This window comes from Litoreibacter sp. JB4-2, assembly GCF_055693445.1.
Genome location: NZ_CM146334.1, coordinates 113,618 through 169,877, shown reverse-complemented (window position 1 = coordinate 169,877; position 56,260 = coordinate 113,618). Strand labels below are relative to the sequence as shown.

The 56,260-nt window shown below is 58.6% G+C and carries 56 protein-coding genes, 1 tRNA gene and 3 pseudogenes (2 of these 60 cut by a window edge); 28 read left to right on the top strand and 32 right to left on the bottom strand.

Translation table 11 applies throughout. From position 1 onward, the window contains the following. From ACZ1G7_RS00895 to fabF, 4 genes are all read right to left on the bottom strand, one after another. A protein-coding gene (locus ACZ1G7_RS00895) for a phage tail protein (protein ID WP_472661536.1) crosses the window boundary here: on the bottom strand, positions 1-1,373 show its 5' portion. It extends 1,024 nt beyond the left edge of the window; only the first 1,373 of its 2,397 coding nucleotides appear in the window; its start codon is at positions 1,371-1,373; the stop codon falls past the left edge of the window. Then, positions 1,357-1,797: a hypothetical protein gene (locus ACZ1G7_RS00890; RefSeq protein ID WP_472661534.1), complete on the bottom strand. Its 441-nt coding sequence runs from the start codon at positions 1,795-1,797 to the stop codon at positions 1,357-1,359. The genes ACZ1G7_RS00895 and ACZ1G7_RS00890 overlap by 17 nt, the downstream gene beginning before the upstream one ends. A 372-nt stretch (positions 1,798-2,169) precedes the next feature. Then, positions 2,170-3,327 carry an endolytic transglycosylase MltG gene (mltG, locus tag ACZ1G7_RS00885; RefSeq protein WP_472661532.1) on the bottom strand — a complete coding sequence of 386 codons (1,158 nt, stop codon included), beginning with the start codon at positions 3,325-3,327 and terminating at the stop codon, positions 2,170-2,172. A 7-nt stretch (positions 3,328-3,334) separates the two neighbouring features. Further along, complete coding sequence (gene fabF, locus ACZ1G7_RS00880) at positions 3,335-4,588, bottom strand: beta-ketoacyl-ACP synthase II (RefSeq protein WP_472661530.1); 1,254 nt, start codon at positions 4,586-4,588, stop codon at positions 3,335-3,337. 181 nt (positions 4,589-4,769) lie between these two features. On the opposite strand from fabF, the gene ACZ1G7_RS00875 reads away from it, so the two are divergent. From ACZ1G7_RS00875 to ACZ1G7_RS00865, 3 genes are all read left to right on the top strand, one after another. Beyond that, positions 4,770-5,801 carry an ester cyclase gene (locus tag ACZ1G7_RS00875; RefSeq protein WP_472661528.1) on the top strand — a complete coding sequence of 344 codons (1,032 nt, stop codon included), beginning with the start codon at positions 4,770-4,772 and terminating at the stop codon, positions 5,799-5,801. A gap of 136 nt (positions 5,802-5,937) precedes the next feature. Then, on the top strand, positions 5,938-6,342 hold the full coding sequence (locus ACZ1G7_RS00870; RefSeq protein ID WP_472661526.1) for a hypothetical protein: 405 nt from the start codon (positions 5,938-5,940) through the stop codon (positions 6,340-6,342). 7 nt (positions 6,343-6,349) lie between these two features. Beyond that, positions 6,350-6,781, top strand: a complete 432-nt coding sequence (locus tag ACZ1G7_RS00865) for a PilZ domain-containing protein (RefSeq protein WP_472661524.1) — start codon at positions 6,350-6,352, stop codon at positions 6,779-6,781. Positions 6,782-6,820: 39 nt separating this feature from the next. On the opposite strand, the gene ACZ1G7_RS00860 is transcribed toward ACZ1G7_RS00865, so the two are convergent. The 3 genes from ACZ1G7_RS00860 to fabD form a co-directional block, all read right to left on the bottom strand. Continuing rightward, complete coding sequence (locus ACZ1G7_RS00860; RefSeq protein ID WP_472661522.1) at positions 6,821-7,054, bottom strand: acyl carrier protein; 234 nt, start codon at positions 7,052-7,054, stop codon at positions 6,821-6,823. 172 nt (positions 7,055-7,226) lie between these two features. Next, positions 7,227-7,964, bottom strand: coding sequence for a 3-oxoacyl-[acyl-carrier-protein] reductase (gene fabG / locus ACZ1G7_RS00855; RefSeq protein ID WP_472661520.1), 738 nt, complete (start codon positions 7,962-7,964; stop codon positions 7,227-7,229). Positions 7,965-7,978: 14 nt separating this feature from the next. Then, a complete protein-coding gene (gene fabD / locus ACZ1G7_RS00850; RefSeq protein WP_472661518.1) occupies positions 7,979-8,917 on the bottom strand; it encodes an ACP S-malonyltransferase in 939 nt (312 codons plus the stop codon). A gap of 154 nt (positions 8,918-9,071) precedes the next feature. Here fabD and ACZ1G7_RS00845 point away from each other — a divergent pair, with 154 nt between their 5' ends. After that, the gene (locus tag ACZ1G7_RS00845) at positions 9,072-10,253 is read left to right on the top strand and encodes a cytochrome b/b6 domain-containing protein (protein WP_472661516.1); all 1,182 of its coding nucleotides are present in this window, start codon (positions 9,072-9,074) and stop codon (positions 10,251-10,253) included. On the opposite strand, the gene ACZ1G7_RS00840 is transcribed toward ACZ1G7_RS00845, so the two are convergent. The 4 genes and pseudogenes from ACZ1G7_RS00840 to ACZ1G7_RS00825 all read right to left on the bottom strand — a co-directional run bounded on the left by ACZ1G7_RS00840 (position 10,250) and on the right by ACZ1G7_RS00825 (position 13,636). Then, positions 10,250-11,002 carry a hydroxypyruvate isomerase family protein gene (locus ACZ1G7_RS00840; RefSeq protein ID WP_472661514.1) on the bottom strand — a complete coding sequence of 251 codons (753 nt, stop codon included), beginning with the start codon at positions 11,000-11,002 and terminating at the stop codon, positions 10,250-10,252. The genes ACZ1G7_RS00845 and ACZ1G7_RS00840 overlap by 4 nt on opposite strands. Then, a complete protein-coding gene (otnC, locus tag ACZ1G7_RS00835) occupies positions 10,995-11,639 on the bottom strand; it encodes a 3-oxo-tetronate 4-phosphate decarboxylase (RefSeq protein ID WP_472661512.1) in 645 nt (214 codons plus the stop codon). The genes ACZ1G7_RS00840 and otnC overlap by 8 nt, the downstream gene beginning before the upstream one ends. After that, positions 11,636-12,902: pseudogene (gene otnK / locus ACZ1G7_RS00830) on the bottom strand (3-oxo-tetronate kinase). Before otnK ends, otnC begins: the two are co-directional and overlap by 4 nt. A gap of 158 nt (positions 12,903-13,060) precedes the next feature. Beyond that, positions 13,061-13,636 carry a YceI family protein gene (locus ACZ1G7_RS00825; RefSeq protein WP_472661510.1) on the bottom strand — a complete coding sequence of 192 codons (576 nt, stop codon included), beginning with the start codon at positions 13,634-13,636 and terminating at the stop codon, positions 13,061-13,063. A 266-nt stretch (positions 13,637-13,902) separates the two neighbouring features. Here ACZ1G7_RS00825 and rpsF point away from each other — a divergent pair, with 266 nt between their 5' ends. Genes rpsF through rplI form a run of 3 tightly spaced genes read left to right on the top strand, consistent with a single transcriptional unit; the run spans position 13,903 to position 15,148 of the window. After that, positions 13,903-14,253, top strand: a complete 351-nt coding sequence (rpsF, locus tag ACZ1G7_RS00820; protein WP_472661509.1) for a 30S ribosomal protein S6 — start codon at positions 13,903-13,905, stop codon at positions 14,251-14,253. Between the two features lie 29 nt (positions 14,254-14,282). Next, the gene (gene rpsR, locus ACZ1G7_RS00815) at positions 14,283-14,510 is read left to right on the top strand and encodes a 30S ribosomal protein S18 (RefSeq protein WP_085865547.1); all 228 of its coding nucleotides are present in this window, start codon (positions 14,283-14,285) and stop codon (positions 14,508-14,510) included. Between the two features lie 11 nt (positions 14,511-14,521). Beyond that, positions 14,522-15,148, top strand: coding sequence for a 50S ribosomal protein L9 (rplI, locus tag ACZ1G7_RS00810; RefSeq protein WP_472661507.1), 627 nt, complete (start codon positions 14,522-14,524; stop codon positions 15,146-15,148). Positions 15,149-15,247: 99 nt separating this feature from the next. On the opposite strand, the gene ACZ1G7_RS00805 is transcribed toward rplI, so the two are convergent. The 3 genes from ACZ1G7_RS00805 to ACZ1G7_RS00795 form a co-directional block, all read right to left on the bottom strand. Then, positions 15,248-15,829 carry a hypothetical protein gene (locus tag ACZ1G7_RS00805; RefSeq protein ID WP_472661505.1) on the bottom strand — a complete coding sequence of 194 codons (582 nt, stop codon included), beginning with the start codon at positions 15,827-15,829 and terminating at the stop codon, positions 15,248-15,250. Positions 15,830-15,981: 152 nt separating this feature from the next. After that, entirely contained in the window at positions 15,982-17,319 is a 1,338-nt protein-coding gene (tig, locus tag ACZ1G7_RS00800) for a trigger factor (RefSeq protein ID WP_472661504.1), read from the bottom strand. A 22-nt stretch (positions 17,320-17,341) separates the two neighbouring features. After that, a tRNA-Leu gene (locus ACZ1G7_RS00795) sits at positions 17,342-17,426 on the bottom strand. A 279-nt stretch (positions 17,427-17,705) separates the two neighbouring features. Here ACZ1G7_RS00795 and ACZ1G7_RS00790 point away from each other — a divergent pair. The 3 genes from ACZ1G7_RS00790 (at position 17,706) to glnA (ending at position 20,252) form a co-directional block, all read left to right on the top strand. Next, positions 17,706-18,170, top strand: a complete 465-nt coding sequence (locus tag ACZ1G7_RS00790) for a Hint domain-containing protein (RefSeq protein ID WP_472661502.1) — start codon at positions 17,706-17,708, stop codon at positions 18,168-18,170. 301 nt (positions 18,171-18,471) lie between these two features. Then, complete coding sequence (locus ACZ1G7_RS00785; protein WP_472661500.1) at positions 18,472-18,810, top strand: P-II family nitrogen regulator; 339 nt, start codon at positions 18,472-18,474, stop codon at positions 18,808-18,810. Between the two features lie 35 nt (positions 18,811-18,845). Beyond that, entirely contained in the window at positions 18,846-20,252 is a 1,407-nt protein-coding gene (gene glnA, locus ACZ1G7_RS00780; protein WP_472661498.1) for a type I glutamate--ammonia ligase, read from the top strand. 80 nt (positions 20,253-20,332) lie between these two features. On the opposite strand, the gene ACZ1G7_RS00775 is transcribed toward glnA, so the two are convergent. The 6 genes from ACZ1G7_RS00775 to ACZ1G7_RS00750 form a co-directional block, all read right to left on the bottom strand. Further along, positions 20,333-20,578, bottom strand: a complete 246-nt coding sequence (locus tag ACZ1G7_RS00775) for a hypothetical protein (RefSeq protein WP_472661496.1) — start codon at positions 20,576-20,578, stop codon at positions 20,333-20,335. Further along, positions 20,575-21,309, bottom strand: a complete 735-nt coding sequence (locus tag ACZ1G7_RS00770) for a hypothetical protein (RefSeq protein ID WP_472661494.1) — start codon at positions 21,307-21,309, stop codon at positions 20,575-20,577. The genes ACZ1G7_RS00775 and ACZ1G7_RS00770 overlap by 4 nt, the downstream gene beginning before the upstream one ends. A gap of 62 nt (positions 21,310-21,371) precedes the next feature. Continuing rightward, positions 21,372-24,029 carry an ATP-binding protein gene (locus tag ACZ1G7_RS00765; RefSeq protein WP_472661492.1) on the bottom strand — a complete coding sequence of 886 codons (2,658 nt, stop codon included), beginning with the start codon at positions 24,027-24,029 and terminating at the stop codon, positions 21,372-21,374. A 3-nt stretch (positions 24,030-24,032) separates the two neighbouring features. Continuing rightward, entirely contained in the window at positions 24,033-24,296 is a 264-nt protein-coding gene (locus ACZ1G7_RS00760; protein WP_472661490.1) for a hypothetical protein, read from the bottom strand. Beyond that, positions 24,293-24,685 carry a response regulator transcription factor gene (locus ACZ1G7_RS00755; protein ID WP_472661488.1) on the bottom strand — a complete coding sequence of 131 codons (393 nt, stop codon included), beginning with the start codon at positions 24,683-24,685 and terminating at the stop codon, positions 24,293-24,295. Before ACZ1G7_RS00755 ends, ACZ1G7_RS00760 begins: the two co-directional genes overlap by 4 nt. A 134-nt stretch (positions 24,686-24,819) precedes the next feature. Further along, positions 24,820-26,109 carry a short-chain fatty acyl-CoA regulator family protein gene (locus ACZ1G7_RS00750; RefSeq protein WP_472661487.1) on the bottom strand — a complete coding sequence of 430 codons (1,290 nt, stop codon included), beginning with the start codon at positions 26,107-26,109 and terminating at the stop codon, positions 24,820-24,822. Positions 26,110-26,331: 222 nt separating this feature from the next. Here ACZ1G7_RS00750 and ACZ1G7_RS00745 point away from each other — a divergent pair, with 222 nt between their 5' ends. The 10 genes and pseudogenes from ACZ1G7_RS00745 (at position 26,332) to aat (ending at position 36,720) form a co-directional block, all read left to right on the top strand. Continuing rightward, positions 26,332-27,678, top strand: coding sequence for a substrate-binding protein (locus ACZ1G7_RS00745; RefSeq protein WP_472661485.1), 1,347 nt, complete (start codon positions 26,332-26,334; stop codon positions 27,676-27,678). 118 nt (positions 27,679-27,796) lie between these two features. Further along, positions 27,797-28,828 carry a branched-chain amino acid ABC transporter permease gene (locus tag ACZ1G7_RS00740; RefSeq protein WP_472661483.1) on the top strand — a complete coding sequence of 344 codons (1,032 nt, stop codon included), beginning with the start codon at positions 27,797-27,799 and terminating at the stop codon, positions 28,826-28,828. A gap of 3 nt (positions 28,829-28,831) precedes the next feature. Further along, entirely contained in the window at positions 28,832-30,034 is a 1,203-nt protein-coding gene (locus ACZ1G7_RS00735; protein ID WP_472661481.1) for a branched-chain amino acid ABC transporter permease, read from the top strand. 12 nt (positions 30,035-30,046) lie between these two features. After that, a complete protein-coding gene (locus tag ACZ1G7_RS00730; protein ID WP_472661480.1) occupies positions 30,047-30,805 on the top strand; it encodes an ABC transporter ATP-binding protein in 759 nt (252 codons plus the stop codon). 14 nt (positions 30,806-30,819) lie between these two features. Further along, positions 30,820-31,575 (top strand): ABC transporter ATP-binding protein, encoded by a 756-nt coding sequence (locus ACZ1G7_RS00725; RefSeq protein WP_472661478.1) that lies wholly within the window; start codon positions 30,820-30,822, stop codon positions 31,573-31,575. Between the two features lie 68 nt (positions 31,576-31,643). Next, complete coding sequence (gene acs, locus ACZ1G7_RS00720) at positions 31,644-33,590, top strand: acetate--CoA ligase (protein ID WP_472661476.1); 1,947 nt, start codon at positions 31,644-31,646, stop codon at positions 33,588-33,590. Between the two features lie 135 nt (positions 33,591-33,725). Continuing rightward, the gene (locus tag ACZ1G7_RS00715; RefSeq protein WP_472661475.1) at positions 33,726-34,061 is read left to right on the top strand and encodes a hypothetical protein; all 336 of its coding nucleotides are present in this window, start codon (positions 33,726-33,728) and stop codon (positions 34,059-34,061) included. Between the two features lie 102 nt (positions 34,062-34,163). Then, on the top strand, positions 34,164-34,667 hold the full coding sequence (gene accB, locus ACZ1G7_RS00710; protein ID WP_472661473.1) for an acetyl-CoA carboxylase biotin carboxyl carrier protein: 504 nt from the start codon (positions 34,164-34,166) through the stop codon (positions 34,665-34,667). Between the two features lie 5 nt (positions 34,668-34,672). Next, a pseudogene (gene accC / locus ACZ1G7_RS00705) lies at positions 34,673-36,015 on the top strand (acetyl-CoA carboxylase biotin carboxylase subunit). Between the two features lie 51 nt (positions 36,016-36,066). Continuing rightward, a complete protein-coding gene (aat, locus tag ACZ1G7_RS00700) occupies positions 36,067-36,720 on the top strand; it encodes a leucyl/phenylalanyl-tRNA--protein transferase (protein WP_472661471.1) in 654 nt (217 codons plus the stop codon). On the opposite strand, the gene ACZ1G7_RS00695 is transcribed toward aat, so the two are convergent. The 7 genes from ACZ1G7_RS00695 to ACZ1G7_RS00665 all read right to left on the bottom strand — a co-directional run bounded on the left by ACZ1G7_RS00695 (position 36,614) and on the right by ACZ1G7_RS00665 (position 41,105). Beyond that, positions 36,614-37,165, bottom strand: coding sequence for a DUF2155 domain-containing protein (locus ACZ1G7_RS00695; RefSeq protein ID WP_472661469.1), 552 nt, complete (start codon positions 37,163-37,165; stop codon positions 36,614-36,616). The genes aat and ACZ1G7_RS00695 overlap by 107 nt on opposite strands. Beyond that, complete coding sequence (gene mlaD, locus ACZ1G7_RS00690) at positions 37,165-37,617, bottom strand: outer membrane lipid asymmetry maintenance protein MlaD (RefSeq protein ID WP_472661467.1); 453 nt, start codon at positions 37,615-37,617, stop codon at positions 37,165-37,167. Before mlaD ends, ACZ1G7_RS00695 begins: the two co-directional genes overlap by 1 nt. 36 nt (positions 37,618-37,653) lie before the next feature. After that, the gene (locus ACZ1G7_RS00685; RefSeq protein ID WP_472661465.1) at positions 37,654-38,037 is read right to left on the bottom strand and encodes an NADH:ubiquinone oxidoreductase subunit NDUFA12; all 384 of its coding nucleotides are present in this window, start codon (positions 38,035-38,037) and stop codon (positions 37,654-37,656) included. Between the two features lie 81 nt (positions 38,038-38,118). Further along, positions 38,119-38,502, bottom strand: a complete 384-nt coding sequence (locus ACZ1G7_RS00680) for a RidA family protein (RefSeq protein ID WP_472661463.1) — start codon at positions 38,500-38,502, stop codon at positions 38,119-38,121. Positions 38,503-38,505: 3 nt separating this feature from the next. Then, the gene (locus ACZ1G7_RS00675) at positions 38,506-39,003 is read right to left on the bottom strand and encodes a hypothetical protein (protein ID WP_472661462.1); all 498 of its coding nucleotides are present in this window, start codon (positions 39,001-39,003) and stop codon (positions 38,506-38,508) included. Positions 39,004-39,045: 42 nt separating this feature from the next. Continuing rightward, positions 39,046-40,311, bottom strand: coding sequence for an ATP-dependent Clp protease ATP-binding subunit ClpX (gene clpX / locus ACZ1G7_RS00670; protein WP_472661460.1), 1,266 nt, complete (start codon positions 40,309-40,311; stop codon positions 39,046-39,048). A 167-nt stretch (positions 40,312-40,478) separates the two neighbouring features. Continuing rightward, complete coding sequence (locus ACZ1G7_RS00665; protein WP_472661458.1) at positions 40,479-41,105, bottom strand: ATP-dependent Clp protease proteolytic subunit; 627 nt, start codon at positions 41,103-41,105, stop codon at positions 40,479-40,481. 197 nt (positions 41,106-41,302) lie between these two features. On the opposite strand from ACZ1G7_RS00665, the gene ACZ1G7_RS00660 reads away from it, so the two are divergent. Both ACZ1G7_RS00660 and ACZ1G7_RS00655 read left to right on the top strand, forming a co-directional pair. Continuing rightward, a complete protein-coding gene (locus tag ACZ1G7_RS00660; protein WP_472661456.1) occupies positions 41,303-42,493 on the top strand; it encodes an FAD-binding domain-containing protein in 1,191 nt (396 codons plus the stop codon). A 69-nt stretch (positions 42,494-42,562) separates the two neighbouring features. Further along, positions 42,563-43,873, top strand: a complete 1,311-nt coding sequence (locus ACZ1G7_RS00655; protein WP_472661454.1) for a cytochrome-c peroxidase — start codon at positions 42,563-42,565, stop codon at positions 43,871-43,873. A gap of 99 nt (positions 43,874-43,972) precedes the next feature. Here ACZ1G7_RS00655 and ACZ1G7_RS00650 read toward each other — a convergent pair whose 3' ends face one another. Together ACZ1G7_RS00650 and ACZ1G7_RS00645 are read right to left on the bottom strand one after the other, a co-directional pair. Next, positions 43,973-45,469, bottom strand: a complete 1,497-nt coding sequence (locus ACZ1G7_RS00650) for a CRTAC1 family protein (RefSeq protein WP_472661452.1) — start codon at positions 45,467-45,469, stop codon at positions 43,973-43,975. Continuing rightward, positions 45,466-46,677 (bottom strand): ROK family protein, encoded by a 1,212-nt coding sequence (locus tag ACZ1G7_RS00645; RefSeq protein WP_472661450.1) that lies wholly within the window; start codon positions 46,675-46,677, stop codon positions 45,466-45,468. Before ACZ1G7_RS00645 ends, ACZ1G7_RS00650 begins: the two co-directional genes overlap by 4 nt. A 382-nt stretch (positions 46,678-47,059) precedes the next feature. On the opposite strand from ACZ1G7_RS00645, the gene xylF reads away from it, so the two are divergent. The 6 genes and pseudogenes from xylF to ACZ1G7_RS00615 all read left to right on the top strand — a co-directional run bounded on the left by xylF (position 47,060) and on the right by ACZ1G7_RS00615 (position 54,422). After that, on the top strand, positions 47,060-48,094 hold the full coding sequence (gene xylF, locus ACZ1G7_RS00640) for a D-xylose ABC transporter substrate-binding protein (protein ID WP_472661449.1): 1,035 nt from the start codon (positions 47,060-47,062) through the stop codon (positions 48,092-48,094). A gap of 155 nt (positions 48,095-48,249) precedes the next feature. Continuing rightward, positions 48,250-49,545, top strand: coding sequence for a sugar ABC transporter permease (locus ACZ1G7_RS00635; RefSeq protein ID WP_472661447.1), 1,296 nt, complete (start codon positions 48,250-48,252; stop codon positions 49,543-49,545). After that, the gene (locus ACZ1G7_RS00630) at positions 49,545-50,297 is read left to right on the top strand and encodes an ATP-binding cassette domain-containing protein (protein WP_472661446.1); all 753 of its coding nucleotides are present in this window, start codon (positions 49,545-49,547) and stop codon (positions 50,295-50,297) included. The genes ACZ1G7_RS00635 and ACZ1G7_RS00630 overlap by 1 nt, the downstream gene beginning before the upstream one ends. A 123-nt stretch (positions 50,298-50,420) precedes the next feature. Continuing rightward, positions 50,421-51,858, top strand: a pseudogene (xylB, locus tag ACZ1G7_RS00625) (xylulokinase). Beyond that, positions 51,855-53,147 (top strand): xylose isomerase, encoded by a 1,293-nt coding sequence (gene xylA, locus ACZ1G7_RS00620; protein ID WP_472661444.1) that lies wholly within the window; start codon positions 51,855-51,857, stop codon positions 53,145-53,147. The pseudogene xylB and the gene xylA overlap by 4 nt, the downstream one beginning before the upstream one ends. 48 nt (positions 53,148-53,195) lie before the next feature. After that, complete coding sequence (locus tag ACZ1G7_RS00615) at positions 53,196-54,422, top strand: glycerate kinase type-2 family protein (protein WP_472661443.1); 1,227 nt, start codon at positions 53,196-53,198, stop codon at positions 54,420-54,422. An 11-nt stretch (positions 54,423-54,433) separates the two neighbouring features. Here the strand turns inward: ACZ1G7_RS00615 and ACZ1G7_RS00610 are convergent, their stop codons facing one another. The 3 genes from ACZ1G7_RS00610 to ACZ1G7_RS00600 form a co-directional block, all read right to left on the bottom strand. Continuing rightward, positions 54,434-55,072, bottom strand: coding sequence for a hypothetical protein (locus ACZ1G7_RS00610; RefSeq protein ID WP_472661441.1), 639 nt, complete (start codon positions 55,070-55,072; stop codon positions 54,434-54,436). Between the two features lie 125 nt (positions 55,073-55,197). Continuing rightward, positions 55,198-56,163 carry a cupin domain-containing protein gene (locus tag ACZ1G7_RS00605; RefSeq protein ID WP_472661440.1) on the bottom strand — a complete coding sequence of 322 codons (966 nt, stop codon included), beginning with the start codon at positions 56,161-56,163 and terminating at the stop codon, positions 55,198-55,200. 86 nt (positions 56,164-56,249) lie between these two features. Further along, a protein-coding gene (locus ACZ1G7_RS00600) for a GNAT family N-acetyltransferase (protein ID WP_472661439.1) crosses the window boundary here: on the bottom strand, positions 56,250-56,260 show its 3' end. It continues 493 nt past the right edge of the window; 11 of the gene's 504 nt are visible here — the last part of the coding sequence; its start codon lies beyond the right edge, outside the window; its stop codon occupies positions 56,250-56,252.

Below are 56,260 nucleotides of genomic sequence, written 5' to 3'. Positions count from 1 at the left end.
CGCGCGCCGCTGTCTTCTACACGGTCCACGCGGTAAGCTGTTTCAACGCCATCAGGGGCAGGAAGCACAACCATATCCCCCGCCGCAATCTCGCTGCGTGACGGCGGCACAGCAACACGCACCGTATCGCGCGCAATCCGCGCCTCGGAAAGCCAACGTTCCGCGATCCCGCGCGCCTCGGATGCCGTAAGGCTTAGTGGCAGTTCGTTTTGCGTGCTGGTAAGGCTCGATTGATCTGGGAACTGGGCAGCGGCGACATGGTTCTCAAACGCCCCCTCACCTGCTGTATAACTCAATCGTACCTCGCCAACTGTATCAGCCAACGGCGCACGCGTCGTTTCAATCACCGGTTCGCTTCCATCTGCAAACACAAAATCTGTCTCATCCAGAGCATGCGTGGGCGCTACATCACGATTTCGAAACACAAGCGCACCGCCGATCTCGACGGCGTCAAAAGCATAGGCCACCATTAGGTTCTGTAGCGATGCCCGCGCGGCTTCATTGTCAGTCAATGTATAGCCGCGCACGATCCCATTCAGGCCGCTGACATCGTAGTCCCGCAAACCTGACATTTCGCACAGCTCGGCCACCACGCCCGCAAGCGATTGCGTGGCACTACGCCCGGTCAACCAATGTCCCGTCAGGTAGTTCGCACCATCGCTCCAAACAGAACCATTGTTTGGGAAATCCGGCCACGGACGTGCGTCCCAAGCCCAAACATGGGTCTTGGAGACATCCAACATCGCCGCGCCATAGACGCTCGATACCGGATTGTTTTCAAGCGCTGCAAAATGCTCTTCATAGGCGCGCAGGAACTGAAACTGAACAAAGTCATCGCGTCGCCCAGTCGAATAGTGTGGCAAAGCACTCTCACTCGACTTCGGGTCCAAAAACTTGTTGGGTTGGTTCGGGCCTTTATCAATGGCGGCGCACCCCAGCTCGTCCACCCAGGCCGCATCAAATTGCGGCCCACGCAGCCCTTCGGGGCTGGAGGCCGAGTGGCATTCCGCAATCGCGCCATTGGGCCAGACCAACCGCCTGCGCGTCGCCTGCCACTCCGGCTTTCGGTCCGGCGGTGAACACGCCATGATCCCGCTATCGCCAAAGATCATGACGTTGCGAACCTGATCAAAGGTTTCGCCGACCAGCGCCACGCGGCGGGCTTGACCTTCATCTGCGGGCAGGTTGCCCTCGACCATCGCGCGCACCCATTCGGCGCCCGCCCGTGTCTTGCCCGCGCCGCGCCCGCCCAGCACAACCCAGGAACGCCAATCGCCTTCCGGCGGCAGCTGATGATCCAAAGCCCAGAATTCAAACATATAGGGCAGAGCTCGAACCAGATGGTCGGGAAGCTCTTTAACGAACTTCTCCATCTCCGAGGGTGCTACGGAGGCAAGATAGGCGGCGCCCGATCTCATCTCCAGCTTCTCGGAAGTTGATGGCCTGTTCTCCTGCTCTGCCGACACGCTCTGCAAGCTTCTCATGGATCTTGATCTCCTGTTGGATCGACGTTTGAAGCAGGGGGTCAACGCGCCTGATGATCGTGTTGAAATCTGCGTTCGCAATCTCGCCCTTCTGGATAAGAGCAGTCTGCATTTCGAGCGCTTCTTTCAGCCGGGCCAATTGGCCCTGAAATGCGATGAGGTTGGAGTCGATGCTTTCGCGGTAACGCGCGGCCTGTTCCGACAGCGCGTCGGTCTCTTCTTTTGTCATGCCGTCTTTGGCGTCAAAGCTTGGCTGAGGGTCATTCTTGTTCTTTGGTTCATCCAAATTGTAATTTTCTGATATCTGCTCCATGGTCGCCTCCTTGTTGCTCAGGCTCGACCCTGAACACCCGGGCTGGAAACAAAAAAGCAGCACCGCCGTTGCCACGGCGCGCTGCTTCCCATTTCAAACTGTCGTTAATTCAAGCTGTCATAAAAAAAGGGCCCGACCACCTTCTTTGGCGCTGCAGACCCAATTCATCCATCTTGCCTAAAGGTATGCCAGAGACCGTTCGCAGGGTCAAGGAAAATTCGCCCAAAATTGCATATTAACCGTTTATTAACAATGACTTATATTAACGAAGCGGGAGGCGCAGCTTTCCTAAGCCCTTAAAATAAGGCCCAATCCCTCTAAACAAGTTAACAACGCGCCCGCAACCGCTGCGTTCGGTGCTCCGCTCGATACTTAGTTATTCGCGTTCCGCTCCGCCTCGATCTTGCGCCAGGCAGCTACATTCCGGTTATGTTCTGCGATTGTCACCGCAAACGCGTGCCCTCCGGTGCCATCCGCGACAAAGAAAATATAAGGTGTCTCGTCGGGGTTCAGGGCAGCCTCAATCGCGAGCTTCCCAGGGTTGGCAATCGGCGTCGGCGGTAGGCCTTCGATCACATAAGTGTTGTAAGGCGTCTCACGGCGCAATTCGGATTGTCTGATCCCGCGCCCCAGAACACCTTCACCATTAGTGATCCCGTAGATCACCGTCGGGTCCGTTTGCAGTTTCATTCCCTGATTGAGCCGGTTCACGAATACGCTGGCAACTTGCCTGCGTTCCTCTGCAACCCCGGTCTCTTTCTCGACGATTGAGGCCAATATCAGCGCCTCCTCCGGGCTCTCCAGCGGCACAGAGGTATCGCGTGCGGCCCAGGCGTCAGCCAAAATGCGCGCCTGAGCGCTTTCCATGCGCCCCAGAATTTCCGCCCGCTCAGACCCCGGCACAAATTCGTAGCTGTCCGGTGCAAGGCTGCCCTCGGCTGGCAATTCTTCGATCTCACCGCTCAACGCGTCAATCTGGCCAAGCCCGTTGGCGATCTGCCAACTGGTCGCGCCCTCCGCGACCGCAACCCGGTACCGCGCTGTCCGGTCATCGCGCGCATCGACATATTCAGCAGGCAGCTCGTCCTCGCCCGGCGTGAAATTCGCAGTTTCAACATAGCGGTTCGTATTGGGGTCAAGCTCCCGCACAACTGAGCTCAACCGCGTCACGCCGATCCGATACACGATCTCCGTCCCGCAGGTGTTCTGCCCGCCCCGGGTCACGATATCGACGATCTCTTCCATTGACGACGCAGGCGGCACCAAAAAGCTGCCTGCCTTCAATTGCGATGTCTTGTCCGCGTAGTCCGCACCAATCCGCATGATCCGTGCACTGCTGACCGCACCTTGTTCCTCAAGGTCGACCGTCACGCTGCTCATCTTGCCACCCACGGGCACGCGCAGACAAATGGCGCTCTCCAAAGGCCCAGCAGTGCTGTATTGCGACTTGCCCCAGCCAATCAGGCCTCCAATGCCCACCAGCAAAACGATGAAAACCGTCAGAAAATTGGACGCGATGGATTTCCACATCTGCGGGCTACACTTTCCCCATAATCAGGCAGGCATTCGTGCCGCCAAACCCGAAGGAGTTCGACAGGACCACATTCACCTCACGCTCAACCGCTTTGTTGGCGCAGAGGTCCATCTCAGTTTCAGCGGCCGGGTTGTCCAAATTGATCGTCGGCGGGCAAATCTGGTCGCGAATGGCCAGAATGCAGAAGATCGCTTCAATCGCGCCCGCGGCCCCCAACAGGTGGCCCGTCATAGACTTGGTCGACGACATCGCTGTCCCGGCCGCGCTATCGCCCAACAGACGCTCTACTGCGCCCAACTCAATCGTATCCGCCATAGTCGATGTGCCATGCGCGTTCACGTAATCAATCGCACTCACATCAATGCCCGCGCGTTTGACCGCCGCCCGCATCGCACGTTCCGCGCCCTCATGGTCTTCAGGTGGGGCCGTGATGTGATGTGCGTCGCCCGAAAGCCCGTAGCCCAACACCTCGGCGTAAATCTTCGCGCCGCGCGCCTTGGCATGCTCGTATTCCTCCAGCACAACAACGCCCGCGCCTTCGCCCATTACGAACCCATCCCGGTCTGCGTCCCAAGGCCGGGATGCATTCTCAGGGTCATCCGCATGCGCCGTCGACAGCGCTTTGCACGCGTTGAACCCCGCGATGCCAATCTCGCAAATCGGGCTCTCCGCGCCGCCCGCGATCATCACATCCGCGTCGTCCAAAGCAATCAGCCGCGCCGCGTCGCCAATCGCATGCGCCCCGGTAGAACACGCTGTTACAACCGCATGGTTCGGCCCTTTGAAACCGTAGCGAATAGACACTTGCCCCGACACCAGATTGACCAAAGCGCCCGGAATAAAGAACGGCGACACCCGCCGTGGCCCACGTTCCTTGATCAGCACAGCTGTCTCGGCAATAGATTGCAACCCGCCAATGCCAGAGCCGATCATCACGCCGGTGCGCTCCAGCTCGCCCAGATCATCGGGCGTCCAATCCGCATCTTCCACGGCCATCTGTGCCGCGGCCATCCCGTAAAGGATAAAGTCATCAACCTTGCGCGCGTCTTTCGGCGCCATGAACGCGTCAGGGTTAAACTCGCCCGGCCCTTCGCCGCGCGGCACTTCGCAGGCGTATGGCGTGCCCAGATGGGACGCATCGAATTTTTCAATTGTCCGTGCACCGGACTTGCCCGCAAGCGCGTTTTTCCAGGTTTCCTCAACACCGCTCCCAAGCGGTGTGACCATGCCCAGACCTGTAATGACCACTCGACGCATCTTCGCCCCCTTATGCTTAACGAAGGTTCTTTATCCCGCTTCTACAAGCTCCGCTGCCCAAGGGAAAGAGAGGGCGCGCAGCTTTCTGCCAACCCGGTTTTTAGCTTGCGCCCGCGAAACCAACTTGAACAAAGCCCAAAAGGCGTTACTCATTGCCCGAATACGAATTCACGAGACCTCAGTGACCGATTTCCAAAACGCCAAATCCATCGCCCGCGCCTATATGCGCGACTTCGACAGCTGCGCGCCCGACGCCAAGCTCGACACCCTGAAATCCTATGTCACCAGCGACTATCACTGGCGCGGCCTGCACCCGTTTCACGAGCAATCCGGCGCCGAGGCCGTCATCACAACCTTCTGGGCACCCTTCGCCAACGCCTTCTCCTCCATTGAGCGGCGGGAAGAGATTTTCTTCGCCGGTCTCAATGATTGCGACGGGCAAGCCACGACCTGGACCTGCTCCATGGGCCATTTCAAAGCCCTGTTCGATGCGCCTTGGCTCGGCATCACGCCGACGCGCAAGATGGTCATGATCCGCTATGCTGAATTCCACCGCATCGAAGGTGACAAAATTGCGGAAACCGCGCTCTTCATCGACATTCTCGATGTGATTTACAAAGCCGGGCTCTGGCCGCTGCCGCCGATGACCGCCGCCGCCGGTATCTTCCCGGGCCCGCTCACCAATGATGGGCAGCTCTTTGACCCACAGCCGGTCGAAGAGGGCGAAAAAACCCTGCGCACAATCGTGGATATGGCCCAAAATATCTCCAAGGCGAATGACGTCCTGCAAGGCAAAACAGATGCAAAGCCCCTCACCCCGCAGGAAGAGCTTGATCTGAACTGGACCAAGGACATGTCCTGGTATGGGCCTGCGGGAATAGGCGCTACCTTCACCATCGACCGCTACATCGAACAGCATCAGTCGCCTTTCCGCGTCCACAACGCCGACCGCATTTTCAACGGCCATGTCGCGCGCATCGCTGAAGGCAAATATGGCGGTTTCTTCGGATGGCCCAACCTGACAATCACGCCTATCGGCGGCTTTATGGGGCTACCGGCGTCCAACAAACCGTCTGATATGCGGGTGGTCGATGTCTACCGGCGAGAGGGCGACAAACTGGCGGAGAACTGGATTTTCATCGACATGCTGCATTTCCTCAACCAACAGGGCCTCGATGTGCTCGCACGGATTGCGCAGACGCCCCGCAACTAAGCAGTCAACACGATCTTAACCTAAACTGGGCTATGCCGATGATCTGTGAAGATTATTGAGCAAGGCAGTTATGGGTGAATTGCACAGAAACATGCGAAAACGGCTGAGGGCGTTCGCCCTGATCATGGTTGCATGCATGGCGCCATCGCTGGCGCAGGCAAAATGTTCCGCCTTTCCTGTCTTGTCGAAAATTATCGACCGCGTCGAACGTTTGGATAGCATCGATACTTGGGAAGGCGTCGCGAAGGCGTCTTTTGAAATCAGTGTTTTGACCCAGAACTTCGATGAAGCGGATATTCAGACCCGGCTCACGGAACTCGGTTTGGACCGAAAGCTGCCAATGCTGATGGAATTCAAAGCAAAAAGCGCACGGCTGGCTGAAATCGCCAGCTATGACGGCCCAGATGCCCTGCGCCGCTTTATGAAAAGCAGTGAATACCAGCCGTTCTTCATGGATGCCAGCGACACGCTTGCCATGGCCTGCGATCTCGACGCCGAAGGCGAAGATCTCGGAATTCGCGACCAAAACGGTAACGGTTGAAGACAGTTTGGGGTTTAAATCCTATCTACGCACCATCGCGCCCCCTGTCGCGATTACACAAGTTATTGCCTTGGCTGCCGGTACGTTCAGCCTAGCCTGCTTCGTCTTGTGGTATCGCAGCCGCAAGGCATCCCGCGAAAGACGCATCAGCAAACGCATCGCCTGTGAAATCCCGGCCATGCTCAAGATTGATGGCAAAAATACCGCCGTGACGATTGTTGATATCAGTCAGTCAGGCGCGAATATTCATTGCAGATTGGAAATGCCCGTCGATGCCAAGATAGAACTCGATTTCGGCGGCCTACAACGCGGCGCCACCGTACGTTGGAGCAATGATCAGTTTGCAGGTCTCATGCTCCACAGGCTTATCAGCGAAGCGCAGATCAAAAAGATGATCGCGCAATCAAACGAACCTATAGAAAAACGCGCCGCCAGCTAAGGCGACGCGTTCTTCAAATTTGGTCTTTGTCAGTGCCGCTTAGCTGGCATTGTCGATGAATTTCGTCGCATCGCCGAAAGTCTGAATGCTTTCAGCGGCGTCATCTGGGATCTCAATACCGAATTCTTCTTCAAAAGCCATAACCAGCTCAACAGTGTCCAGGCTGTCCGCGCCCAGGTCGTCAATGAAAGACGCGTTTTCGACGACTTTGGCTTCGTCTACGCCCAGGTGCTCGACAACGATCTTTTTCACGCGATCTGCGGTGTCGCTCATGATGAGTATCCTCGTATTCGGGCGGGTCCTACCCGCTTAGTTGTGGCCTTGCGGCCTTAAGATGCTGCGCCCAAGTGAGCCAGCAAGACAAGCCCGCTTGTGGGACCTGAGTTGAATCTCGTGCGCCTATAGCACACCAAATGGGGAAGGCAAACGGTTCATGCAAGGGGGCTTATAGCATTGCCATGCCGCCATTCACATGCAGCGTCGTCCCCGTTACATAGGCCGCCCCCGGGCTTGCAAGATAGAGCACGCCCGACGCAATTTCCGCCGGATCACCCATTCGACCAGCAGGGATTTGCCCCAAAATTCCCGTCTTCTGATCATCAGTCAGCTTGTCGGTCATGGCGGTCGCGATAAATCCCGGCGCGACGCAATTCACTGTGATACCCCGGCTCGCCACCTCATAGGCCAGCGACTTGGACATGCCGACCATCCCCGCTTTCGAGGCCGCATAATTGCCCTGCCCTGGATTGCCCGTCGCGCCAACGACGGAAGAGATGTTGATGATCCGCCCCCAGCGCGCTTTCATCATCCCGCGCAGCACGCCTTTGCACAGCCGAAATGTAGAGACCAAATTGACGTCGATCACTGATTGAAACTCGTCATCCGACATGCGCATGAAAATATTGTCGCGCGTAATCCCGGCGTTGTTGACCAAGATATCAACCGACCCCATCGCTTCAACGGCCGATTTCGGCAAAGCCGTCACTGCCTCTGCATCGCTCAGATTGCACGGCAACACATGGGCGCGATCCCCCAACTCGGCAGCCAATGCCTCAAGCGGATCAACCCGTGTGCCCGACAGCCCAACGGTCGCGCCAGCCGCATGCAAGGTTTTGGCAATCTCGCCACCAATCCCGCCCGACGCGCCCGTCACGAGCGCATTTTTACCAGTCAAATCAAACATATTCGTTCCTTTTCTTAAGCGCTCAACGCTGCAGCAGCAGACACCACATCATCCGGCCCCGACACAGCACTCGTGCCAATGTCGCGATTTATGCGCCGGATCATGCCCGACAACGCCTTGCCTGCGCCGATCTCCCAAATCTCCGTCACGCCCTGCGCGGCCATCCATTCGACCGAGCTCATCCAGCGCACCTGCCCCGTTACCTGCTTGACCAGAAGGTCGCGGATCACGGCTGGATCGCTCACGGCTTCGGCCACCACGTTGGCGACAACAGGCGCGGATGGCGCCCGCATCTCAACACCGGCCAGAGCCTCCGCCATCACATCTGCCGCAGGCCCCATCAACGCGCAATGGAATGGAGCCGAGACCGGCAACATGATCGCCCGTTTTGCGCCGGCCTCTTTTGCCAAATCCACCGCGCGTTCAACCGCCGCCTTGCTGCCCGACAACACGTTTTGCGACGGATCATTCTGGTTAGCCACTTGGCACACGTCACCTAGCGCCGCGTCCTCAGCCACTCGGCTGGCTGCGTCAAAATCAAGGCCCAACACCGCAGCCATCGCGCCCTCACCCACCGGCACTGCCGCCTGCATCGCTTCCCCGCGCTTGCGCAACAACCGCGCCGCATCGGTGATCGAAAATGTGCCCGCCGCGGCCAAAGCCGAATATTCACCCAGTGAATGCCCTGCCACGAAACTCGCTACAGCCATCTCAACGCCTTCGGCCTGCAAAGCCGCCACCGCGGCCAGCGACGTCGCCATCAAAGCTGGTTGCGCATTTTGTGTAAGCGTCAAAGCGTCAAGATCATCGCCCCAGATCAACGCAGACAGCTTTTCGTCCAAAGCGTCGTCCACTTCGTCAAAAACCGCTTGTGCCGCCGGGTAGGTCTGCGCCAAATCGCGCCCCATTCCCAACGCCTGTGCCCCTTGTCCCGGAAATACGAATGCGCGCATGCCCATGCCCCTCTCGTCTTGTTGTTTTCATAGCCTTAGCCTTTGCCGCGTTAACCGACAAGCGCGCTGCGCACAGAAGCTGTGCCAATAATGGGATTTGTACGCGGTTATTTCTGTGTTTACCCTCTCCCAAACCCAGACGGAGCCCCGTGCAATGCGCAGCAATTCCACCACGACATATGGCAGTGTGACCAAGACCTTTCACTGGCTCATTGCCGCATTGATCCTTACGGCCATCCCCTTGGGCGTCGTTGCCAATCAGATGGCCGACGCAAACACCCTGAAACCTCTGCTGTTCTCCGCGCATAAAACCATCGGGCTCGCAATTTTCTTCACCGCAATCGCGCGCATTCTGTGGGCAGTGACCCAGCCCAAGCCTGGCGCCTTAAACGCCGACAAGAAGCTCGAAACCTACCTCGCGCATCTCGTCCACTGGCTGCTTTACGCCTCGCTCATCGTTATTCCATTGTCAGGCTGGATCCATCACGCAGCAACAACCGGCTTTGCACCGATTTGGTGGCCTTTCGGGCAATCACTGCCCTTTGTTCCGGTCGATGACGGTTTGGCGCATACCGCCGCCGCACTGCATATCATCTTTGAACGCGTTTTACTGGTGTCCTTTCTGCTCCATTTCGCAGGCGCCTTGAAACACCACTTCATCGACAAAGACGACACGTTGCGCCGCATGCTCCCCGGCATGTCAGAACCCACAACGCCCGCACCAAAGACTCAGCACCGCTCTGCCCCAATCGCCGCCCTCGCAGTCTACGCCGTGGCACTTGGTATCGGCGGCAGCCTGGGCCTGTTCGCCCATGACCGGGTTGAAGCCGAAGCTCTGGCACAGGTTCAAAGCGACTGGACCGTCCAGGACGGCACCCTGTCCATTTCTGTCAAACAGTTGGGCAGCGATGTCACGGGAAGCTTTGCCGACTGGACCGCCGCTATCCAGTTCGATGAAACCGCAAATGCTGACGGCACGCATGGCGCGGTAGAGGTCGTCGTCTCTATCCCGTCGCTCACATTGGGTTCAGTCACAGACCAAGCAATGGGCACTGATTTCTTCAATGCCGAAGCCCATCCGACTGCAACATTCCAAGCCGATATCCTCAAAGTTGACGCGGGCTATGAGGCGCGCGGCACCCTCTCCCTCAAAGAACACACCGTGCCGTTGGCGCTGCCATTTACGCTCGATATCACCGATGGTTTTGCCACGATGTCAGGCGCTACCACGCTCAACCGGATGGATTTCGGCATCGGCGCAGGCACCCAGCCAGACGATGGCTCGCTCGGTTTTGATGTGCAGCTCGACGTGGAGTTGACGGCGCAACGCAGCTAGGTCAGCGCGCTCATCCACTCCAGCGTGTCCCCGGTCTTGCCCGATGGTTTATACTCTGCGCCAAGCGGTGCTGCGTAGCCCATCTCCGCCAAATGCGCAAAGATATGCGCGTAATTCACCTCGCCCCCATCAGGCTCACCCCGCGCGGGAACAGAGGCGAACTGAACATGCCCAATAATGTCCGCGTGAAGGCTCAACCGGCGGGTCAAATCACCCTCCATGATTTGCAGGTGGTAGCAATCAAACATCAGCTTTAGATTTGACCGCCCAACTTCATCAATAATTTCAGAAGCTTGCGCGCTGGTCTTCAGGAAATAGCCCAGCGCGTCATGATGGTTCAATGGCTCGATCAGGATCACCCGATCTGGCACCGCATCGCAGGCATAGCGCAGGTTTTCGACGAAGACCGCATGTGCATCAGCGCCCTCAGCAAACCCCGCCATCACATGGATCGCGCGCGCGCCCGTTTCAGCCGCATAAGCAACCGCCTGATCAATCGATGCACGCGCCTCCGCTTGGCGGCCCGCCAAAGCGCATAGACCGTTTTCACCGTCTGCGCCGCGCACCGTATTGATTCCTAAAAGCGGCAGTCCTGTTTCATCCAAGGCGGCCGTCACATCCGCCGCAAGCGTCGCGTAGGGCCAATGCATTTCAACCGCCGCAAAGCCCGCGCGTTTGGCCGCGCGAATGGCGTCCGGCAAAGACAGCTCTGTCCACAGAAACCCCAGATTGGCCGAAAACTCAGTCATCCCACTCTACCCCAAATTTGCGCACCAAGCCTTGCACCTGCGCCTCGTTCAGCAGGTTCGGCCCCATGCCACGTGTCATCAATGTCAGCTTGGCCGTTTCTTCCAGCTCTTCCATCGCGTAGCACGCCGCTTCAATGTCCTTGCCCGCCACGACAGGCCCGTGATGCGCCAAAACCACCGCCGACCGTTTGCCAGCCAAGCTGCGTACCGCCTCCCCCATCGCCGGGTCGCCCGGCATGAAATAGGGCAGCAACGCCACCTTCCCCAGCTTCATAACGCCGTAAGCCGTGATCGGCGGCAGCATGTTGTCCGGGTCCGTGTCTGGCAAGGTCGACAAGGCGACGGAATGGCACGAATGCAAATGCACTACGGCACCGGTTGGCCGCGTGTCGTAAAACGCGCTGTGCAGGGAAACCTCTTTGGTCGGCGCGTCGCCCGAGACATGCCGCCCGTCCTCAAGCACCGACAAACGCCCTGGGTCGAGCCTGCCAAAGCAGCTGCCCGTCGGCGTCACCAGCAACCGCCCATCATCAAGCCGCGCAGAAATATTGCCTGAAGAGCCCCCTGTCAGCCCTCGATCAAACATCGATTTCGCCAGCAGACAAATTTGCTCGCGCAGTTTGGTTTCTTGCGTCATGTGGCCTCTAGAAGGGACAATGCGTCGGTGAAAAAGCTTTCCGCGCCAAAGTTGCCTGATTTAAGCGTCAACGCAATCTCTTGCCCGGCGGAGCGCGTAAATGTCCACGGCACGCCCGGCGCGATCTCGCGCCCGACAGACAGGCTATCGACATCAAGCGCCTTCGTCACAGCGCCCGAACTTTCGCCGCCCGCCACCACAAACCGGCGGGCGCCTGCGTCACGCGCTGCGACGGCGCAGGCCGCCAATGCGTCTTCGACAATCTCGCCGGCGCGCTCACGCCCCAATGTCTCTTGCGCCGCACGCACATCCTCGGGCTCAGCCGTTGCATAGATGATCTTAGCGCTCGCGGCCGGTTGCGCCGCAAGCCAGTCCAACGCCGCTTTGGGTCCGCTTTCCGCCAACTCAATCGGATCCAGCCGAAACCCTTCAGCATGCGTAAGATACGCCGCCACCTGCGCGCGGGTCATGGCGGAACAGCTCCCCGACAAGACAATTGCACCGCCCTCAGGCACCTCATGATCGCCCGCGTCCACACCTGTCTCAAGCAATCCCTGGGCCCTGTAAAGCGCAGGCAACGGCATCGCGACCGCGCTGCCCCCCGTCATCAACACCATGTCTTGGCAGGCCTCCGCGATCACATGCAAATCGCTGTCGGACACCGCGTCGACGACAACATGCGACACGCCTTCCCCGATCAGCTGATCCAAACGCGCGCGCAACGCCTGTGCGCCGCGCTCGACAACAAGGCGGTTTGCCAAGCCAACCGCGCCGGTCACCTGAGGGGCCAACAACCGCATCAGGTTGCTGTCACGCATCGGCGTAAGCGGGTGGTCATTCATCGGCGACTCGGCCAAAGGCTGGGTGCCCACAAACAAGTTGCCCATGAAAATCGACCGACCGTTTTCGGGAAAAGCCGGGCAATAAATCGTCTGGGCCACGCCCAGCGCGCCCATCAACGCCTCAGACACCGGGCCAATATTTCCCTCCGCGGTCGAGATCAAAGGTCGAGCAGTATTTCCAGAAAAACCGCGACGCACCCGCCGCGCGCAACCACTCTAGGGCGGCCAGTGTTTCTGACACGGCATCTTCGACGGGCGCAGTGCGCGATTTCAAGGCGATAACTTCGAACTCTGCGGTGTCACGCGGCGGCTCGGACGGCACACCAATGCGTAAATTGACGCGCGCGCCGGACCGCGCCAGCAAGCCAGCCAAGTCAGTGGCTCCCGTAAAATCATCCGCGATGCAGCCCATAAGTGTCATTTTCGTCCGCCCGATCCGTTTATTGAGATATTAATGTATACATTAATCGCGCCACTTGGCAGCAGCGCTCGCCAAAGGTCAAGGGAGCAATACACGAAAAAACCCGCCATGGGCGGTTGCCATAGCGGGTTTGGGAGTTTTTTCAGGAAGTCCGTGTATCAGGACCCAGCGCTCGCCGCCTCGACCGAGATCATGACCTTAACTTCGTCACTTACCGCGGGCGCAAATGCACCCAATCCAAAGTCAGAGCGCAGCACAGTCGTTGTCGCGTCGAACCCTAGCCACGGTTTGTTGGCCATCGGGTTGTTGTCGGCCTTGTTCAAAACGGCGTCCAAAACCACTGGCTTGGTGATGTCGTTCATCGACAGGTCGCCGGTAATCTTGGCCGTCGCCTCCCCAGTCACTTCGATGCTGGTAGATGTGAACGTGACCAGATCGCTGTCATCAGCGCCGAAAAAGTCGGGCGACATGAAATGGCCGTCGCGCTGCTCCCACCCTGTGAACATAGATTTCACCGGCATCGAGACACTCACGCTGGATGCAGCAGGATCATCTTCATCAAACATGATTTCGCCTTCAAAGCCTGAGAACATGCCGTAAGTTGTTGAGAAACCGAGGTGATTGTAGCTGAACACTATTTGGCTATGGCTAGCGTCGAGCGTGTATTTTTCAGCATCGGCAAAAATCGGGGTCGAGAACACCATAAGCGACGTGGCAAGCAAGATGGACTTCATGGCAGGTACCTTTCGGGCGGATTAAAATCTCGGCCAGAAAACGCTACCGACGTCCGCCGCTGCAATTCACTTTTTTCAACAGAATTTGTGCTTATCTGCCGCCGGTTTCGTGCCTGGCGATCAGCAAAGACTTGCGCAACCATGCAAGGCTGCTATACGGGCCGCTCTTCCGCAAAACTTTTCAATTGCGGTGCCCCTCGTGACCGGGGCGCGGAAGTCTCACTGCCCGGTCTTTGAAGCACGCACGTAAAAACTGGAGAACGCACATGCCAATGTATGAGCACGTGTTTATCTCGCGCCAAGATCTCAGCAACACACAAGCTGAAGGTCTGATCGAACATTTCGGCGCCGTCCTCGCGGACAATGGCGGCAAGATGATCGAGCACGAGTATTGGGGCCTCAAAACGATGGCCTACAAGATCAACAAAAACCGCAAGGGCCACTACGCCTTTATCCGTTCCGACGCACCGGCACCCGCCGTGCAGGAAATGGAACGCCTGATGCGCCTGCATGACGATGTCATGCGTGTTCTGACCATCAAGGTCGACGAGCACGAAGAAGGTCCCTCGGTTCAGATGCAGAAGCGCGACGAGCGCGAACGCCGTCCCCGCCCGTAAAATTCGACTTTAAGAACAGGAGATAAACCATGGCTGCAAAACCATTTTTCCGTCGTCGTAAGTCGGACCCGTTTGAGGGCGATAACGCTCCCAAAATCGACTACAAAGACACTCGCACCCTGCAACGCTACATCTCTGAGCGTGGCAAGATCGTGCCTTCGCGTATCACCGCGGTCGGCGCCAAGAACCAACGTGCTTTGGCACGCGCTATCAAACGCGCCCGGTTCCTGGCCCTGCTGCCTTACGCCGTTAAGTAAGGAGAACTGACATGCAAGTTATCCTTATGGAACGCGTCGCCAAGCTCGGCCAAATGGGCGATGTGGTAGACGTCAAACCCGGCTTCGCCCGCAACTTCTTGTTGCCGCAAGGAAAGGCAATGAACGCAACGGACGCCAACAAGGCACAGTTCGAAGCGCAGAAAGCCCAGCTTGAAGCACGCAACCTGGAGACCAAAAAAGAAGCTGAGGCTCTCGCCGACAAGCTGAACGGTCAACAGTTCATCGTGATTCGTCAGGCCTCTGACGCAGGTGCTTTGTACGGCTCCGTCACCACACGTGACGCGTCCGATGCAGCAACTGCGGAAGGCTTTACCGTGGATCGCGGTCAGGTCGCACTTGAGCGTCCGATCAAATACCTTGGTCTGCACGATGTGACTGTATCGCTGCACCCAGAGGTCGACGCGACTTTCACTTTGAACGTCGCCCGCTCCACCGAGGAAGCGGAACTGCAAGCCTCCGGCAAATCCATCCAGGAATTGGCCGCCGAGGAAGAAGCAGAAGCGGAATTCGAAATCGCCGAACTGTTCGACGATATCGGCTCCGCCGCGTCTGAGGATGAAGACCTGGCTGAAGCCGTCGCAGAAGAAGCTCCGGCTGAAGACGGCGACGACAGCTAAGCTGATCGAACATCCCAAAGAATTAAGGCCGCGCCATTTGGTGCGGCCTTTTTCATGTCACAGATTGTTCATGTCACCGACTAGCAGCGCAGATGGTGCTTAAAGCAGGCCTACATCCTGTCGCAACCGCATCATAACCGGTTCAAGCTCGGACACGTCGCCCGACAGAACCTTGCTGACCCGATCTCTTTGCCAAACCACGTCAATCCGCCCCATGTCCCAGCCATTTGTCTGTGCGTGCATGTCGGCGGTTGGCAAATGATCGATCATCCGGATGTCAGAAATCTCTTCAAACCGGATCGATTGCCGTGACGTCTCAACCCCGCGCCAGCTTAAGCTGACAAGATGCAGCGCGCGGTTGCGCTTATCGACGCAAAGCTCTGGCGCGCGGCGCAAAGCAGCGACGCTCCAAAAGCAACCTGTGGCAATAAGGTAAAGACCTATGGCGCGTATACAGACAGCAAAAACGGTACCCGGTGCGGCCAAAACAGCAGGTTCAATCGCCAGCCCTAGCCCCAACCCCAGCATTGCCAAAGAAACGCCCAGCTTGAGCACCCGCGCGCCAAACCCCTCAGCCAAATGGCACGGGTAAAGCGCGTAGCCTTCGCGCGTTGGGCGTTTTTCCAAAGACCGCGGGTCATCGCCCGATCCGCTTTCAAAACCAATTTCGACCAAAGCCACTTCGACACCCCTAAGTTTTCCCAAGTCTTGGGGAAATTACCGCCTGAATAAGGCGGAACTGCAGCGGCACCGCGCCGAATTGGCGGCATATCACACCAAAAAAGGCCGCCCCCAAGGGACGGCCTTCAATCAGTTTAAGACGTTGGTGCGGCTTACGCGGCGTCGTCTTCCAAAGCCTCAACGGCTTTTTCCAGATCGGCCTTTTTGACCTTTTTGTCTTTGATTTCAGCCAGCTCGAACACGTAATCGACGACCTTGTCTTCAAAGATCGGCGCACGCATTTGCTGCTGCATCTGAGCATTTTTCTGAACGAATTCGAAGAACTGGCGCTCCTGGCCCGGGTATTGGCGCGCCTGATTCATAATCGCTTGCGTCATCTCGGCGTCGGTCACCTCGATCTCGTTCTTCTGACCCAGCTCGGCCAGCAGAAGGCCCAAACGCACGCGACGCTCGGCCAAAGACTTGTGCTCGTCAGTCGGCTCAACCTCTGGGTGGTCATGGCCTTCGACCTCAGGGTTTTCTTCGTGCCACAGCTGATGCGCGATCTGGCCTGCTTCCGCATCGACCAGCGAAGGCGGCAGCTCAAACTTGACCATCTTGTCCAGCTCATCGAGCAGCTTGCGCTTCATGATCGCGCGTGAGGCACCAGTATATTCCGCTTCCAGACGCTCTTCGACCTGACCGGTCAGCGCTTTCAGGTCTTCGGCGCCGAATTGTTTGGCCAGCTCGTCATTCAGCTCAGCCGCCTTTGGCTCTTTGACCGCTTTGATCTTGCACTCAAACACCGCCGCTTTGCCTTTCAGGTTTTCGGCCTGATAGTCTTCGGGGAAGTCTACCTTCACTTCAACATCCTCGCCGGCTTTCGCGCCAACAAGCTGTGCTTCAAAGCCCGGGATGAAGGAGTTCGAGCCCAACACCAGCGGATAGTCTTCCGCAGCACCGCCTTCAAACGCTTCACCGTCAACCTTGCCCAAGAAGTCGATCACAACCTGATCGCCGTCTTTCGCTTTGGAGCCCTTCTTGCGGTCTTCAAAGTTCTGAGCGGTCTCAGCAATGTTCGACAACGCTTCGTCCACATCCTTTTTCTCAGCTTTCACGACCATGCGCTCAAGCTTGATCTTGGACATGTCCACCTCAGGGATTTCGGGCAGGTTCTCGTAAGAAACATTCACCTTCACATCGTCGCCGGGCTTCCAATCTTCGCCGTCCATCTTCATTTCAGGCTGCATCGCTGGACGGTCGCCGCTGTCTTCAAAGTGCTTCGCCATCGCGCCATCAATGGTTTCCTGCAAGGCTTCGCCCATGACACGGTCGCCAAACTGCTTTTTCAAAAGCGCCAAGGGCACCTTGCCCTTGCGAAAGCCCTTCATCTCAACGTCGGGCTGGGCTTCGATCAGCTTCTCATTGACCTTCTCTTCCAGCTCAGCCGCGGCGATGTCGATGCTGTAGCCGCGCTTCAGGCCTTCGTTCAGGGTCTCGGTGACCTTCATGTGTTCGTCCTTTATATACGTCTGGTGCGGGTGAAGGGACTTGAACCCCCACGCCTTGCGGCGCCAGAACCTAAATCTGGTGCGTCTACCAATTCCGCCACACCCGCAAAAACCTAATTCAGCCGCAAGTGCACCTGCGGCTGAGTTCGGGTGTCTCTAGCAAAGGTCATTCCTAGATGCGAGTGCTAATTCATCAAAAAAGGTATGGTTTTTATGGCCTCACGCGCCCTCGGCCTCGAAATCATCCCATGTTTGCCCGCAAAGCGGCACACGCCCGCCTGATTTGCGCCTCAATTGGTTAACAAGCTCATCAAATCGTTACATTTTTGAACCGGAGAGAAGTCATGTCTACAAACACACTTCAAACTCTGGGTGGGGGACGCACGATGACACCAACAGGAATGGGATTGCTTGCGGGCTGTAAAATCCTAACCATCGAAGGCTACACAGCCATCACAGACCTAAAGCCCGGCGCGCGGATCGTGACACGCAGCGGTTTGCGCCGCTTGCGCCATCTGCGCAAAACCACTCGAAATTTTCGCGCGATCTCTGTCGCATGCGGATCACTTGGCTACACGCGCCCGGCGCGCGACCTGCATATCGCCCCTGACCAGGAAGTCATGGTCCGTGATTGGCGTGCAGAAATTCTCTTTGGCCGCGATGCGGTAATCTTGCCGATCAAGCGCCTGCTGGATGGCAAATTCATTTCCGAACAATCGACCGCTCAAGACCACACCGTCTATGAGCTAGAGTTTGACGCCGAAGAGGTGTTCTACGCCGACGGGGTCGAAATCCTCTCGAAATTACCTGTGGCTGCAATCGACGAGCTTGATCTCTCGGAAGCTGCCTAAACACGCGAGGCCCGTCGCGGCGGCGGCGGGCTTTCCCTTTCCCTCGACCCCTCGAAGTCGAACCTTAGCCCTCTGCTCTGCAGGGGGCTTTTTTATGCCGCGCACTGACATGAGTGCGTTCAAAACCGCGAAAAATGCCTGCGATTCAATTTCGCATAAAAATAAACCACATTGCCTATTTTTTAATCATTATTGAATTTTGTGCCATCAGACCCGCCCTACACCTCCGGCGATCTGATTGTACCCCGCTGGCAGAAATGATCTCACGCAGATGACATCAGTATTCGGGAGAGATCTGAGAATGAAGAAGATCGAAGCGATCATCAAGCCGTTCAAGCTCGATGAAGTGAAGGAAGCCTTGCAGGAGCTTGGCGTTCAAGGCTTGAGCGTCACAGAGGTCAAAGGTTTCGGGCGCCAAAAAGGTCATACCGAACTCTATCGCGGCGCAGAGTATGTCGTAGATTTTCTTCCAAAAGTGAAGATCGAGGTCGCCTTGGCTGACGACCTTGTGGACGGCGCGCTCGAAGCAATCATCGGCGCCGCTAAGACCGACAAGATTGGTGACGGCAAGATTTTCGTCTCCCCGATTGAGCAAGCCATTCGCATCCGCACCGGGGAAACCGGTGAGGACGCATTGTAAACCACCACACCATCAAACAGAGAGGATCAGGTCACATGAGCGCCAAAGATATGCTTAAGACCATGAAGGATGAAGCCGTTGAATACGTGGACATCCGCTTCACCGACCCGCGCGGCAAGCTGCAGCACGTCACAGTTATGGCCGATCAGGTCGACGAAGACTTCTTGGAAGAAGGCTTCATGTTTGACGGCTCCTCCATTGCTGGTTGGAAGTCCATCGATCAATCCGACATGAAGCTGATGCCAGACCCGTCATCCGCCTATGTCGATCCGTTCTACGCTGAAAAAACGCTTTGCGTACACTGCACAGTGGTTGAGCCCGACACCGGTGAAAGCTACGACCGCGACCCGCGCGGCACAGCCGAACGCGCCGAAGCCTACCTGAAGTCTTCCGGCATCGGCGATGTGTCCTACTTTGGCCCAGAGGCCGAATTCTTCCTGTTTGACGATGTCCGATTCTCGGTCGAAATGAACAAAGTCTCCTATGAGGTCGACGCGCAGGATGCTTCCTGGAACAGCGACGCCGAATATGAGATGGGCAATATGGGCCATCGTCCCGGCATCAAGGGCGGCTACTTCCCAGTGAACCCAACCGATGCGGCACAAGACCTGCGTTCGGAAATGCTGTCCACGATGAAAAACATCGGCATGAAGGTCGACAAGCACCACCACGAAGTGGCGTCTTGCCAGCACGAGCTGGGCCTGATCTTTGGCTCGCTGACCCATCAGGCAGATGAGCTGCAAAAGTACAAGTATGTGATCCACAACGTGGCCCACGCTTACGGCAAATCCGCCACTTTCATGCCCAAGCCCATCGCGGGCGACAACGGCACCGGCATGCACGTAAACATGTCGATCTGGAAAGACGGCAAGCCGCTCTTTGCAGGCGACAAATACGCTGACCTGTCACAGGAAGCGCTGTATTTCATCGGCGGCATCCTGAAGCACGCCAAAGCGTTGAACGCGATCACCAACCCATCGACCAACAGCTACAAGCGCCTGATCCCAGGCTTTGAAGCTCCCGTGCTGCGCGCCTATTCGGCCCGCAACCGGTCAGGCTGCGTCCGTATCCCATGGGCAGAATCGCCAAAGGCAAAACGCGTAGAGGCCCGCTTCCCCGATCCGGCTGCGAACCCCTACCTGTGCTTCGCAGCCCTGCTGATGGCTGGCCTCGACGGCATCAAGAACAAGATCGATCCGGGCCCATCTTCCGACAAAGACCTCTACGACCTGCCACCAGAAGAACTGGCAGAGATCCCAACGGTCTGCGGCAGCTTGCGCGAAGCGCTCGAAGCTCTGGAAGCCGATCACGAGTTCCTGACCGCCGGCGACGTCTTCACCAAAGACCAGCTGGAAGGCTATATGGAGCTGAAATGGGAAGAAGTGTACGCCTATGAGCACACACCTCACCCAATGGAATACAAGATGTATTACAGCTGCTAAGCGGCCCTAAAATTTCTAGAAAAGGCGTCCGGTTCCGGGCGCCTTTTTTGTATCAGGGCTCCCTATCTCCGGCGCTAATTTCAAGCCTCAGCGGAAGCCGCTCCCGGCACAGCCTCTTCTGTTGCGGGCAGTTTAGCGGGTGGGGTGGCCGGTTTCGCGATTGGCAGTGCATCCAACTGACCTGCGGGTTTGACGGTAGGATTGGCCGTGGGTTTGCCCCCGGTTTTCATCTCAGTCACCATAACGGCGCGGGCGCCATTCAGCTGGCCCAACCGCCCGTTGGCAATGCGCCTGCCGTCACAATCGCTGATCGTGACCTGGGTCAACGTTTTTGCGGGCAGGTTGATAAGCCCCCCGGCGCAAGCGCCAAAAGCTCAGACGCAGAGACCTGACAGCCTGTCATACGGGCGTCGAGTTCGGCCTCGCATTCCGCCAAAATACGCAGCATCTGCGGGTTCGGCTGTGCCGGTGCGCGCGCCGCTTTCGATGTCTCGCTTACCGGGACCCATATTTCGAACAAGCCCGTTTTGATGCCCGGCCCCATATCCATCTGCGCCGACAAGATGTCGTATGCGCCTTCGCCCAATGACAAACGCAAGGCTGCGCGGTCCTGCTCGGGGCCCAACACGCCAAGCCCCGCCATCATCCCCGGCGCTTTTCCCATCGCGTTAAGGCATTCGCGCACAAACCCTTCGCTCAGCCCCGCGTCGATCGCCGTTACTGGTCGGTCCAGTCGCGGCGTCGGCAGAACCTTGTCCAGCATCTGCAATTCGATCAGGCCGTCGATCAATGCGCCGTCCAGCACGAACAAGGCACGCCGCCCGCCAGAGCCTTCCAGCAGGAAGGGCAACATCACCCGGTCCATTTCTTTCAACGCTTCGGGTGCACGCCTTTGCCGCGCTTCAGGCAGCACCACATCAATGTCGAGGTCAAACACACCCTTGCACACATCGCGCAAAATCTGGTCGGCATTGTCGCGCCACCACGCCAAAGCCACCCCAACGGCCATCGGCCTCGGGCGGATTTTCTTTCGGATAATGTCGCTGCTACTGCTCAACGAAAGCCCATTTGTTCAGTGGCTTGATACCCGTCTATAGCGTTAATTTGGTTAAAGTTTGGTTAGGCCGCACGGGTCAGTTTCGCCCGTGGAAGGCTCACCCGGAAGGCGCCGCCACCCTGCCCGGGCAAGTAAATGATCTTGCCGCCAAGGCGCGCCATGATCTCGCGGCAAATCGCAAGGCCAAGCCCCGCGCTGCCCGCTGAAGCCTGATCCGTAAGCCGCGAAAACTTCTCAAAAATAATGGATTGCTGCGCCAGCGAAACCCCACTGCCATTATCGATGAAATCAATGTCGATCTGCTCGGGCCCCTCAGACATGACAATGCGTAATTTCGGCGCTTCGGCGTCGCAATATTTCTGCGCGTTGGTCACAAGATTGATGAACACCTGGCTCAGCCGATCCGTATCCGTCGTCAGCACAACCGACGCCGCGTCCCCTTCCATCGAAATGGCCAATGCGTCGGTCCCTGCGGACGCCACCGCGCGCTCCAGCAGCGTGCCAAGTGCGGCGCTTTGTGTGTTCAAAACCACCTGCCCTGATTCCAAAACGCTCAGGTCCAGCAGATCGTCCAAAAGCCGGGTGAGCCGTAGGCTTTCATCATGGATAATGCGCGAATAGCGCGCGCGGTCGGCAGGCGACATACCCCCTTCCATCAGGAATTCCGAGAATGAGCGGATCGACGTCATCGGCGTCCGCAACTCATGGCTGACCTGGCTGAGAAACGCGTCTTTTTGAATGGACAGCGCCGTCAGCTTCTCATTGGCATCACGCAGTTGGCGCGCGGTTTGTTCCAGTTCTTGCGACTTGGCCTCAAGCTGGTTGGAATATTCCAGCATTTGCGCCGACTCGTCGGCCACGGCCAGCAAATCCTCCACCGAAACCGATGCGTTCCCATCAATCTGGCGCACCATCGCATGCGCGGTCGCAGCCCCCACCGACCCCGCCAGCTCACGTTCAAGCCTCGCTACAAATTCCGGTGTGGGCTCCGGAAGATATCCCGACTTACCCTGTTCCGCAGCGGCGGTCTGAAACAGCTCCTGTGCCTCGCCAGCCCCCAAAAGCCGCTGTGCCATGACCAGCAGATCCTCGGTATCCGCGATCCCGCGCACCAGTCCTTGGCCCGGCTCACTGCGGCTAAACACATTGACGAAGGCCGCGCCCTGCAACCGTTCAATTGGACTTGGGAACGTCACGAGCGAGACCAAGATAAAGGCGCCGCCATTCAGCGCCATCGACCACACGATTGAGTGCACCAGCGGGTCTAGGCCCGACAGACCGAACATGGCTTGTGGGCGCAACAACCCTGCCCCGAACAGGCCCGCCTCCATTACGCCCTCGCCCAGCATCCCGATGGCCGGCAGGAACAACGTGTAGCACCAGATCACAAATCCCAGCGAGATGCCCACAAGCGCCCCTTTGCGCGTGCCGCCGCGCCAGAAGATCGCGCCCAGCAGCGCTGGTACAACCTGCGCCACACCCGCAAAGCTGACCAGCCCGATGGATGACAAGGCCGCGGTGCCGCCCGTGATACGGAAATAGGTGTACCCCAACGCCAGGATCGCCGCGATTGACAGGCGCCGCGACAAGATCATCACGTTGCGCACATCGCCCGACATCGTGGCGCGTGGGCCTTGCAGGGTCAGCCAAAGCGGTAGCACAATGTGGTTCGACACCATGGTCGACAGCGCAATTGCCGCGACGATCACCATGGAGGTCGCCGACGAAAAACCCCCAAGAAACGCCAGCATCGCCAGCCCGTTCTGGTCCAGCGCCAGAGGGATCGACAGCACAAATAGATCGGGGTTGCTACCTTCCGGCAGCAGCGCCAGCCCGACAACGGCAATCGGCAGCACGAACAGGCTGATCAGCATCAGGTAAAGCGGGAAGGCCCAGGCCGCCATCTGCAGGTGCCGCTCGTCGGCATTTTCAACCACCAACACATGGAACATGCGCGGCAGGCAGATGATGGCCGCGGCTGACAGGAAGGTCATGCCAACCCAGCGCCCGGCATTGGGCTGCCAGTCGGCGACCGGGCTGGCCTCAATCATCAGCAACATGTCGGCAGGCCCGCCCGACACGCCCCAAACGACGAAAACCCCAAGCGCCAGCAACGCCACCAGCTTGACAACCGCCTCAATCGCAATGGCGGTCACGACCCCGTGGTGACGCTCATTGGTATCGAGGTTTCGGGTGCCAAACAGGATCGTGAAAATGGCCAGCCCCGCCGCAACCCACAGCGCCGTCGCGTTCAGGTCAACCTCGCCGCCCGGCGGTACAAAGGCCGCAAAGCTCAGCGTCACCGATTGCAATTGCAGCGCGATATAGGGCGTGGTGCCGGTCACAGCCAAACAGGTCACAATGATCGCCAGGGCGGAGGATTTGCCGTAGCGCGACGAAATCAGGTCAGCAATTGACGTGAGCCGCTCCGCCCGGCCAATCCGCACCAACCGGCGCAACAAGACCCAGAACCCCAGAAACACCAGTGTCGGGCCCAAATAGATCGTCAGATATTCCAACCCCGACCGAGCCGCATTGCCGACCGCGCCATAAAAGGTCCAGGCCGTGCAATAAACACTAAGCGACAGCGTGTAGGTCCAGGGCGAGCGCAACCAGCGTGACGGCCCGCGCCGCGCCGCGCGGTCGGCAAAAAACGCGACCGCAAACAAGATCACAACATAAAGAAGCGAGACGACGACAAGGGCGTTGAACGTGACCATCGCTCACTCGGGGCTGTCAGATGATTTCGACACTTGCCGCACCAAAACAGCACAAATCCCGATCAGCGCAGCCCAAGCGATGAAGAAGTAGATCAGCCGGGTCGCCGTGGACCCCGGCCCGCCGGCCAACAGCAAGGCCGGCGATAGAAACAGGATCATGCCAAGAACCGGCAGCACGCGCAGCGCATCAGACAGGCGGCGGCGGCGATAGAGGCTGCCCTCCAAAAACTCGGTCCGGCGCTTGGCGCGGTCCGGGCTGTCGCTCATGAGGCGTCCTTGATGGGCTGGCGCCCTTCGGCCAGGTCACGCACCGCTTGCAACATATCGGCGTTTGAAAACGGCTTGGTCATGAAATGGCTGACCCCATAACCCGCCGCCAGGTCGCGGTCCTTCTTCTGGCCCCGCGCGGTCAGCATCAGCACCGGCAGGTCCGCCGGGGCCGCGCCCTGGCGCAATTCGCGCAAAATGTCAAAGCCGCTGCGCCCGGGCAGCATCACGTCGAGCACAACCACGTCGGGCTGCGCGGCGACGACAGCCTCCACGGCGCCCACGCCTTCGCCATGCAGCCGCACGGTCCAGCCGTCGCGCTCCAGCAAAAAGCTGATCGCCTCAACAATGTTGGGCTCGTCTTCGATCAACAAAACTGACTTCCCCAAATGCCTCTCCTCCCCGAAAGTGGCACGCTGCGCGCATAGTAAGCCTTATCCGGCGCGCAGTGTCAAAAAACATGTCGTGAAACATAGGGTCAAGTTGTGCACCCACTGTCTAGGTAAGGAATCTGCGCTATTGCTCAGCTCCCCAATACGGATGGTTCGCGCCGCGCGGCGCAGGACGCGCGGGGGCAGACGCGGCAGCTTGCCCCTAAAGGTAGCGCGCGGCCCGTGTCATCTGGCGCTGAGACCAGCAACATGGTCGCGCGCACCACTGGCGGTGTGTCGAAATCGGCGGCCTCTTTTGCCGTGGCAAGCGCATATGCGGTGAACCTTACACCTTCCGTGCCTTCGACGCTTTGGCGGGTTGGTGTGCCGGGGCTGCGCAAGGCCGAAAACAGTGGCCAAAGCGGGCAAGCCGCGCCCGCACGCGGCAAGGCAAACCCGGCAGGTGGCTTGCGCAGCAAGATGGCGCCCGCCGCGTCGCAACTGACCAACCCGATCTCGGGCGTGTCGGGCCCGCGCGGCAAGGTCGCCAGACGCCGAAACACCTGACCCAGCCGTGCATCAAATCGCTGCGCCAATAGCAACGGGTCAAACGCAAGCTCGAACGCCGCCTGCGCAAAATCCGCATAGGGCAGCGCCTCCGCGTCGCCCATGTAGCGCTGCAAGGCCACCCGGCCCAGCGCCGCTGCGGCCTCCGACGCAAACTCAGCTGCACCTTCTAATAGCTCCTCAATCACACCGGCATCGCCCGCCTCAAGCTCCGCGATATGGTAGCCGCGGCGTTCAAAAAAACCTGCGACGGCATCAATCGGCGTCATAAACCCGGCTTCTTGCCGCGTCAGCTGGTCAAAATGCGCGGCCATATCGGCGGAGGCTTCCGCCAGCTTGCGGCTTTCATTGTCGATATTGGTGTGAAACCGTGCCCGCCACTCGGCGTTGATGTCAGGCGTCTCCACCAGGATGGAGGAGGTCGCCCGGATCGCGGCCACCCCGCCCAAAACCTCATGCATCTTTTCCGACAGCACCGGGTCATGGGTCAGCCGATCATTGAGACCGCGCAAGGTCTGCTCAAGGCCAACGATGCGGTGATGCTGCGCGCTCAGCTGCCCGGCCCAGACAGGGAACCGCTCGACCAATTCCTCTAGCCCCGTGTCACCCTCGCCAATCTCATCGGCAATCGCATGCAGCTCTTGCATCAGCTCAGCGTCGGCCCCTTCGCTCAGAACCACTGGTTCCACACCCAAAGCACGGGCGAGCCGGACCAAAAGCGCGCCGCCTATCTTGCGCTTGTTATGCTCGATCAGGTTCAGGTAGCTCGGAGAAATATCCGCCGCCTGCGCAAGATCGGCCTGTTTCAGCCCGGCCCGCAGCCGTCTGTCGCGGATCCGTGCGCCCGTCAGAGCGGTGAGCGTGGCTTGCGTCATCGCAAAACTCCCAGTGTTTTCCGTCGCCAACACGGCGTTTAGTAAATTAATTTACACTTTCTGCGCCTGCAAAGTCTATTACTTTACAAAATTATTATTATTGACCAAGGCTTTGTTGCAAATCTTGTCAAAAGCGCTCGATAAATGCGCATCCCGATAACAATCCGGGGCGGGGGCGCCTTAATGGGGGCGTGATCCCAATATCACCTAGGGAGGATATTCATGTCCAAAACTAACTTCACCCGTCGTGGGCTGCTGAAGACATCTGCTGTTGCAGGTGGCGCACTCGCAGCACCGACATTTTTTAGCAAGTCATGGGCCGATGGCCACGCTGGTTATTTGAATGCACCGCAAGGCAGCTCTGTTACGCTGGGCTTTAACGTCCCACAATCGGGCCCCTACGCGGATGAGGGCGCAGACGAGCTGCGCGCCTATGAGCTGGCTGTTGAGCACCTGAACGGTGGCGGCGACGGCGGCATGATGAACACGTTCTCGTCGAAAGCCCTGTCGGGCAGCGGCATCCTCGGCAAAAAAGTCGAGTATGTCACAGGCGATACACAGACAAAGCCAGACGCAGCGCGCGCCTCGGCCAAGTCGATGATCGAAAAAGATGGCGCAATCATGATCACTGGTGGTTCGTCCTCTGGTGTGGCTGTTGCTGTGCAGGCTCTCTGCCAAGAGGCCGGCATCATCTTCATGGCGGGTCTGACCCACTCCAACGACACCACCGGTAAGGACAAGAAGGCGAACGGCTTCCGTCACTTCTTCAACTCCTACATGTCCGGTGCGGCGCTCGCGCCGATCTTGGGTGACAACTACGGTAAAGACCGTAAAGCCTATCACCTGACAGCCGACTATAACTGGGGCTACACAACTGAGGAAGCCGTACGGACGTCCACAGAAGCCATGGGCTGGGAAACTGTTGCAGCTGTGAAAACACCGCTGACACAAACAGACTTCTCCTCCTACATCGCGCCAGTTCTGCAATCCGGCGCCGACGTTCTGGTTCTGAACCACTACGGCGGTAACATGGTGAACTCGCTGACCAACGCGGTTCAGTTCGGCCTGCGTGACAAATCCGTCAACGGCAAGAACTTCGAAATCATCGTGCCGCTTTACTCTCGCCTGATGGCGAAAGGTGCGGGTGCCAACGTTAAGGGCATCTACGGCTCGACAAACTGGCACTGGTCGCTCAGCGACGCTGGTTCGCAAGCTTTCGTCAAGTCGTTCGGCACCAAATACGGCTTCCCACCATCCCAGGCGGCGCATACCTGCTACGTGCAGACTATGCTCTATGCGGATGCGGCGGAACGTGCCGGCTCGTTCAACCCTTGCGCGATCGCAGAAGCTCTCGAAGGCTTCGAATTCGACGGCATGGGCAACGGTCCAACACTCTACCGTGCCGAAGACCACCAGTGCTTCAAAGACGTGCTGGTTGTGAAGGGTAAAGAAAACCCAGACAACGAATTCGACCTTCTCGAGATCGTTGAGGTTACACCTGCAGCTCAGGTCACCTATGACGCCTCCATCTTTGGCGGCGAGCTGGGCACCTGTAACCCAGGCGCTTAAGCCTATCTGGGGCGGGCTGGTCCACGGATCGCCCGCCCCAACCTAAAGACATTTCCAATTCTTTCGCACCCCGGCCAGCCGGCTGGGTGGCGCGTGGCATCCAGCCGAGGTGGGGACTATGGACGCAATCATTCTTCAAATTCTGAACGGGCTCGACAAAGGCTCCGCCTATGCGCTGATCGCGCTGGGGCTGACGCTGATCTTCGGCACGCTGGGCGTGGTGAACTTCGCGCATGGCGCCCTGTTCATGATCGGCGCGTTCTGCGCCGTTACCCTGCAGCGCATCTTGACGCTGAGCCACACGGTCATCGACGAGACCAAAACCGATTTTCTGGGCAACCCGGCCAAGATCGAGGTGCCCTACATATACGGCTGGTTCGGCGAGACGACCGGCGCCGCCCTCATCGACTGGGCCGTGCCGCTGGCCATCCTCTTTGCCATCCCGGTGATGATCATCGTGGGCATGGTGATGGAACGCGGCCTGATCAAGCACTTCTACAAGCGCCCCCACGCGGACCAAATTCTGGTGACGTTCGGTCTGGCCATCGTGCTGCAGGAAATCATCAAGGCCTATTACGGCGCCAACCCGATCCCTGCCCCGGCCCCTGAGGTCTTTAAAGGCAGCTACGATTTCGGCGCGCTGCTGGGCTTTGAGGCAAACCAGATCATCTACCCCTACTGGCGGCTGGTCTATTTCGCCTTCGCCGCGGTGGTTATCGCAGCCGTCTTCGCCTTCTTGCAATTCACCACATTCGGCATGGTGGTGCGGGCTGGTATGGCGGACCGCGAAACCGTGGGCCTGCTGGGCATCGACATCGACAAGCGCTTCACCATCATGTTTGGGCTGGCGGCCTCGGTCGCGGGGCTGGCGGGGGTCATGTACACCCCCATCAACGCGCCCAATTATCACATGGGCATGGACTTCCTCGTGATCTCCTTCGTGGTGGTCGTGGTCGGCGGCATGGGCTCCCTGCCCGGCGCCGTGCTTGCGGGCTTCGTGCTTGGCATCCTGGAAAGCTTCGCCTCCATGCGTGAGGTGATCGAGTTCCTGCCCGGCATCAACCAGGTCGTCATCTACCTGGCTGCTATTATTATTCTATTGACCCGTCCCCGTGGCCTGCTTGGCCGCAAGGGCGTGATGGAGGACTGATCCATGATAGGTCTCAACGCAAAAGACACCCGTCTGTTTTTCATCGTCATTGGGCTCGTGATCTTCGCGCCCTTCCTGATGAACCCGTTCCCGGTGGACAGCGCTATGGCGCAGTTCAACGCGGGCTACCCTGACCTGATGCAGCGCTTTGTGATCTTTGGCACCTTCGCCATCGGCTTCAACCTGCTGTTCGGGCTCACCGGCTACCTGTCCTTTGGGCATGCCGCGTTCCTTGGTGCGGGCTCTTATGCCGCAGTTTGGATGCTCAAGCTGCTGACGATCAACGTGATCCCGGCAATTCTGATCTCCACTGTGGTGGCCGGGGCCTTCGCGCTGCTGATCGGGTTCATCTCGCTCAGACGCTCGGGCATCTACTTCTCCATCCTCACGCTGGCCTTTGCGCAAATGGCCTTCGCGCTTGCCGCGTCGGTTCTGACGCCAATCACCGGCGGCGAGACGGGCTTGCAAACGGCGCTCAACGATCCGCGCATCCTTGATGGCGCGGCCGCAGCCAGCGGCAACATCCCGGCCCCGGCGCTCTTTGGGCTGGCCATGCGCGACAGTATGGTCTGGGAAATCAGTGGTTGGACCTTCACATTCAATGCGGGCTACTACCTCGCTGGCGCGTTCATGCTGTTGGCCTTCTACCTGTCGATCCGCATCTTCCGCTCGCCATTCGGGCTGATGCTGCAGGCGATCAAAACCAACCAGACGCGGCTGAACTATACCGGGTTGAACTCCCGTCCCTACACGCTGGCGGTCTTCGTGATCTCGGGCATGTATGCCGGGTTGGCCGGTGGTCTCATGGCCTCCATGGACCCGTTGGCAGGTGCGGAGCGGATGCAATGGACCGCCTCGGGTGAGGTCGTTCTGATGACCATCTTGGGCGGTGCCGGTACCCTGATCGGGCCGGTGCTGGGCGCAGGCTTCATCAAGTATTTCGAGAACATCTTCTCCAAGATCAACTCGAAGGTGCTGCATGAATGGTTCGCCTTCATGCCCGACGGTATGGAAGACTTCGTCGTGACGATCCTCTACCCGTTCGTGGGCAAGGGCTGGCACCTGACGCTGGGCATCATGTTCATGATGGTTGTGATCTTCCTGCCCGGCGGTCTGGTCGAGGGCGGTCAGCGTATCGCGCGCCTGTTCCGCCGCAAAAAGCCTGAAACCAACACGCCTGACGGCGCGAAAACACCTGCTGAATAGGGGGCATTGGACATGGGTATCTTAGAGATCAAAAATGTCGGCAAACGCTTCGGCGGATTGCAGGCTCTGGGCAACGTTAACTTGTCGGTGGCCGAAAACACGGTCCACGCGATCATCGGGCCAAACGGGGCGGGCAAGTCAACGCTGCTGAACTGCCTCGTCGGCAAGCTGATCCCCGACACAGGTTCGGTCACGTTCCAAGGGCAAAGCCTGCTGGGCCGTAAGCCGCATGAGATCAACCAGATGGGCGTCAGCCGCGTCTTCCAAACGCCCGAGATCTTCGCTGATCTCACGGTGATGGAAAACGTCATGATCCCATGCTTCGCGCATCGTGACGGGTCGTTCAAACTGAACGCCATTTCGCAAGTCCTGAAGCAAGGCGATATCAAAGCGCAGGCAGAGCAGATCCTTGAAGACGTCAACATGCTCGACAAGCATCACATGCAGGCGTCATCCCTGTCGCGGGGCGACAAGCGCCGCTTGGAAATGGCGATGTGCCTTGTGCAAGAACCAAAGCTCTTGTTGCTGGATGAACCAACAGCGGGCATGGCCCGCGCTGACACCAACAACACGATTGATCTGTTGAAAGAGATCAAGGACAAGCGCGACATCACCATGGCGATCATCGAGCATGACATGCACGTGGTCTTCTCCATGGCCGAGCGGATCACCGTGCTGGCGCAAGGCACCCCGCTTGTCGAAGACACGCCCGAAAACATCAAAGGCCACCCGAAAGTACGCGAAGCGTATCTCGGCGAAGCCCAAGTTTAAGGAGGTTTGAACCGATGAACGTCAAACCCGACTTCAACAAAAACGCCAATAACGCAGCGACCGCCCCTGCTTTTCTAAGCGTTTGGGATATCGAGGCCTATTACGGCGAAAGCTACATCGTGCAAGGCGTCAGCTTTAACGTGCATGAGGGCGAAATCCTCGCCCTGCTGGGCCGCAACGGCGCGGGCAAAACCTCCACATTGCGCACTATCGCGCGGCTGGGCGATCCTCAGCTGCAACATGGTGAGATCTGGCTGGACCATGAACCGCTTCACAAAATGGCCGCGCATGAAGCGTCACGTGCAGGCATCGCGCTGGTGCCGGAAGATCGCCGGATCATCTCCGGCCTGACGGTTGAGGAAAATCTCAAGCTCGCACAAATCGCGCCGCCCATCGGCTGGTCCCTGGAACGCGTCTATGAGCTGTTCCCGCGCCTTGGCGAACGCCGCAAGCAAGAAGGCACAACGCTGTCGGGCGGCGAACAGCAAATGCTGGCCATTGCGCGCGCGCTCTGCCGTGACATCAAAGTCTTGCTGCTGGATGAGCCATATGAAGGCCTCGCGCCAGTCATCGTACAGGAAATCGCCAAGACACTTGGCATCATCCGCGATCAAGGCATCACCACAATCATCGTGGAACAAAACGCCGTTGCGGCCCTAAAGCTTGCAGACCGCGCCGTCATTCTCGATACTGGCTCCGTCGTCTATGACGGCTCGGCCCAAGAAGTGCTGGACGACGAGGCGCTCCGGGCCGAATATTTGGCTATTTAAAGACCTCTGCCGCCCCCACTGCGCTGGGGGCGCTGCCACATCTAAAAAATTACCCGGGGGGATTCCCTATGACCGACTTAACCTACGCACCTTCGAAAGAATTTGCGGCGTCCGCGCATGCCGACAAGGCAACATATGACAAGATGTACGCCGAAAGCATTAAAGACCCTGCGGCGTTTTGGGGCGAACACGGCAAGCGCATCGACTGGATCAAGCCCTACTCGAAGGTCAAGGACGTCTCCTACGAATACGGAAAAGTCGACATCAAATGGTATGAGGACGGTACCCTAAACGTAGCTGCCAACTGCATCGATCGCCACCTTGCGACCCGCGGCGATCAAACCGCCATCATCTGGGAACCCGACAGCCCCGATGACGAGGCGCTGCACATCACCTACAAGCAGCTGCATGAGCACGTGTCAAAATTCGGCAACGTTCTCAAGGAGATGGGCGTCACCAAAGGCGACCGCGTCGTCATCTACATGCCGATGATCCCTGAAGCCGCCTACGCCATGCTGGCCTGCGCGCGCATCGGCGCCATCCATTCCATCGTTTTCGCGGGCTTCTCCGCCGACGCTTTGGCCGCCCGCGTCAACGGCTCCAAGGCCAAGGTCGTCATCACCGCCGACGAGGCCCCGCGCGGCGGGCGCAACACGCCCCTCAAGGTCAATTGCGACAAGGCGTTTGAGGCCGTCGACCACGACGCCCAGATGCTGGTCGTGCAGCGCACCGGCGGCGATGTGGCGATGCAAGCCGGCCGCGACCACTGGCTGCACGAGATGCAGGCCACCGTCTCCGCCGACTGCCCGCCCGAGGAAATGAACGCCGAAGACCCGCTCTTCATCCTCTACACATCCGGCTCCACCGGCATGCCCAAGGGCGTGGTCCACACCACCGGCGGCTACATCGTCTACGCCTCCATGACGCATCAATACACGTTCGATTACCATGACGGCGACATCTTCTGGTGCACCGCTGACGTGGGCTGGGTCACCGGCCACAGCTACATCGTCTACGGTCCCCTCGCCAATGGCGCGACCACTTTGATGTTCGAAGGCGTACCAACCTATCCCGACGCGGGCCGGTTCTGGGCCTGCTGCGAAAAGCACAAGGTGAACCAATTCTACACCGCCCCCACCGCCATCCGCGCGCTGATGGGTAAGGGCAACAGCTTCGTCGAAGGCTATGACCTGTCCTCGCTGAAGCTGCTTGGCACCGTTGGTGAGCCGATCAACCCAGAGGCATGGAACTGGTACAATGACGTGGTCGGCGGCGGGCGCTGCCCCATCGTCGATACCTGGTGGCAGACCGAAACCGGCGGCCATCTGCTGACCCCCCTGCCCGGCGCGACCTCCACAAAGCCCGGCTCCGCAACAACGCCGTTCTTCGGCATCGAGCCCGTAATCTTGGAGCCAACAACCGGCGCAGAAATAAGCGACACCGCCGCGGAAGGGGTGCTCTGCATCAAGGATAGCTGGCCTGCCCAAATGCGCACGGTCTACGGCGATCATGACCGCTTCATGCAGACCTATTTCTCCGACTACAAAGGCTATTACTTCACCGGTGACGGCTGCAAACGCGACGCGGACGGCTACTACTGGATCACCGGTCGGGTTGATGACGTGATCAACGTCTCTGGCCACCGGATGGGCACGGCGGAGGTCGAAAGCTCCCTCGTCGCGCACCCAAAGGTCTCCGAATCCGCCGTGGTCGGCTACCCGCATGACATCAAGGGCCAGGGCATCTACGCCTATGTGACCCTCATGGGCGGCGAAGAACCCTCAGAAGAGTTGCGCAAAGAGCTTGAGGTCTGGGTGCGCAAAGATATCGGCCCGATTGCCAAGCCCGACCTCATTCAATGGGCCCCGGGCCTGCCAAAAACGCGCTCCGGCAAGATCATGCGCCGCATTCTGCGCAAGATCGCTGAAAATGACTACGGCGCGCTTGGCGACACCTCAACACTCGCGGACCCTTCGGTCGTTGATGATTTGATCGACAACCGCATGAACCGTTAAGAAAGGGGCCTCGCAAGAGGCCCTTTTCAATTTTCGTTAAACTCTCTGAATATCTCTATTGCGCGTTAAGAGGCTGGCAATCTCTTGACGGCAAAACATCAGGCGTGGGGGCTTCCAATATGAAGGAAGTCTGTAATGTTGACGAACCAACTTATTGGGGCAGCGCAAAACGCGGTAAACCACGCGCCACGCCCGTCAGCCCCGCAAAATCTGCCGGCTCAGCCCGTCATGCCAGCAACGGCAATCGGCAATGAGACCACAGCGATGACAACGCGCCCCGTTTCAGGGACCGAAAACGCCAAGGAAACACGCCCCGAAGCGAATGAAGACCGGCCGCCGCTCGAAATCCCTAAACGGGTCGAAATGCGCATAGCCTTGGTCGATACCGTTCCCGATGCGGTCCCGGAAAGCATTTATGACGCCAAAGTCACGGATGAAACCGGTGCATCAGAGGCGCAAAAGCCAGAATAATCCCCCCAATGCGCGCTTTTCACCCCGCGCAGCTTCACCTATAAGCAACTGCAATGACAGATCCGGGCTGCCGGACGCGATATGGGTGAGGAGTATTCCCGCATGGCCAAGACGCCACATGACAGCGATGTCGCCTTTATCAAGGCGCTTGCCGAGCTGCTGAACGAAAACGATCTGACTGAATTACGGGTCAAGCGCGAATACGCCTCCGATGACAGTCTCGATGTGCGCGTCTCCAAAGGTGGCACACCAATTCAGGCCGTAGCCATGGCCGCACCTGCCGCGGCCCCCGTTGCTATGCCAGCGGCGTCAGAAGCACCAGCAGCAGCCGCGCCCGCCGCCGCCCCGGCCACTGATGATCCTGCACAACATCCCGGCGCTGTGTCCTCTCCCATGGTCGGCACATGCTATTTGCAGGCTGAACCCGGCACACCAGCCTTTGTTGCCCAAGGCGACAAGGTTAGCGAAGGCCAAACCATCCTGATCATTGAAGCAATGAAAACGATGAACCAGATCCCCGCGCCAAGATCTGGCACGGTCAAACGCATTCTGGTCGAAGACGGCTCGCCGGTCGAATTCGGCGCGCCCCTGATGATCATCGAATAGCGCCCATGTTCAAGAAAATCCTGATCGCCAACCGGGGCGAGATCGCCCTCCGCGTCATCCGCGCAGCGCGCGAAATGGGGATCGCATCAGTCGCGGTCCACTCCACAGCAGACGCCGACGCAATGCATGTACGCATGGCCGATGAGGCGATCTGCATCGGCCCGCCCCCGGCGGGCAAAGCTATCTCAACATTGCCGCGCTGATCTCAGCCGCCGAAATCACCGGCGCAGAAGCAATCCATCCGGGCTATGGCTTCCTGTCGGAAAACGCCAATTTCGTCCAAGCGCTCGAAGATCACGGCATCGCGTTCATTGGCCCAACGGCAGAACATATCCGTGTCATGGGCGATAAAATCACTGCCAAAGACACGATGAAAAACCTGGGCGTGCCCTGCGTTCCCGGATCCGACGGTGGCGTGCCAACCTTGGAAGAGGCCTACAAGGTCGGCGAGGAGATCGGCTATCCCGTCATCATCAAAGCCACAGCTGGCGGCGGCGGGCGTGGCATGAAGCTCGCAAAATCGCGCGATGAGATGGAAACCGCCTTCGGCTCCGCCCGCTCGGAAGGCAAAGCCGCTTTCGGCAATGACGAAGTGTATATCGAGAAATATCTCGGCACGCCCCGCCATATCGAAATTCAGGTCTTCGGCGACGGAAAAGGCGGCGCGGTGCATCTGGGCGAACGCGACTGTTCCCTGCAACGCCGCCATCAGAAAGTCTTTGAAGAGGCCCCCGGCCCCGCCATCGACCCGGAAACCCGCGCCAAAATCGGCAAAACCTGTGCGGAGGCCGTGGCCTCCATCAACTACGCCGGCGCCGGCACAATCGAATTCCTGTATGAGAATGGCGAGTTCTATTTCATCGAAATGAACACGCGCCTGCAGGTGGAACACCCGGTCACCGAAGCCATCTTCGGCGTCGATCTGGTGCGCGAACAAATCAACGTCGCCGCTGGCTACCCGATGTCGATCAAGCAAGATGAGCTCGCGATCAACGGACATGCCATTGAAGTGCGTATCAACGCTGAAAAAGTCCCCGAATTCACACCCTGCCCCGGCAAGATCACGCAGTATCACGCCCCCGGCGGCCTCGGCGTGCGCATGGATTCGGCTCTTTATGACGGCTATTCGATCCCGCCCTATTACGACAGCCTGATCGCCAAGCTGATCGTGCACGGCCCTGATCGTCCTGCCGCCCTCGCCCGTCTCAAACGCGCGTTGGGGGAATTGATCGTTGATGGAATCGACACAACCACGCCGCTCTTCGACGCCCTTCTGCAAGAAGATGCCGTGCTGACGGGCGACTATAACATCCACTGGCTAGAGCACTGGCTAGAGGCCAACACCTAGCCAGCCAGCGGCTTTGCGCATAAGCTGGCCCTACATTTTCGTTAAGCCCTTATGCCCAAAGACCTGACCCCAAACCTGATCCTCAATGCCTATGCGCAAGGCATTTTTCCGATGTCTGAGGCGCGCGACGACGAAGGCCTCTTCTGGGTCGACCCTCAGGCCCGCGGTATTTTCCCGCTGGACGACTTCCACATCTCCCGCTCTTTGCGCAAAACCATCCGGCGCGAACCCTATCAAATCCGCATCGACACCGCGTTCGAGGCCGTCATCGAGGGCTGCGCCGAGCGCGACGAAACTTGGATCAACGCTGAAATCTTTGAAATCTACCTCGACCTCTTTGACGCCGGTCACGCCCATTCGGTCGAGGTCTGGGACGGCGCAGAACTTGTCGGCGGCGTCTACGGCGTCACGCTGCGCGCCGCCTTCTTCGGCGAAAGCATGTTTTCGCGCCGCCGCGACGCGTCAAAAATCGCGCTCGCCTACTTGATCTCTCGGCTCAAAGCGGGCGGCTACACCCTGTTCGACACGCAATTCCTGACCGACCATCTAGCCAGCCTCGGCGCGGTTGAAATCACCCGCGCGCGCTATCACAGCCTGCTCAAGGACGCATTATCGGGCGAGGCGACCTTTCACCGGCAGCCACCTCAGGTGACGCCGCAACAGGTTCTGCAACCTCCGCCTGTATCTCAAACTGGCAGCGAATAGCCCAAATGTCGTAGCGTGGGTGCTCAAGCGCGTTCAAACCCGGGCTCGACGCAACCATCCAACCCGAGAACAGCGGCGCGGTCTGCCCGTCCGCCTGCACCGTCAAAAACACGTAAGCGTCGCCGCTCGGGTTGTTCTTGGGGTAGCGGCAATCGCTCATCTCTATCGAGAGGCTGCCAAATCGCGCGGGCTCCCCGGTGGCCATCTGAATGTCGCGGCTGGCACCCGCCAGCTTGTCTAAACCGCGCAACTTCGCAACCGGCGCGGAACTGACTTCAATCCGCGTCTCGCGCTCCACCACAAGTGAATTGCCCAGGCTAAACGCCTCGTTGTCGCCCTCAATCTGCACCGGGGCCGCGTCGTCCGTGGGCTCCGTCTCAAGCTTGAACTGCGCAAAGCCCGGCGTCGCCAGACACAGGCAGATCACTGCGGCAAGCGCGCGCATCACTCTGCGTCACCGCCCGCAACAAATTTCAGCAAAAGCGAGATCAAACTGACAGAGCTTTGCGTGTCCGTGATCTCCCCGCCCGGGTCGATATTGAACGGCGATCCGCCGGGAATAATCTCAATGAAATTGCCGCCGAGCAGCCCCTCTGACGCAACCGAAATCGCGCTGTCATCGGGAATTTCGATCTGATCATTCATCGTGAAAACCGTGTCCGCGCGAAAGCTCAGCGGGTTCAAATCAAGCGCGGTCACCGTGCCCACTTTGACGCCCGCCATGCGCACATCCGTGCCCACGCTGATCCCTTCGGCCGACCGGAAGCTTGCCGTCAACTCGTATTGATCCGGCGTTGTGGCACTCACACCGGTCAGGCCCGCCGCGTAGGCTAAAAACCCCGCTGCGACCACCAAAACACCGGTGCCGACCAAAACTTCTGTGGTATTTTCTGCCATCTCGACTGCCCCCGAAACCGCTCTTGTTCTGTGCCGCTATTCCGGCGACCAGGCCTCATAATCGCGCCGGTCCGCTGGGGCCGCGCTGCGCAAAGAGCCCGCAGGCGCGTAGGCCATGGCGGTGCCGGTCAGGTTTTCCTGATGCGGCTTTTCCCATTCCTTGCGTTTCAACGGCGCCTCAGTCGGCGGCTCTTTAAACGTATGATGCAACCAGCCATGCCATTCCGGGCCCACGCGGGAGGCCTCCGCCTCACCGTTATAAATCACCCAGCGGCGTTTGCCGTCGCGCGATTGGTAGAAGATATTGCCTTCGGCATCCTCGCCGACCTTCTCGCCCTTGCGCCAGGTCCAGAATTGCGTGTTCAGCGTTTGCCCGTCCCACCAGGTCGCCGCGCGCAGGATGTTTCTCAGAATGCCCATTGGCCTCTCCAGGTTGCTTGTCTCTGATATGCCCCAGTGCCGCGCGCGCGTCCAGTGTCAGACACCTAAAACACCACGCAATTACCCGCCGATATAGGCTGTGACCTCAATCTCGATGCGGTATTTGGGGTCAATCAACGCCGCCTCGATCATCATCGCTGCAGGCGGGGCGTCGCCAAAGGCTGCGCGCAACACCGGCCAGCACTCTTCGAACTCGTTGGCAGCGGGCAAAACGTAGTTCACGCGCACAACATGCTCAAACCCGGCCCCGGCCTCTTTCAGCGCCGCCTCGATGATGCCAAGCGCGCTTTCTGCCTGCGCCGCCGCGCCCTCCGGCACAGTTCCATCAGGGTTGAGCCCCGCCACGGTGCCCGCGACATGCACCCAGCCCCCGGCCACAACCGCGCGGCAATAGCCAACCTTTGCCTCGAACGGGCCGCCGGAATGTATCCGTTTGATGCTCATATTTCAGTCTCCATATCTGATACGCGCCACAATGCGCTGCGGCTTGGAATACAGGTGCACGGTCTCCCCAACAGGGCCGATGATGACGAATGACCCGGGCTGTGCAAGCGCCATTTCAATGCGCGCCGCAACGTTTTCGGACCAGTTCGGCGCGCAGAATTCAAAGGCGTCTCGGGTCGTATCACCGAGCGGTGCCATCGGGGTCGGTTGCCAATCACCACCCCACGCCAAATGCCAATGCGGTATGTCTTGGATAGCTTTGCGGCGGGGCGGCGCGGCCTGTGCAGTCTCATCCAACCCCACAATTGCAAATGTGCAATCCCAGCCCCCTGCGCCAAACCCGTGCCAGCGACGCTGCTCCAGCACCTCAAACTCCTCAAGATAGGGCGCAAACACATCCGTCGCATATCGCGGTTTGTCGATAAGCACGGCCTTCAATTGCCAACCCAAAAGCAAGACCACCGGTATTAAGAACACGGCCAAAATAAAAAGGCCGACCAACTTGGCCGACCTTTTCAAAAACACTCGCATGCGCCGCGGGCCTTACCCCGCTTCGGCCTCTGCTTTTTTCTTCTTCTCACCGTAAATGATAAGTGGCTTGGCTTCGCGGCCAACCGCTTCTTCATTCACGACAACCTCGTCAACACCCTCAAGACCCGGCAGATCATACATCGTATCAAGCAGGATATCTTCCAGGATCGAACGCAGCCCGCGCGCGCCGGTCTTGCGCTCAATCGCGCGTTTGGCAATCGCAGACAAAGCATCCTCGGTGAAGTTCAGGTTTGCTTCTTCCAGCTCAAACAGGCGTTGATATTGCTTCACCAGCGCGTTTTTCGGCTGGGTCAGAATTGTGACAAGCGCGTCCTCGTCCAAGTCTTCAAGCGTTGCGATCACTGGCAGGCGGCCCACGAATTCCGGGATCAGACCAAATTTCAGCAGGTCTTCCGGCTCAAGCTCGGCGAAGAACTCGCCAACGCCTTTGTTTTCTTCGTCACGCACATCGGCGCCAAAGCCCATTGCGGACCCTTTGCCGCGCTGCGCGATGATCTTTTCAAGACCCGCAAACGCGCCGCCACAGATGAACAGGATGTTCGTTGTGTCAACTTGCAAGAATTCCTGCTGCGGATGCTTGCGCCCACCTTGCGGCGGCACGGAGGCCACAGTGCCTTCCATGATTTTCAGCAAGGCCTGCTGGACGCCCTCACCCGACACATCGCGTGTGATCGAGGGGTTGTCCGACTTGCGCGTAATCTTGTCGACCTCGTCAATATAGACGATCCCGCGCTGCGCGCGTTCGACATTATATTCGGACGCCTGAAGCAGTTTCAGGATGATGTTTTCGACATCCTCACCGACATAGCCCGCTTCCGTTAGCGTCGTCGCATCCGCCATAGTAAATGGCACGTCAAGTATCCGCGCCAGCGTCTGCGCCAACAGCGTCTTGCCGCAGCCCGTCGGGCCGATCAGCAGAATGTTGGATTTCGCCAGCTCGATATCGCCCGACTTGGCGGCATGGTTCAAACGTTTGTAGTGGTTGTGCACCGCGACCGAGAGCACACGTTTCGCATGCCCCTGCCCGATCACATAATCGTCCAGCACGTCGCAAATTTCCTGCGGCGTCGGCACCCCGTCGGAAGATTTCAGACCCGCGGTCTTCGTCTCCTCCCGGATGATATCCATGCAAAGCTCAACGCATTCGTCGCAAATGAACACGGTCGGACCCGCAATCAGCTTGCGCACCTCATGCTGCGACTTGCCGCAGAACGAGCAATAGAGCGTGTTTTTGCTGTCACCAGAGTTGTTTGCCATCAGTCGACCTCAACGGGGCAAAGCCCTTAAATACAGTGTTTCGAAGCACCTGCTTCGCATTTGATCCCAAGCCTATGGCAGCGCCCCAGCGGGTACAATCGGAAAAAAGCCCCTGCGCACGCAACAATCGCGTTGCTGCAACATGCGCAGGAAACAATTTCGCGCGCCTAGGACTTATCGTCTTCGACCGACCGGCTGGTCACAATCTCGTCAATATGACCCCATTCCAAAGCCTCTTCGGGCGACATAAAATTGTCCCGCTCCAATGCTTTCTCAACCGCCTTCACGGTCTGGCCGGTATGTTTGGCGTAAATCTCGTTCAGCTTGCCCTTCAACTTCTTGGTCTCTTCCGCGTGGATCATGATATCCGTCGCCTGGCCCTGATACCCGCCTGAGGGCTGGTGCACCATGATCCGGCTGTTGGGCAGCGCAAACCGCATTCCCGCCTCGCCCGCGCAGGCCAAAAGCGAGCCCATAGATGCTGCCTGCCCCACAATCAGGGTCGACACTTTCGGGCGGATGTATTGCATCGTGTCGTAAATCGACAGACCAGCCGTCACCACGCCGCCGGGGGAGTTGATATACATCGAGATATCTTTCGACGGATTCTCCGCCTCAAGGTGCAGCAGCTGCGCCACGATCAGCTGGCTCATCCCGTCATGCACCGGGCCGTTCAGGAACACGATCCGTTCCTTCAGCAGGCGGGAAAAAATGTCATATGCGCGCTCGCCACGGCTGGTTTGCTCAACCACCATGGGCACAAGGTTCATGTAAGTGTCGATCGGATCGGTCATGGCCTGCCTGTTCTGTTTTGTTCGCATCGGTTGTTTAAGTCGGGCGCTTTGTCACGCGAAGTACCCGCAAAAGATGAAGATGACGTTAGTTGCGGAAAAATCTGGCTGCAAGGGGCGCAAACACGCGCCAACGCAACTTGAAGTGGGGCGCGGCCCGCCTATCGTCAACCCTCCAATTACCAAGCTTTGGCAAAACCATGACTTTCGTCCCTACACGCGCCGCCGGATTGGATGCGCTCGCTCAATTCCTGCCCTCCGCCGGCCTCACCTACACGCGCAGGCGTAACTATGACCTGCGCCCAGACGGGTCCGGCGCGGTCTCCAAGCTCTCCCCCTACCTGCGCCTCCGTCTGATCAGCGAGCAGGAGGTCATCACCCAGACCCTCTCCCAACACAGCGCGCGGGACGCCGAAAAATTCATTCAGGAGGTGTTCTGGCGCACCTACTGGAAGGGCTGGCTTGAGATGCGGCCCGGCGTCTGGAACAGCTATCAAACTGCCGTTCAAGCGGGCCTGAATCGCCTGCAAACAGAAGCCGGGCTCCGCCAGAATTTCGAAGATGCCTGCACCGGAAACACCGACATAGAGTGCTTTAACAACTGGGCACATACTATTGTTAAAAAAGGATATATTCACAACCATGCGCGCATGTGGTTTGCGTCAATCTGGATCTTCACATTGCGCCTGCCATGGGCGCTGGGGGCTGATTTTTTCCTCCGCCACCTGCTGGACGGCGACCCCGCCTCCAACACACTCAGCTGGCGCTGGGTGGCGGGCTTGCAGACCGAGGGCAAGACCTATCTCGCCCGCCCCGACAATATCGCCGAATTCACTGAAAACCGCTTTGCGCCGCGCCAAGATCAGCTCGCACCCCATGCTGTGCCGCCAGAGCCGTTTTTGCGCCATCCCCCGGAACCGATCCGGTTTCCAAACCCGGCGCACCCCACCAAACACACCGCAATCCTGCTTCATGAAGACGATCTGGGCGGCGGCATGACGACACTTTCCGCCACTGGCCCTGTCGCGGCGTTGTTAACCACGCCAGCCCGCTCGCCGCTCACCATGTCCGAAAATGTCACCTCCTTCACCAAAGAGGCCGCACAATCAGCCGTCAGAAATCTCGGCGGCGACAGCGCGCCGGTCTTTACCTCCACCGATGACGTGATCGCTTGGGCGCAGCAAACCGGCTGCTCTGAAATCGTAACGCCCTACGCGCCCGTCGGACCCACCGCTGATGCGCTTAACACACTTGAAATCGACCTCACTGCCCATGGCATATCGCTCAAGAAAACAGCCCGCAGCTATGACATGCTGTGCTGGCCGCATGCCACAAAAGGTTTCTTCCCCTTCAAGAGGATCATCCCTGATTTTCTGAATAAATTGAAATGATTGCGGCGTTTTCCTCTTGTAGTTCAGCGCTATTTTCTTAAAATTATCCGCACTGGTTTGGGAGGCCACATGCACCGCATCACGCTCACTCTGACGACGCTTCTCGCGACGCAATCCGTGGCGCTCGATCTGCCCGCGCCGGTCACCGATCAAGACTATGCCCCTGTTGATCTGGAAGAAGCCAAGCTCGGCCAATTGCTCTTCTATGACCCAATACTGTCGGGCAATAAAAACATCTCCTGCGCCACATGCCATCACCCCAAATTCGCCACCGGTGACGGGGTGTCGCTTTCTCTCGGCGAAGGTGGGATCGGCCTCGGGCCAGATCGCCGCGCCGACCCCGAAAACCTGCCGGAACAACGCATCCCGCGCCACGCGCAAGCGCTGTTCAACCTCGGCGCGCATGAATTTACGGTGTTGTTTCATGATGGGCGGATCGAGGTTGATCCAGACAAATTAGGCGGATTGCGCACCCCCATGGGCGAAGACATGACCCAAGGCTTTGCCTCGCTCTTGTCCGCACAAACCATGTTCCCGGTGCTCAGCGCCGATGAAATGGCAGGCCATTATAGCGAAAACGATGTTTCCAAAGCCGTCCGCACCGGATTGATCACGGGTCCGGGTGGCGCTTGGGATATCATCGCCAAACGCGTCAGCAGCTATCCCGAATATGTCCGCTCTTTCAATACAGTATACCCCGATATTAAATCGGGTCGTGATATCGCCTTCACAGATATCTCAAACGCAATCGCAGCCTTTATCGCCCATGAATGGCGCTCTGACACGGCCCCATTTGACGCCTATCTGCGCGGCGGTGATTTGCCGGCTGCCGCAAAACAAGGGTTTGACCTTTTCTACGGCGATGCCCAATGCAGCAGCTGCCATACAGGGCCGTTTCAAACCGATCACAGCTTTCACGCAACGGGCCAACCGCAATTTGGCCCCGGCAAAGCCGCCCGGTTTGAGAGTCATGCACGCGACGAAGGCCGCATGCGCGTGACGGGCGCGCCGACAGATGCCTACGCATTCCGCACCCCGTCGCTGCGCAATGTCACCCAAACCGCGCCCTATGGTCACACCGGCGCCTATCCCGATCTGGCCCAGTTCATTGCGGCCCATTCCAATCCCGTCGCCGCTCTGGAGGCCTATGATCGCAGCACGCCTGTTTTGCTGCCCCTCGACGTCTCTGACTGGTGGGTCGCTGACCGCCCGGATGAACTCGCCAAAATTCGCGATGCCGCGGTGCCGATGCAACCTTTGACACAGTCAGATATCGCGCAGCTCATTGCGTTCCTGAAAACACTCGACGACCCAACCGCCCTGAACGGCCGCCTCGGCATCCCCAAAGCTGTTCCCAGCGGCTTGCCAATAGATCGCTGACCGCCCGCATTCATTGTTTCAAAAATATTCAGGGGGAGCGCGCAACGCGCGCGGGGCAGCGCCCCCAAACTCCAGAAAAATCAAACAGTAAACAGGTGGTTAACGAAAAACCCTAAGATATTGATTGGCCTGAATTTCTTGCCATGCCCCGCGTGCGGGGCCGGGCCAAATCACCCGCATTTCGGCCCGTTCCGCAGACCCAAGCCCAAAATGCAAAGCCCCCGATGCCCCGCTGGCATGCCCGCCGCCAACAGTGATTTCCTGCGTCAAAATCCGGCCTTCCACCCGCAGCTCCACCCAAGCGCCCACCGCATCACGATTGGCCCGGTCCTGAACCAGCTCCACGGCCACCCAATTACCCGCATCAGCGGTCACATTCTGATACAGCTCCATCTCCGCCCGCCGATTGACGACCACCAGATCCAGCAGCCCATCGCGGTTCAAATCATGCAGCGCCGCACCCCGCGACCGCTCCATCGTCGCAATCCCAGCCGTCTCGCCATGCTCCACAAACCGGCTATCCCTACCTTGGATCAGCAGGTTGTTCGGGTCTTTCATAGCCATCCCCGGCATCTGATCCACATTGCCCTTCGCAATGAACAAGTCACTCAACCCGTCATTGTTCACATCACCAAATTCCGCGTGCCACCCGGTCGAAGGCCGCCCATCGCCCCCTGTAAAAGGCCGCTGCGCGTAGGTTCCGATCTCAAACGGCGCCGCGTAATAACCCTGTTCGGAGGCAATTTGCATCAGCTGATCCCCCATCGAGGTCAGCACCACCTCAGGCCGCCCGTCGCCGGTCAGGTCCTGCGATGCGATCCCCATGCCCCAAATGCTGATCGGCTCCCAACCGTCACCCGACTGCAAGGTCAATTCCGGCATGGACCACATCTGCTCGGACCCGCCGCGCACGTAGTAGTGGCGATCATTGGAAACCCGCAAATCCTGCACCCCATCGCGGTTCCAGTCGGAGAATAACATCGACAAGGCGCAAAACCCGGGCGCTAGAACCTGCCCGACGTAGCGCTCCCCGTCGTACCGGTAGACTTGATTGACGTCGCAAGCCTCAAACGGACCATCAGGATCCTCGCGGTCGACATAATTTCCAAACGCTAGCGTCGGCCAGTCTGTCCCATCTTCCCATGTCGCCGCGAAGGCGGTGGTCCATGCATCACCACCATCGAAGCCCCAAAGCTGTGATGCGTCCAAAAAGCTGCAATCGGCAGCCCCTTTGAAAATCATGTTCTGCCCAACACGCAGCACAACAAGGTCCTGATACCCATCGCTGTCGATATCGAGCGGGTATGCCCCAGTCACTCCGGTCAGCAGTTCAAATGTACCGGCTTTAAAGGTCAAATCACCGCCAACCGCACCGGTGGCGTTGACAAACAACCGCGCATCACCCGCGCCGCCAGCGGCGAAAACATCATCAAACCCGTCTTGATTGCAATCAAACACTGCGACGCCGCCGCCGACAAAATGTTCCCAGCCGCCTTCATATATATGGGAAACGGGCATTGCGCGCGGCTCAAACTTCGGATCAGCCGAAGCGAGCCCAGGCAGGACAAGCAAAACCATCAAAAGAAACGTTTTCATCCGTCGCCCCAGGCCTGCCCGAATATTTCGTCCGTTACGGCGGACAACGCCAAAGCCGCGGCGCCACGCGCCCAGACGAACCCATCCCAGACATTGATATCAACCTCCGGCGGCGGGCGGCCTTTGTCGAGCGTCAGCTCCTCCATCTCGGCCAACACGTCCTCGGCATACAGATAATCGTATCGCATCCGTTCGCCTGACAAGATGATCAGCTTGGGATCAAAAAGATGCACAACATTGCTGAGCGCCACTGACAGATACCGTCCGGCCCGGCGGAAAATCGTGCGCGCGCGTTGATTGCCGGCTTTGGCTTGCTCATAGAGCGTTTCCAGCATCACATCGACGGGTCCGAATGGCTCACTTTTCATATCAAGCGCGATGCGCGCCTCGCGGACCAAAGCGTAGTCGGCCACATAGGCCTCAAGGCAGCCGCGATTTCCGCACCGACACAGCGCGCCATCGAGTTGCACTTTTGTGTGCCCCAATTCCAACCCCAGCCCGCCCGAGCCACGATAGAGCTGATTGTCCAGTACAAGCCCCATACCGACGCCATACTCAATTGTGACCACCGCAAAGGACTGCCGCGCGCGACCTGCGCCAAACCACAGTTCCGCCAGTGTCAGCATGTTGGCATCGTTGTCGATATGAACCGGCAGGCCCATCGCATCGCTGAGCGCCGCACGCAGATCCACGTTGCGATCAATCAAGAGCGGTGACCAGGGGACAATGCCCGCCTCATGATCGACGATCCCAGACAGGCCCACACCGACAGCCATCACCTTTGATTTGTCAATTTCAGCCTTTGCCAGCAGACGTTCCAGCAGATCAGCACTTTCACTTGCGAGCGCGCCTACGTCATGATTCTGCGCCTTGGCGGAAAGGCTTGCCTTGCATACCTGCGCACCTGCGTAGTCGACCAGAACGGCGGAATGGTTGAAATCTCCAAGCTTGATGCCCGCAACGTACCCGGCGCCAGGCGGAACCTGTAATGCAACCGGCGGGCGACCGCGCGCGGAGCTATCATGTGTCGCTTCACATTCTTCCACCAACCCTGCGGCAATCAACTCGGACGAGATTTGCGTGACAGAGCCCGGTGAGATTGACAGGTCCTTCGCAAGCGAAATACGCGGTGCCTTTCCGACAGCACGAACGCGTTCAAACACTTGTTGGCGCAGGGGCTTGCCATAGCCCAGCCCTGCCTGCAGCATGGGTCCGCACCCAGCGCCATTCGTGTCTTGCTGCCCCTCACCAAGCGGCGCGGGTCGACCTATTTGGCTCATTTCTTTCAACACAAAAACTAAACCTCCCGTATCTCACAGCTTTACACTCACCACAGACACATAACGGTCACCAAAATCAGGATTTTCACACATTTTCGCTGCGATGCAGCAATATTTGTACAAAAAAGCCCCAATTCAAGTAGCAATTTGAAACCTATCTATTCAACTTAATTTCCAAAAATGCAATTTAATTTTGACACCTGAAATAAATATGCGAATGTAGCTCAGCGTCGATTCGGATTCGCATCTGATCGGTCGCACCAAAGGTCGCGAGAGGAGTCGCGGCCATAGAAACATTTGGGAGATACCTATGCGTAAAGCTTTAACAGTAGCCGCGATCGCAGTCGCCGGCTTCACAACCACCGCAGCACTTGCGGATGGCCATGCAAAAACCGTCGGCGTCAGCTGGTCCAACTTCCAGGAAGAACGCTGGAAAACTGACGAAGCCGCAATCAAAGCTGCTTTGGAAGCCGCGGGCGCCAACTACGTTTCCGCTGACGCACAATCGTCTTCTTCTAAGCAGCTTTCGGACGTTGAAAGCCTGATCGCACAGGGCGTCGATGCGTTGATCATTCTGGCCCAAGACAGCGCCGCTATTGGCCCAGCTGTAGAAGCTGCTGCCGACGAGGGCATCCCGGTTGTGGGCTATGACCGCCTGATCGAAGACCCTCGCGCCTTCTACCTGACCTTCGACAACGTTGAAGTTGGCCGCATGCAGGCCCGTGCCGTTCTGGCCGCGCAGCCAAAAGGCAACTATGTCATGATCAAAGGCTCGCCTACTGACCCGAACGCAGATTTCCTGCGCGGTGGTCAGCAAGAGATTCTGCAAGCGGCGATTGACGCAGGCGACATCACAATTGTTGCCGAGGCCTATACCGATGGCTGGCTGCCAGCAAACGCGCAGCGCAACATGGAGCAAATCCTGACCGCGCAAGACAACAAGGTTGATGCGGTTGTGGCCTCGAATGACGGCACCGCTGGCGGCGTTGTGGCTGCTCTGACGGCGCAAGGCATGGAAGGCATCCCAGTGTCCGGCCAAGATGGCGACCACGCAGCGCTGAACCGCGTTGCAGGCGGGACACAGACCGTATCAGTTTGGAAAGACGCACGCGAACTGGGCAAAGCAGCTGGTGAAATCGCCGTGGCTCTGGCCAATGGCACAGCCGCCGCTGACGTCGCAAACTCGCAGTCCTGGACTTCGCCAGGTGGCACTGAGATGACAGCTGTCTTCTTGGCACCTGTTCCTGTCACGTCCGACAACCTCTCCGCCGTGGTCGACGCGGGCTGGATTGCACAAGACAAGCTGTGCCAGGGCGTCTCCGGCGGCCCAGCACCTTGTAACTAAGCGCCTCCTCCCGGCACTTACAGGCGGGCCGCCTCACTCTTCCGGCGGCCCGCACCAAAACGACCCGAGATTTTCAACGCTAATCCGAATATGCTGCCCGCGCCCCACAAGCGCGCCTGCAACGCATATCGACCCGCTAGGACCAAAACAGCGCCATGTCAGATACGACGCATAGCCCCGCCGCCGCCCCGAAGCGAAACTTCATCCAGACATTGGAGATCGACACTCGCCTGTTGGGCATGATTGGCGCCTTCATTATCGTGTGTGTTGTCTTCAACATGTTGACCGACGGGCGTTTCCTGACCCCTCGCAACATTTTCAACCTGACGATCCAGACTGTTTCTGTCGCGATCATGGCGACCGGCATGGTGTTCGTGATCGTGACCCGCCACATCGACCTGGCCTGTGGCGCGCTGCTTGCGACCTGTTCTGCCCTGATGGCGATGACGCAAACGCTGTATTTGCCCGACTGGTTCGGCCTGCCCTTGGGCCACCCGGCCATCCCCTTTATCGCCATTGCTGTAGGCCTGATTGCGGGCACAGCCATCGGCGCTTTTCAAGGCTATTTGGTGGGCTACCTGACGATCCCGGCCTTTATCGTGACACTCGGCGGCCTGCTGGTCTGGCGCAATGTCGGCTGGTACCTCACTGACGGCGCCACGATCGGCCCGCTCAACCCAACCTTCATGAAGCTAGGCGGTATTAACGGCACGCTCGGCGAAACCTGGAGCTGGATCCTTGGCATCATCGCTGTGGTCGTCGCCCTTTGGGCACTCTACGCTGGCCGCCGCAACAAGATCGCGCATGACTTCCCAGTCAAACCCGCTTGGGCAGAAGCCATCAACGCAGCCATCATCGCCGGTGGCATCCTGGGCTTCATTGCTATCTTAAACGCCTATCAAATCCCGCCCGGCCGCCTGAAACGCTTGTTTGAGGCCGCAGGACAGGAAGTCCCCGAAGGCTACACCGCCTCTTATGGGCTTCCCTTCTCCGTCTTGCTGCTGATCGCGGTCGCCATCACCATGACTGTCATCGCCAAGAAAACCCGGCTAGGCCGCTACATCTTCGCCACTGGCGGCAACCCCGACGCAGCAGAACTGTCTGGCATCAACACACGTATGCTGACGGTCAAAGTCTTCGCCCTGATGGGCGCGCTCTGTGCGCTGTCTGCGGTCGTGGCCTCTGCCCGGTTGACCAACCACTCCAACGATATCGGCACACTTGATGAGCTGCGCGTTATCGCGGCGGCCGTCATTGGCGGCACGGCGCTGTCTGGTGGAATTGGCACGATCCATGGCGCTATCCTCGGCGCGCTGATCATGCAATCGCTGCAATCAGGCATGGCCATGGTTGGCGTCGACGCACCGTTGCAAAACATGGTCGTGGGCACCGTTCTGGTTCTCGCCGTCCTCACCGACATCATTTACCGCAAACGCACGGGGGCAAAGTGATGAGCACGCCACTTGTTGATCTTCGCAATATCTCAATCTCCTTTGGCGGGGTTCGCGCCGTCGACAATGTCTCGCTTGATCTGCACGCGGGCGAAGTCGTGGGGCTGCTGGGCCACAATGGCGCGGGCAAATCGACGCTGATCAAAATCCTGTCCGGCGCCTACCAAATGGACAGCGGCGAGATCTGGATAGAAGGCCAAAAGGCAGACATCGCCTCGCCCCGTGACGCGCGCCGGTTCAATATCGAGACGATCTATCAAACGCTCGCTCTGGCCGACAATCTGGATGCCTCGTCCAATCTCTTTCTTGGCCGTGAGCTGACCACCCCGCTGGGATTTGTCGACGACGCCAAGATGGAGGCGGAGACCGCCAAAATCATGGCCCGCCTCAATCCCAACTTCAAAAAACTGTCCGAGCCTGTTTCGGCCCTGTCGGGCGGGCAGCGCCAATCCGTGGCCATTGCGCGGGCCGTGTATTTCAACGCCAAAATTCTGATTATGGATGAACCGACGGCAGCACTCGGCGTGCATGAAACCCAAATGGTCGCGGACCTGATCCAAGAGCTTAAAGCTCAAGGCTTGGGTATTTTCCTGATTAGCCACGACACACGCGAAATGCTGGAGCTCTGCGACCGCGTCTCCGTGATGAAAAACGGCGCGATGGTCGGCACTGAAAAGGTCGAGGACGTGACCGAGGATGACATCCTGTCGATGATCATCATGGGCAAAAACCCCAAAAAGGACGCCGCATGAGGGCTTCATTGTTCCAAAAATATTCCGGGGTGAGCACGCTCGCGTGCGGGGGGCAGAGCCCCCAATGCCCCGCGCGGCTCGCGCAAAAAGATCGCGCGCCGAAGGCACAATAGGAGTCTCGCAATGTATCTTGGCATCGATCTTGGCACCTCCTCAGTCAAAACGCTTCTGATAAGCGAGGACCAAACAGTTATCGCGGAAGCGCGCGCGCCTATGTCTGTGTCCCGCCCGCATCCGGGCTGGTCGGAACAAAACCCAGCCGATTGGCTCAGCGCAACCTCGAAAGCGATGGAAGTGCTGCGCGCGGAGGCCGATTTGAGCGGCGTCAAAGGTATTGGTCTGTCGGGCCATATGCATGGCGCGACACTTGTCAGCAAAGATGGCGACGTTCTGCGTCCATGTATATTGTGGAACGACACGCGCAGCCATGTGCAAGCCGCAAAAATGGATGCTGATCCCCAGTTTCGCTCCATCTCCGGCAATATCGTTTTCCCAGGTTTTACGGCGCCGAAGCTTGCGTGGGTGCGCGACACTGAACCGGAAATTTTTGACAAAACCGACCTTGTGCTGTTGCCAAAGGACTATTTGCGCCTTTGGCTCACTGGGGAGGCCGTGTCTGAAATGTCGGACGCCGCCGGAACCTCTTGGCTCGACGTTGGTGCGCGGGACTGGTCGGAGCCACTGCTCACGGAAACCGGTCTGACCCGCGCTCATATGCCTAAACTGGTCGAAGGCTCTGCCGTCTCGGGCGGGCTGCGGCCTGAACTGGCCCGCAAATGGGGCCTGCCCGCCAACACACCCGTGGCGGGCGGCGGCGGTGACAATGCCGCGACTGCGGTTGGCGTCGGTGTAACCACGCCGGGTCAGGCCTTCTTATCACTGGGAACCTCCGGGGTTCTCTTCGCTGCGACGCCAAGCTACGCCCCTGACGCGGCAACGGCGGTGCACACGTTCTGCCATGCGCTTCCTGACACTTGGCACCAGATGGGCGTGATCCTTTCTGCGGCAGATCTCGCTTGAATGGTACGCGCGGTTAACCGGCAAGAAAGCCGCGGACCTGACCAATTCTCTGGGCGGGCTCAAAGCCCCCGGCCGCGCTTGCTTCTTGCCCTATCTGGGCGGCGAACGGACCCCACATAATGACGCCCATATCCGGGGCGCGATGATTGGGGTGGAACATGAAACCGATCTAGAGGCGGGCACCCGCGCTGTGTTGGAAGGCGTCGCCTTCGCGCTGAAAGACAGCGCTGACGCGCTCGCAAAAACAGGCACGCAAATCGACAGTTTGATTGCTGTCGGTGGTGGCTCCGCCTCAAAGCACTGGCTGGAAATCATGGCGACCGTTCTGGGGCAGGACATCCAAATCCCCGTTTCGGGCGATTTCGGGGCCGCCTTCGGGGCAGCGCGCTTGGGTATGATGGCCGCAACAGGCGACGTCAGCATCGCCACACCGCCCAAGATCGAGGCGACTATTGCGCCCAATGCCACACTCGCAGACGCCTTCACTGAGGCGCATCAACGCTACAAAGACACTTATCAAGCTCTAAGGACCCTCTCATGACCGACTTTTTCAAAGGCATCGCCAAAGCACGCTTCGAGGGGCCTGACAGCACCAACCCGATGGCCTTTCACCACTACAACCCTGATGAAATGGTCATGGGCAAACGCATGGAAGACCACCTGCGCTTCGCAGCCGCCTATTGGCACAGCTTCGCATGGCCGGGCGGCGACCCGTTTGGCGGTCAGACCTTTGAACGCCCATGGTTCGGCGACACGATGGAGCTCGCCAAGCTGAAAGCCGACGTCGCCTTTGAGATGTTCGACATTCTCGGCGTGCCCTATTTCTGCTTCCACGACGCAGACGTGCGCCCGGAGGGTTCAAACTTTAACGAAAACACGAAGAACCTCGAAGAAATCACGGATTACATTGCAGAAAAGATGGACGCCACTGGCATGAAACTGCTCTGGGGGACGGCCAATCTGTTCTCCCACCGTCGCTTCATGGGCGGCGCGGCTACCAACCCGGACCCAGACGTATTCGCCTTCTCGGCAGCGACAGTCAAAACCTGCATGGATGCCACCCATAAGCTGGGCGGCGAGAATTACGTGCTGTGGGGTGGTCGTGAAGGGTATGAGACCCTCCTGAACACCGACTTGAAAAAAGAACGCCAACAAGCTGGCCGCTTCCTGCAAATGGTTGTCGATTACAAACATAAAATCGGCTTTGACGGCGCGATCCTGATCGAGCCCAAACCACAGGAACCGACCAAGCATCAATATGACTATGATGTCGCGACCGTTTACGGCTTCCTCAAGGACTTCGGACTTGAAGGTGAGGTGAAGGTAAACATCGAACAAGGCCACGCCATTCTGGCAGGACACAGCTTCGAGCATGAGCTGGCCACAGCCGCAGCACTGGGCATCTTTGGCTCCATCGACATGAACCGCAACGACTACCAATCGGGCTGGGACACGGACCAATTCCCCAACAATACACCTGAAGTGGCTCTAGCCTATTACGAAGTGCTTAAGGCAGGCGGCTTCACCACGGGCGGAACCAATTTCGACGCCAAACTGCGCCGTCAGTCACTTGACGCAGAAGACCTGATTGCCGCTCATATCGGCGGAATGGACATCTGCGCCCGCGGGCTCAAAGCCGCCGCAGCCATGCTGGAAGACGGCACGCTGGAGGCAATGCGCGATGCGCGTTACGCAGGCTGGGACGGCTCAGACCTGTTGGAGGGTACGCTCGACGGGATCGCCGCAAAGGTAGCGCAAGATGACATCAACCCGCAGCCGCGTTCCGGCAAGCAGGAAATTCTTGAAAACGTCGTTAACCGCTTCGTCTAGTCAAAATCAGGTATTCCAGCCGGGCGCACTTCTTGCCATAAAGCGCGCATGACGAAAGAAATCTCGACGATGCGCCGTGAAGCGCTGCGGCTTTTTGATGTTGCCATCAAAGCAGCCGATCCAGCCGCCGCGCTCACTGCGCAGTTTTCTGAACCAATAACGGCTCCAAATGGCCGCGTTATCCTTGTAGCCGTCGGCAAAGCCGCCGTGCCCATGATGCGCGCCGCGCTGGAGCTGGCTGAGGGTGATTTGGCCGCTTTGGTGGTCACAAACTATGAAAACGCGCAAGAAATTGACGGTGCAACCGTCATGGCGGCAGGCCACCCGGTGCCTGACGAAAACGGGCTCAACGCGGCAAAAGCCGTCGCCGCAGCATTGATGCGCGCAACGGCTCAAGACAGGGTCATTGCACTGATTTCTGGCGGCGGGTCAGCGTTGCTGCCACTGCCAGCCAAAGGGCTGACGCTGGCCGACAAGGCTAAGACATCTGAGGTTTTGCTCGGCGCCGGGCTTGATATTGGACAGATGAACCTCGTTCGCCAACAGCTGAGCCAGATGAAAGGCGGCGGCCTGCTGCGCTTTGCCGCCCCCGCCAAGGTAGAGGCCTATATCCTGTCAGACGTGGTTGGGGACGACCTGCGCGTCATCGCTAGTGGGCCCACCGTCGCCCCCATCGGCACCAAGTCCGAGGCGCGTGCGCTGCTGCACCCGGTCTGGGGCGACCTGCCATCAGCGGTTCAGGCGCATTTGTCAGGCGAAGATGAAGACGAGAGCGTCAACACTTCGACAAACACATTGATCTGTTCCAACCGAAAGAGCCTCGATGCGATGAAAGCTGCGCATCCGGGTGCCCTGATCGTCGACGACCAGTTGGAGGGCAACGTAGCCGAGGTTGCGCCGAAATTGATTGAGATCGCGCAGCAGGCCCCTGCCGGCAGTGCTTTGCTGTTTGGTGGCGAAACCACCGTCACCCTGACCGGCACCGGAAAAGGCGGCCGCAATCAGGACCTTGCCCTGCGCATGGCTTTGAGCGGGCTTTCGGGCGACTGGGTCTTCCTTTCCGGCGGCACCGATGGGCGCGACGGCCCAACTGATGCCGCGGGCGGATTGGTCGACAGCGGAAGCGCTGCACGGATGCGCGCGGCAAGCGCAAACCCCGAAGCGCTGTTGGGCAATAATGACGCCTATGCCGCGCTCAAAGCGTCTGATGATCTGGTTATGACGGGCGGTACTGGCACGAACGTGGCTGACGTTCAGATTTTACTAAAGGCTTGATAAACAGTATCTTAGGTGCCGACATTCACAGAAATCTCGGCGTCAATTGCAATATCGACCCCGCCAATGGTGTAGATGACATACAGACGATCACCGATCATCTCGGACGTGTCCGCCGGTGCAATCCCAGGCGCGAAAACCCGGTGCCCCGCGCCGCCATGCACGATGATCGCCGCATCTTTTCCAGATAAATCACGCAGGTCGTCCTCCGTGATCGATAGATTGTCATAGTCGCTCAAGCTCAGATCGACAGCGCAAACATGATAGGGCGCAAGGGGGTCAACGCCGTCCTCTTGGCTTAGCGCCCGCATCGCGCGCAGAGATATCATGTCATCCTGCGCGAAGGCAAGCACCTCAGCCTCAGGGTTGTGATCGTAAAGCGCACCGTTGACGAGGTTGATCCAAACGGCCTCACTGGCGGTACCGCCGTCGACACCGGTGGCTGTGATGCGGGCTTCGCAAATCGGTGGCAAGCCCGCGATCTCTGCTTGCTTTACCCGAAACGTCCAGATGCCATCGTCGCGCACTTTGGTCTCGAAACCGGGACCAGGCACCAAATCAAGACGAATTGAGCAGCCCACTTCGCCTGTGCCATCAATCTTCAGATATGACAGCACGCCTGCGCTGTTCGCCTCTGCACCCAATGTCACGCTACCAGCCCCCCAGCCGTTCGATACCCGGTCTACACCAAGTTTGCGTAGCGTAAACTGGCCGCGACCTCAAATGAAATCGCAGATGTGGTATAGGCCGTGGCCGGTACCACGACGGCTGGTGGCTAGTTCGCTTGCGTCGGGCCCGCCGGATCGGAGGTCTGCAACACGCGGTAGCAACTCGCCTCCCCCGTCATGGATGGGGTCAAATTATAGCTTTCGTTTGGTGGGATGGCGCAGGTGTCGCCCGGGTTCAAAATCTCGGACCCCTGCCCCCAGCTTAACCGCCAATGTCCACGCATCGGCATCAGAACGGTATTTAGATCATGGCGTTGCGCACCCTCACCAAGCGAGCCGCGTGCGAGAAGTTCTACCTCAAAACCCGGTCTGTCGCGCAGTTGAGCCAGAGGGCCAATCACTTTGGCCGGTTGCTTGTCTGCGAGGGCGATCAGGTCCCAATAGCGCGATACAAAACGCGGTACGACATCAAGCGTGCTGGGTTCGGGAAAGGCTTTCAGCTCTTCGTCGCTCAGCAATGGCATGGGCACCACGCCATCTGGCAGAGACTGCCCTTGCTTGCCATCATAGAGCTTGCCGTTTTCGCCCAGAACCAGCCCATGGTCTTGGGCGTCCTCAATCACTTGCGGCGCCCAAATCACGCCGCCGCCCGCGTCATCGCCGCCAAGGATCGCCATGATCATCCCGTAATCGACGCCGACATTCTCAAATCCGCGAAAAATGCCGGTCGGGATATTGATGATGTCCCCCTCTTCCAACACCACTTCGCCAGCAGTGCCCCAACGCCCCCAGAAAAAGCGCCACCGTCCCTTGAGCACAAAGAACACCTCAGCTGTGCGATGCGAATGCAGAGAGTTGCGGCATTTCGGCGGTTGCCCGGCGGCACCAACATTGAACCCGATCTTGTCGGCAATATGGACATGCTGATCCGGGCTTTCAGACACACCGCCGCCAATGATTGTGAAATTTTCTTTCTGATCACTGCCTGGTGTATGCGCGTCAATAAAAGCCGTTTTGCAAGGCTTCAAATCACCATAACGCACGATACGGGCTTGCATTTCTTCAGGCGACATAAGGCTTTCTCCAACGGGGTCTTACGTTAGCCTACCCGCTGTGAATACGTATTCAAGTCGTTTTTGTTAGAAACAGCTATTCAGCTTCACAATAAGC

Bases quoted from the DNA above. Each gene is read 5' to 3' on its own strand.
- ACZ1G7_RS00890 (WP_472661534.1), bottom strand. From the start codon at position 1,797: ATGGAGCAGATATCAGAAAATTACAATTTGGATGAACCAAAGAACAAG.
- mltG (WP_472661532.1), bottom strand. From the start codon at position 3,327: ATGTGGAAATCCATCGCGTCCAATTTTCTGACGGTTTTCATCGTTTTG.
- fabF (WP_472661530.1), bottom strand. From the start codon at position 4,588: ATGCGTCGAGTGGTCATTACAGGTCTGGGCATGGTCACACCGCTTGGG.
- ACZ1G7_RS00870 (WP_472661526.1), top strand. From the start codon at position 5,938: ATGGCGCCATCGCTGGCGCAGGCAAAATGTTCCGCCTTTCCTGTCTTG.
- ACZ1G7_RS00860 (WP_472661522.1), bottom strand. From the start codon at position 7,054: ATGAGCGACACCGCAGATCGCGTGAAAAAGATCGTTGTCGAGCACCTG.
- fabG (WP_472661520.1), bottom strand. From the start codon at position 7,964: ATGTTTGATTTGACTGGTAAAAATGCGCTCGTGACGGGCGCGTCGGGC.
- fabD (WP_472661518.1), bottom strand. From the start codon at position 8,917: ATGCGCGCATTCGTATTTCCGGGACAAGGGGCACAGGCGTTGGGAATG.
- ACZ1G7_RS00845 (WP_472661516.1), top strand. From the start codon at position 9,072: ATGCGCAGCAATTCCACCACGACATATGGCAGTGTGACCAAGACCTTT.
- ACZ1G7_RS00840 (WP_472661514.1), bottom strand. From the start codon at position 11,002: ATGACTGAGTTTTCGGCCAATCTGGGGTTTCTGTGGACAGAGCTGTCT.
- otnC (WP_472661512.1), bottom strand. From the start codon at position 11,639: ATGACGCAAGAAACCAAACTGCGCGAGCAAATTTGTCTGCTGGCGAAA.
- ACZ1G7_RS00825 (WP_472661510.1), bottom strand. From the start codon at position 13,636: ATGAAGTCCATCTTGCTTGCCACGTCGCTTATGGTGTTCTCGACCCCG.
- rpsF (WP_472661509.1), top strand. From the start codon at position 13,903: ATGCCAATGTATGAGCACGTGTTTATCTCGCGCCAAGATCTCAGCAAC.
- rpsR (WP_085865547.1), top strand. From the start codon at position 14,283: ATGGCTGCAAAACCATTTTTCCGTCGTCGTAAGTCGGACCCGTTTGAG.
- rplI (WP_472661507.1), top strand. From the start codon at position 14,522: ATGCAAGTTATCCTTATGGAACGCGTCGCCAAGCTCGGCCAAATGGGC.
- tig (WP_472661504.1), bottom strand. From the start codon at position 17,319: ATGAAGGTCACCGAGACCCTGAACGAAGGCCTGAAGCGCGGCTACAGC.
- ACZ1G7_RS00790 (WP_472661502.1), top strand. From the start codon at position 17,706: ATGACACCAACAGGAATGGGATTGCTTGCGGGCTGTAAAATCCTAACC.
- ACZ1G7_RS00785 (WP_472661500.1), top strand. From the start codon at position 18,472: ATGAAGAAGATCGAAGCGATCATCAAGCCGTTCAAGCTCGATGAAGTG.
- glnA (WP_472661498.1), top strand. From the start codon at position 18,846: ATGAGCGCCAAAGATATGCTTAAGACCATGAAGGATGAAGCCGTTGAA.
- ACZ1G7_RS00765 (WP_472661492.1), bottom strand. From the start codon at position 24,029: ATGGTCACGTTCAACGCCCTTGTCGTCGTCTCGCTTCTTTATGTTGTG.
- ACZ1G7_RS00760 (WP_472661490.1), bottom strand. From the start codon at position 24,296: ATGAGCGACAGCCCGGACCGCGCCAAGCGCCGGACCGAGTTTTTGGAG.
- ACZ1G7_RS00750 (WP_472661487.1), bottom strand. From the start codon at position 26,109: ATGACGCAAGCCACGCTCACCGCTCTGACGGGCGCACGGATCCGCGAC.
- ACZ1G7_RS00745 (WP_472661485.1), top strand. From the start codon at position 26,332: ATGTCCAAAACTAACTTCACCCGTCGTGGGCTGCTGAAGACATCTGCT.
- ACZ1G7_RS00740 (WP_472661483.1), top strand. From the start codon at position 27,797: ATGGACGCAATCATTCTTCAAATTCTGAACGGGCTCGACAAAGGCTCC.
- ACZ1G7_RS00735 (WP_472661481.1), top strand. From the start codon at position 28,832: ATGATAGGTCTCAACGCAAAAGACACCCGTCTGTTTTTCATCGTCATT.
- ACZ1G7_RS00730 (WP_472661480.1), top strand. From the start codon at position 30,047: ATGGGTATCTTAGAGATCAAAAATGTCGGCAAACGCTTCGGCGGATTG.
- ACZ1G7_RS00725 (WP_472661478.1), top strand. From the start codon at position 30,820: ATGAACGTCAAACCCGACTTCAACAAAAACGCCAATAACGCAGCGACC.
- acs (WP_472661476.1), top strand. From the start codon at position 31,644: ATGACCGACTTAACCTACGCACCTTCGAAAGAATTTGCGGCGTCCGCG.
- ACZ1G7_RS00715 (WP_472661475.1), top strand. From the start codon at position 33,726: ATGTTGACGAACCAACTTATTGGGGCAGCGCAAAACGCGGTAAACCAC.
- accB (WP_472661473.1), top strand. From the start codon at position 34,164: ATGGCCAAGACGCCACATGACAGCGATGTCGCCTTTATCAAGGCGCTT.
- aat (WP_472661471.1), top strand. From the start codon at position 36,067: ATGCCCAAAGACCTGACCCCAAACCTGATCCTCAATGCCTATGCGCAA.
- ACZ1G7_RS00695 (WP_472661469.1), bottom strand. From the start codon at position 37,165: ATGCGCGCGCTTGCCGCAGTGATCTGCCTGTGTCTGGCGACGCCGGGC.
- mlaD (WP_472661467.1), bottom strand. From the start codon at position 37,617: ATGGCAGAAAATACCACAGAAGTTTTGGTCGGCACCGGTGTTTTGGTG.
- ACZ1G7_RS00685 (WP_472661465.1), bottom strand. From the start codon at position 38,037: ATGGGCATTCTGAGAAACATCCTGCGCGCGGCGACCTGGTGGGACGGG.
- ACZ1G7_RS00680 (WP_472661463.1), bottom strand. From the start codon at position 38,502: ATGAGCATCAAACGGATACATTCCGGCGGCCCGTTCGAGGCAAAGGTT.
- clpX (WP_472661460.1), bottom strand. From the start codon at position 40,311: ATGGCAAACAACTCTGGTGACAGCAAAAACACGCTCTATTGCTCGTTC.
- ACZ1G7_RS00665 (WP_472661458.1), bottom strand. From the start codon at position 41,105: ATGACCGATCCGATCGACACTTACATGAACCTTGTGCCCATGGTGGTT.
- ACZ1G7_RS00660 (WP_472661456.1), top strand. From the start codon at position 41,303: ATGACTTTCGTCCCTACACGCGCCGCCGGATTGGATGCGCTCGCTCAA.
- ACZ1G7_RS00655 (WP_472661454.1), top strand. From the start codon at position 42,563: ATGCACCGCATCACGCTCACTCTGACGACGCTTCTCGCGACGCAATCC.
- ACZ1G7_RS00650 (WP_472661452.1), bottom strand. From the start codon at position 45,469: ATGAAAACGTTTCTTTTGATGGTTTTGCTTGTCCTGCCTGGGCTCGCT.
- ACZ1G7_RS00645 (WP_472661450.1), bottom strand. From the start codon at position 46,677: ATGCTGCAGGCAGGGCTGGGCTATGGCAAGCCCCTGCGCCAACAAGTG.
- xylF (WP_472661449.1), top strand. From the start codon at position 47,060: ATGCGTAAAGCTTTAACAGTAGCCGCGATCGCAGTCGCCGGCTTCACA.
- ACZ1G7_RS00635 (WP_472661447.1), top strand. From the start codon at position 48,250: ATGTCAGATACGACGCATAGCCCCGCCGCCGCCCCGAAGCGAAACTTC.
- ACZ1G7_RS00630 (WP_472661446.1), top strand. From the start codon at position 49,545: ATGAGCACGCCACTTGTTGATCTTCGCAATATCTCAATCTCCTTTGGC.
- xylA (WP_472661444.1), top strand. From the start codon at position 51,855: ATGACCGACTTTTTCAAAGGCATCGCCAAAGCACGCTTCGAGGGGCCT.
- ACZ1G7_RS00615 (WP_472661443.1), top strand. From the start codon at position 53,196: ATGACGAAAGAAATCTCGACGATGCGCCGTGAAGCGCTGCGGCTTTTT.
- ACZ1G7_RS00605 (WP_472661440.1), bottom strand. From the start codon at position 56,163: ATGTCGCCTGAAGAAATGCAAGCCCGTATCGTGCGTTATGGTGATTTG.